This is a genomic window from Bacteroides sp. QWL-09, assembly GCF_058683585.1.
The window spans coordinates 3,171,467-3,229,137 of sequence record NZ_CM178748.1 but is presented as its reverse complement, the minus strand read 5'-3'; the positions used below and the strand labels follow the sequence as shown (position 1 = coordinate 3,229,137).

50 protein-coding genes and 1 riboswitch (2 of these 51 running past the window's edge) are annotated in these 57,671 nt (G+C 40.2%); of the genes, 30 read left to right on the top strand and 20 right to left on the bottom strand.

Features of this window, described 5'->3' with window-relative positions; genetic code table 11:
• Positions 1-624 carry the 3' end of an NADP-specific glutamate dehydrogenase gene (gene gdhA / locus AC4PG5_RS13025; protein ID WP_492029288.1) on the top strand. The gene continues 714 nt to the left of window position 1, outside the view, so the window shows 624 of its 1,338 coding nt (coding positions 715-1,338); the start codon falls outside the window, past its left edge; its stop codon occupies positions 622-624.
• Between the two features lie 195 nt (positions 625-819).
• Positions 820-1,980, top strand: a complete 1,161-nt coding sequence (locus AC4PG5_RS13020) for a M24 family metallopeptidase (RefSeq protein ID WP_492029287.1) — start codon at positions 820-822, stop codon at positions 1,978-1,980.
• Between the two features lie 115 nt (positions 1,981-2,095).
• On the opposite strand, the gene AC4PG5_RS13015 is transcribed toward AC4PG5_RS13020, so the two are convergent.
• Positions 2,096-3,529: a CCA tRNA nucleotidyltransferase gene (locus tag AC4PG5_RS13015; protein ID WP_492029286.1), complete on the bottom strand. Its 1,434-nt coding sequence runs from the start codon at positions 3,527-3,529 to the stop codon at positions 2,096-2,098.
• Positions 3,530-3,620: 91 nt separating this feature from the next.
• Here AC4PG5_RS13015 and AC4PG5_RS13010 point away from each other — a divergent pair, with 91 nt between their 5' ends.
• Positions 3,621-4,463, top strand: coding sequence for a hypothetical protein (locus AC4PG5_RS13010; protein ID WP_492029285.1), 843 nt, complete (start codon positions 3,621-3,623; stop codon positions 4,461-4,463).
• 118 nt (positions 4,464-4,581) lie between these two features.
• On the opposite strand, the gene AC4PG5_RS13005 is transcribed toward AC4PG5_RS13010, so the two are convergent.
• The 6 genes from AC4PG5_RS13005 to ruvA form a co-directional block, all read right to left on the bottom strand.
• The gene (locus AC4PG5_RS13005) at positions 4,582-5,475 is read right to left on the bottom strand and encodes an ATP-binding protein (RefSeq protein WP_492029284.1); all 894 of its coding nucleotides are present in this window, start codon (positions 5,473-5,475) and stop codon (positions 4,582-4,584) included.
• 91 nt (positions 5,476-5,566) lie between these two features.
• Positions 5,567-6,571 (bottom strand): haloacid dehalogenase-like hydrolase, encoded by a 1,005-nt coding sequence (locus AC4PG5_RS13000; RefSeq protein WP_492029283.1) that lies wholly within the window; start codon positions 6,569-6,571, stop codon positions 5,567-5,569.
• 73 nt (positions 6,572-6,644) lie between these two features.
• Positions 6,645-9,323, bottom strand: coding sequence for a pyruvate formate lyase family protein (locus tag AC4PG5_RS12995; protein WP_492029282.1), 2,679 nt, complete (start codon positions 9,321-9,323; stop codon positions 6,645-6,647).
• A complete protein-coding gene (locus AC4PG5_RS12990; RefSeq protein WP_492029281.1) occupies positions 9,320-10,267 on the bottom strand; it encodes a glycyl-radical enzyme activating protein in 948 nt (315 codons plus the stop codon). Before AC4PG5_RS12990 ends, AC4PG5_RS12995 begins: the two co-directional genes overlap by 4 nt.
• A 430-nt stretch (positions 10,268-10,697) precedes the next feature.
• Complete coding sequence (locus tag AC4PG5_RS12985; RefSeq protein WP_492029280.1) at positions 10,698-11,681, bottom strand: DUF3843 family protein; 984 nt, start codon at positions 11,679-11,681, stop codon at positions 10,698-10,700.
• A 3-nt stretch (positions 11,682-11,684) separates the two neighbouring features.
• The gene (gene ruvA / locus AC4PG5_RS12980; protein WP_492029279.1) at positions 11,685-12,284 is read right to left on the bottom strand and encodes a Holliday junction branch migration protein RuvA; all 600 of its coding nucleotides are present in this window, start codon (positions 12,282-12,284) and stop codon (positions 11,685-11,687) included.
• Positions 12,285-12,313: 29 nt separating this feature from the next.
• Here ruvA and AC4PG5_RS12975 point away from each other — a divergent pair, with 29 nt between their 5' ends.
• The 8 genes from AC4PG5_RS12975 (at position 12,314) to AC4PG5_RS12940 (ending at position 23,374) form a co-directional block, all read left to right on the top strand.
• Positions 12,314-12,445 (top strand): hypothetical protein, encoded by a 132-nt coding sequence (locus tag AC4PG5_RS12975; RefSeq protein ID WP_492029278.1) that lies wholly within the window; start codon positions 12,314-12,316, stop codon positions 12,443-12,445.
• A gap of 18 nt (positions 12,446-12,463) precedes the next feature.
• Positions 12,464-13,363 carry a diaminopimelate dehydrogenase gene (locus tag AC4PG5_RS12970; RefSeq protein WP_492029277.1) on the top strand — a complete coding sequence of 300 codons (900 nt, stop codon included), beginning with the start codon at positions 12,464-12,466 and terminating at the stop codon, positions 13,361-13,363.
• A gap of 103 nt (positions 13,364-13,466) precedes the next feature.
• Positions 13,467-15,500, top strand: a complete 2,034-nt coding sequence (locus tag AC4PG5_RS12965) for a DUF3858 domain-containing protein (RefSeq protein WP_492029276.1) — start codon at positions 13,467-13,469, stop codon at positions 15,498-15,500.
• Between the two features lie 5 nt (positions 15,501-15,505).
• Positions 15,506-17,539 carry a DUF3858 domain-containing protein gene (locus tag AC4PG5_RS12960; RefSeq protein WP_492029275.1) on the top strand — a complete coding sequence of 678 codons (2,034 nt, stop codon included), beginning with the start codon at positions 15,506-15,508 and terminating at the stop codon, positions 17,537-17,539.
• Positions 17,540-17,544: 5 nt separating this feature from the next.
• Positions 17,545-19,446 (top strand): DUF3858 domain-containing protein, encoded by a 1,902-nt coding sequence (locus AC4PG5_RS12955; RefSeq protein ID WP_492029274.1) that lies wholly within the window; start codon positions 17,545-17,547, stop codon positions 19,444-19,446.
• Positions 19,447-19,758: 312 nt separating this feature from the next.
• Positions 19,759-19,940, top strand: a riboswitch (cobalamin riboswitch).
• A gap of 34 nt (positions 19,941-19,974) precedes the next feature.
• Entirely contained in the window at positions 19,975-22,368 is a 2,394-nt protein-coding gene (locus AC4PG5_RS12950) for an anaerobic ribonucleoside triphosphate reductase (protein ID WP_492029273.1), read from the top strand.
• 97 nt (positions 22,369-22,465) lie between these two features.
• Positions 22,466-22,924 (top strand): anaerobic ribonucleoside-triphosphate reductase activating protein, encoded by a 459-nt coding sequence (nrdG, locus tag AC4PG5_RS12945; protein ID WP_492029272.1) that lies wholly within the window; start codon positions 22,466-22,468, stop codon positions 22,922-22,924.
• Positions 22,925-23,080: 156 nt separating this feature from the next.
• Positions 23,081-23,374: a hypothetical protein gene (locus tag AC4PG5_RS12940; protein WP_492029271.1), complete on the top strand. Its 294-nt coding sequence runs from the start codon at positions 23,081-23,083 to the stop codon at positions 23,372-23,374.
• A 195-nt stretch (positions 23,375-23,569) separates the two neighbouring features.
• On the opposite strand, the gene rseP is transcribed toward AC4PG5_RS12940, so the two are convergent.
• The 7 genes from rseP to tsaB all read right to left on the bottom strand — a co-directional run bounded on the left by rseP (position 23,570) and on the right by tsaB (position 30,299).
• Positions 23,570-24,925, bottom strand: a complete 1,356-nt coding sequence (gene rseP / locus AC4PG5_RS12935; protein WP_492029270.1) for an RIP metalloprotease RseP — start codon at positions 24,923-24,925, stop codon at positions 23,570-23,572.
• Between the two features lie 26 nt (positions 24,926-24,951).
• Positions 24,952-26,136, bottom strand: a complete 1,185-nt coding sequence (locus AC4PG5_RS12930; RefSeq protein WP_492029269.1) for a 1-deoxy-D-xylulose-5-phosphate reductoisomerase — start codon at positions 26,134-26,136, stop codon at positions 24,952-24,954.
• A 15-nt stretch (positions 26,137-26,151) separates the two neighbouring features.
• Positions 26,152-27,012, bottom strand: a complete 861-nt coding sequence (locus AC4PG5_RS12925) for a M23 family metallopeptidase (RefSeq protein WP_492029268.1) — start codon at positions 27,010-27,012, stop codon at positions 26,152-26,154.
• A gap of 76 nt (positions 27,013-27,088) precedes the next feature.
• The gene (gene rimM, locus AC4PG5_RS12920) at positions 27,089-27,637 is read right to left on the bottom strand and encodes a ribosome maturation factor RimM (protein ID WP_492029267.1); all 549 of its coding nucleotides are present in this window, start codon (positions 27,635-27,637) and stop codon (positions 27,089-27,091) included.
• Positions 27,634-28,938 carry a UDP-N-acetylglucosamine 1-carboxyvinyltransferase gene (murA, locus tag AC4PG5_RS12915; RefSeq protein WP_492029266.1) on the bottom strand — a complete coding sequence of 435 codons (1,305 nt, stop codon included), beginning with the start codon at positions 28,936-28,938 and terminating at the stop codon, positions 27,634-27,636. The genes rimM and murA overlap by 4 nt, the downstream gene beginning before the upstream one ends.
• A 35-nt stretch (positions 28,939-28,973) precedes the next feature.
• Positions 28,974-29,591 carry a DUF4290 domain-containing protein gene (locus AC4PG5_RS12910; RefSeq protein WP_492029265.1) on the bottom strand — a complete coding sequence of 206 codons (618 nt, stop codon included), beginning with the start codon at positions 29,589-29,591 and terminating at the stop codon, positions 28,974-28,976.
• Between the two features lie 18 nt (positions 29,592-29,609).
• Positions 29,610-30,299, bottom strand: coding sequence for a tRNA (adenosine(37)-N6)-threonylcarbamoyltransferase complex dimerization subunit type 1 TsaB (tsaB, locus tag AC4PG5_RS12905; protein WP_492029264.1), 690 nt, complete (start codon positions 30,297-30,299; stop codon positions 29,610-29,612).
• A gap of 89 nt (positions 30,300-30,388) precedes the next feature.
• Between tsaB and AC4PG5_RS12900 the strand changes: the two genes are divergently transcribed.
• From AC4PG5_RS12900 to AC4PG5_RS12885, 4 genes are read left to right on the top strand one after another with little or no spacing between them, the layout of a single operon-like run.
• The gene (locus tag AC4PG5_RS12900; RefSeq protein WP_492029263.1) at positions 30,389-31,267 is read left to right on the top strand and encodes a YicC/YloC family endoribonuclease; all 879 of its coding nucleotides are present in this window, start codon (positions 30,389-30,391) and stop codon (positions 31,265-31,267) included.
• Between the two features lie 37 nt (positions 31,268-31,304).
• Positions 31,305-31,871, top strand: coding sequence for a guanylate kinase (gene gmk, locus AC4PG5_RS12895; protein WP_492029262.1), 567 nt, complete (start codon positions 31,305-31,307; stop codon positions 31,869-31,871).
• Positions 31,872-31,892: 21 nt separating this feature from the next.
• Positions 31,893-32,492, top strand: a complete 600-nt coding sequence (gene nadD, locus AC4PG5_RS12890; protein ID WP_492029261.1) for a nicotinate (nicotinamide) nucleotide adenylyltransferase — start codon at positions 31,893-31,895, stop codon at positions 32,490-32,492.
• 2 nt (positions 32,493-32,494) lie between these two features.
• The gene (locus AC4PG5_RS12885) at positions 32,495-33,388 is read left to right on the top strand and encodes a 1,4-dihydroxy-2-naphthoate polyprenyltransferase (protein WP_492029260.1); all 894 of its coding nucleotides are present in this window, start codon (positions 32,495-32,497) and stop codon (positions 33,386-33,388) included.
• A 4-nt stretch (positions 33,389-33,392) separates the two neighbouring features.
• Here AC4PG5_RS12885 and rfbB read toward each other — a convergent pair whose 3' ends face one another.
• The 3 genes from rfbB to AC4PG5_RS12870 form a co-directional block, all read right to left on the bottom strand.
• Entirely contained in the window at positions 33,393-34,532 is a 1,140-nt protein-coding gene (gene rfbB, locus AC4PG5_RS12880; protein WP_492029259.1) for a dTDP-glucose 4,6-dehydratase, read from the bottom strand.
• Between the two features lie 24 nt (positions 34,533-34,556).
• Complete coding sequence (gene rfbA / locus AC4PG5_RS12875; RefSeq protein ID WP_492029258.1) at positions 34,557-35,420, bottom strand: glucose-1-phosphate thymidylyltransferase RfbA; 864 nt, start codon at positions 35,418-35,420, stop codon at positions 34,557-34,559.
• 72 nt (positions 35,421-35,492) lie between these two features.
• Positions 35,493-35,984 (bottom strand): metallophosphoesterase family protein, encoded by a 492-nt coding sequence (locus AC4PG5_RS12870; protein WP_492029257.1) that lies wholly within the window; start codon positions 35,982-35,984, stop codon positions 35,493-35,495.
• 53 nt (positions 35,985-36,037) lie between these two features.
• Between AC4PG5_RS12870 and AC4PG5_RS12865 the strand changes: the two genes are divergently transcribed.
• Together AC4PG5_RS12865 and AC4PG5_RS12860 are read left to right on the top strand one after the other, a co-directional pair.
• Positions 36,038-38,122 (top strand): RNA degradosome polyphosphate kinase, encoded by a 2,085-nt coding sequence (locus tag AC4PG5_RS12865; RefSeq protein WP_492029256.1) that lies wholly within the window; start codon positions 36,038-36,040, stop codon positions 38,120-38,122.
• A 125-nt stretch (positions 38,123-38,247) separates the two neighbouring features.
• The gene (locus tag AC4PG5_RS12860; RefSeq protein ID WP_492029255.1) at positions 38,248-40,500 is read left to right on the top strand and encodes an inorganic phosphate transporter; all 2,253 of its coding nucleotides are present in this window, start codon (positions 38,248-38,250) and stop codon (positions 40,498-40,500) included.
• 119 nt (positions 40,501-40,619) lie between these two features.
• Here the strand turns inward: AC4PG5_RS12860 and AC4PG5_RS12855 are convergent, their stop codons facing one another.
• Positions 40,620-41,018 carry a response regulator gene (locus AC4PG5_RS12855; protein ID WP_492029254.1) on the bottom strand — a complete coding sequence of 133 codons (399 nt, stop codon included), beginning with the start codon at positions 41,016-41,018 and terminating at the stop codon, positions 40,620-40,622.
• A gap of 110 nt (positions 41,019-41,128) precedes the next feature.
• Between AC4PG5_RS12855 and AC4PG5_RS12850 the strand changes: the two genes are divergently transcribed.
• From AC4PG5_RS12850 to AC4PG5_RS12830, 5 genes are all read left to right on the top strand, one after another.
• Positions 41,129-42,763, top strand: coding sequence for an ABC-F family ATP-binding cassette domain-containing protein (locus tag AC4PG5_RS12850; protein WP_492029253.1), 1,635 nt, complete (start codon positions 41,129-41,131; stop codon positions 42,761-42,763).
• A 225-nt stretch (positions 42,764-42,988) separates the two neighbouring features.
• Positions 42,989-43,399 (top strand): DUF6769 family protein, encoded by a 411-nt coding sequence (locus AC4PG5_RS12845; RefSeq protein WP_492029252.1) that lies wholly within the window; start codon positions 42,989-42,991, stop codon positions 43,397-43,399.
• Positions 43,400-43,532: 133 nt separating this feature from the next.
• Complete coding sequence (locus AC4PG5_RS12840) at positions 43,533-44,753, top strand: efflux RND transporter periplasmic adaptor subunit (RefSeq protein WP_492029251.1); 1,221 nt, start codon at positions 43,533-43,535, stop codon at positions 44,751-44,753.
• 32 nt (positions 44,754-44,785) lie between these two features.
• Positions 44,786-47,887 carry an efflux RND transporter permease subunit gene (locus AC4PG5_RS12835; RefSeq protein WP_492029250.1) on the top strand — a complete coding sequence of 1,034 codons (3,102 nt, stop codon included), beginning with the start codon at positions 44,786-44,788 and terminating at the stop codon, positions 47,885-47,887.
• A 2-nt stretch (positions 47,888-47,889) separates the two neighbouring features.
• Positions 47,890-49,071: a TolC family protein gene (locus tag AC4PG5_RS12830; protein ID WP_492029249.1), complete on the top strand. Its 1,182-nt coding sequence runs from the start codon at positions 47,890-47,892 to the stop codon at positions 49,069-49,071.
• On the opposite strand, the gene AC4PG5_RS12825 is transcribed toward AC4PG5_RS12830, so the two are convergent.
• Entirely contained in the window at positions 49,066-50,478 is a 1,413-nt protein-coding gene (locus tag AC4PG5_RS12825) for a methyltransferase RsmF C-terminal domain-like protein (RefSeq protein ID WP_492029248.1), read from the bottom strand. The genes AC4PG5_RS12830 and AC4PG5_RS12825 overlap by 6 nt on opposite strands.
• Positions 50,479-50,582: 104 nt before the next feature.
• On the opposite strand from AC4PG5_RS12825, the gene AC4PG5_RS12820 reads away from it, so the two are divergent.
• The 6 genes from AC4PG5_RS12820 to AC4PG5_RS12795 all read left to right on the top strand — a co-directional run bounded on the left by AC4PG5_RS12820 (position 50,583) and on the right by AC4PG5_RS12795 (position 55,296).
• Entirely contained in the window at positions 50,583-51,215 is a 633-nt protein-coding gene (locus AC4PG5_RS12820) for a DUF6249 domain-containing protein (RefSeq protein WP_492029247.1), read from the top strand.
• Positions 51,212-51,757, top strand: coding sequence for an RNA polymerase sigma factor (locus tag AC4PG5_RS12815; protein WP_492029246.1), 546 nt, complete (start codon positions 51,212-51,214; stop codon positions 51,755-51,757). The genes AC4PG5_RS12820 and AC4PG5_RS12815 overlap by 4 nt, the downstream gene beginning before the upstream one ends.
• A complete protein-coding gene (locus AC4PG5_RS12810) occupies positions 51,744-52,076 on the top strand; it encodes a DUF5056 domain-containing protein (protein WP_492029245.1) in 333 nt (110 codons plus the stop codon). The genes AC4PG5_RS12815 and AC4PG5_RS12810 overlap by 14 nt, the downstream gene beginning before the upstream one ends.
• A 666-nt stretch (positions 52,077-52,742) precedes the next feature.
• Positions 52,743-53,972: a cardiolipin synthase gene (cls, locus tag AC4PG5_RS12805; protein ID WP_492030766.1), complete on the top strand. Its 1,230-nt coding sequence runs from the start codon at positions 52,743-52,745 to the stop codon at positions 53,970-53,972.
• 38 nt (positions 53,973-54,010) lie between these two features.
• Entirely contained in the window at positions 54,011-54,805 is a 795-nt protein-coding gene (locus AC4PG5_RS12800; RefSeq protein WP_492029244.1) for a thymidylate synthase, read from the top strand.
• Positions 54,802-55,296, top strand: a complete 495-nt coding sequence (locus tag AC4PG5_RS12795) for a dihydrofolate reductase (RefSeq protein WP_492029243.1) — start codon at positions 54,802-54,804, stop codon at positions 55,294-55,296. The genes AC4PG5_RS12800 and AC4PG5_RS12795 overlap by 4 nt, the downstream gene beginning before the upstream one ends.
• 5 nt (positions 55,297-55,301) lie before the next feature.
• Here AC4PG5_RS12795 and AC4PG5_RS12790 read toward each other — a convergent pair whose 3' ends face one another.
• The gene (locus tag AC4PG5_RS12790; protein WP_492030765.1) at positions 55,302-55,778 is read right to left on the bottom strand and encodes an Lrp/AsnC family transcriptional regulator; all 477 of its coding nucleotides are present in this window, start codon (positions 55,776-55,778) and stop codon (positions 55,302-55,304) included.
• A gap of 154 nt (positions 55,779-55,932) precedes the next feature.
• On the opposite strand from AC4PG5_RS12790, the gene AC4PG5_RS12785 reads away from it, so the two are divergent.
• Positions 55,933-57,222 carry an IgA Peptidase M64 gene (locus tag AC4PG5_RS12785; protein WP_492029242.1) on the top strand — a complete coding sequence of 430 codons (1,290 nt, stop codon included), beginning with the start codon at positions 55,933-55,935 and terminating at the stop codon, positions 57,220-57,222.
• Positions 57,223-57,234: 12 nt separating this feature from the next.
• On the top strand, positions 57,235-57,671 hold the 5' portion of the coding sequence (locus AC4PG5_RS12780) for a GNAT family N-acetyltransferase (protein WP_492029241.1). The gene runs 97 nt beyond the window's last position; 437 of the gene's 534 nt are visible here — the first part of the coding sequence; the start codon lies at positions 57,235-57,237; its stop codon lies off the right edge, out of view.

The window sequence follows — 57,671 nt, the reverse complement described above, 5'->3', positions numbered from 1 at the left end:
GTCGCTTGGGGAGCTGCATTAAAGGCAACTGAACTTGGAGCAAAAGTCGTTACAATCTCAGGACCTGACGGTTACATCTACGATCCTAATGGCATCAGTGGCGAAAAAATCGACTATATGCTTGAACTTCGTGCTACAGGTAATGATATCGTTGCACCATATGCTGATCAATTCCCTGGTTCTAAATTTGTTGCCAACAAACGTCCTTGGGAAGTTAAAGCTGACATCGCTTTGCCATGTGCTACACAAAACGAGCTTAACGGAGAAGATGCCATGCACTTAATCAATAACAAGACTCTTTGTATTGGTGAAATCTCAAATATGGGATGTACTCCAGAAGCTATCGACTTGTTTATTGAGCATAAGATGATGTATGCTCCAGGTAAAGCTGTTAATGCAGGTGGCGTAGGAACTTCAGGTTTGGAAATGTCACAAAATGCAATGCATTTAAGCTGGACAGAACAAGAAGTTGATCAAAAATTGCATACCATCATGCACGGCATCCATACACAATGTGTGAAATATGGTACTGAAGCAGACGGCTATATCAACTACGTTAAAGGTGCTAACATCGCAGGCTTCATGAAGGTTGCTCATGCAATGATGGCTCAAGGCGTGATTTAAGATAACACAAAAATGATAATCAGTTAAACTTATACCAGCAACTGAAAAAGAAAATTGTTTAGTTGTATTTGTATTTGTGATTTTACGCTACTCATATCCTGTGATAGAATATGGGTAGCGCTCTTTTTATAGATAAAGTTTCATTTTCAACTAAAATGATTGTATTTTTGCCACAAAATCTAAATATACAGACTCATGTTACAACCAGAATTAAAACTTCGCCGCGACAAGATCCGTAGCCTAATGATACAACAAAATATCGATGCCGCGCTTATCACCTGCAATGTAAACCTCATATACACTTACGGTCGCGTTATCAGCGGTTATGTTTATTTACCATTGAACTCCCCCGCCCTTATTTTTGTGAAACGCCCCAATAATATTACCGGAGAATTTGTATTCAGCATTCGCAAACCGAGCGAAATCATCGACATCATCAAAGAACAAGGATTACCCTTGCCAAGCAAGATGATGCTCGAAGGCGACGAACTTCCATACACCGAATACACGCGTTTAGCCGCTTTATTCCCTGATGCAGAGATTATCAACGGTACTCCTCTCATTCGCCAAGCTAGAAGTATTAAAACCCCTATGGAAATAGAGATGTTCCGTCGCTCCGGACGTGCTCATGCTAGGGCGTATGAACAAATACCAACAGTATACCGTCGAGGAATGACTGACTTGGAGCTATCCATTGAGATCGAACGCCTCATGCGTTTGGAAGGTAGCTTAGGTCTTTTCCGGGTATTTGGTCGTAGTATGGAAATTTTCATGGGTAGTGTTTTAGGAGGTGACAATGCAGCCTCTCCATCACCGTACGACTTTGCACTAGGAGGTGAAGGACTCGATTCTGCTCTACCGGGAGGCGTAAACAACACCTTATTAAAAGAGGGCCAGTCGTTCATGGTCGATCTTGGTGGTAATTTCAATGGTTACATGGGCGATATGAGTCGTGTCTTTTCAATTGGGAAATTACCAGATGAAGCTTATGCAGCACATCAAGTCTGCTTGGATATCCAACAACAAATTGCTGAAATAGCCAAGCCGGGTACAATATGCGAAGAGATCTACCAAATCGGATTAGATATGGCTACCAAAGCTGGGTTTGCAGACAAGTTTATGGGTATCGATCAACAAGCCAAATTTATTGGTCATGGCATCGGATTAGAAATAAACGAAGCACCGGTCTTTGCTCCTCGTATGAAACAAGAACTTGAATCAGGCATGGTTTTTGCGTTAGAACCTAAAATTGTGATTCCGGGAGTTGGTCCTGTAGGTGTCGAGAACTCTTGGGTAGTAACAGCAGAAGGGGTGGATAAGCTGACTCTTTGCAATGAAGAAATCATAGCGTTATAAACGCTCAAAATAATCAGCAAAAATCTCTATAAAGATTATCTTATAAAAAGAGCCAAAATTCCTCTAAGAAGAATTCTGGCTCTTTCTATAAAATTAAAGGCGAATTAATCTATCTCTATTTCACCGATTTAAGTCCCATCTTTTCAGCCTTGCTCATCATAAACGCATAAGCCGCTTCATGCTCATTAGGAATCACCCCATCCAGAATAGCGTCTTTAATCGCGCTTTTCAATGACCCGATCTCACGGCAAGGTTGCAAACCAAAAGTCTCCATAATTTCCTCTCCACTTACTGGGGGTTGGAAGTTACGTATGCGATCTTTCTCTTCCAAATCTTTTAATTTCTGTCTTACCAAAAGGAAGTTATCCAAAAAGCGCTTTTTACGCTCCGAATTTTTAGAAGTGATATCCGCCTCGCAAAGGGTCATCAAATCATCAATATCATCTCCAGCTTCAAAAAGCAAACGTCGAACAGCTGAATCAGTCACGATATCATCCGCAATAACAATAGGACGCATATGAAGTCCCACCATCTTTTGAACGTATTTCATCTTCTCGTTCATCGGTAATTTCATTCTCCGGAAAATATCAGGAATCATTTTTTCACCGATATAATTATGATTATGAAATGTCCATCCAGCACGTGGTTCCCAACGCTTAGTGGTTGGCTTGCCAATGTCATGCAACAAAGCCGACCAGCGCAACCATAAGTTGTCCGTCGTCTTACAAATATTATCGAGCACTTCCAGCGTATGATAAAAATTATCTTTATGAGCTCTGCCATTACGCGTTTCAATGCCTTGTAAAGCCATCATTTCCGGAAAGATCAAAGGTAATAGTCCACTACGATCCAAATCAATAAAACCTCTCGAAGGTGTACGCGAAAGCATGATCTTATTCAATTCATCGGCGATACGCTCGCGAGAAATAATCTCAATTCGATCTTTATTGCGGCATAAGGACTCAAACGTCTCATCATCAATATAAAAGTTTAGCTGAGTAGCAAAACGAATGCATCGCATCATACGCAATGGATCGTCGCTGAACGTGATATCGGGATCAAGCGGTGTTTTAATCGTCTTCTCTTTCAGATCGACCAATCCATCAAAAGGATCGACCAATTCTCCAAATCGGCCTTTATTCAGGCACACTGCCAAAGCATTAATCGTAAAGTCACGGCGATTTTGATCATCCTCCAAAGTACCATCTTCTACAATCGGTTTTCGTGAATCACGCTGATAAGATTCCTTACGTGCACCAACAAACTCAACTTCTATCTCTTTATATTTAACTTGTGCCGTTCCAAAATGTTTAAAAACCGACACATGGGCTTGTTTACCTAACCGTCTCCCTAAAGCTTGAGCCATGCCTATCCCACTTCCAACGACTACCACATCGATATCCTTCGATGGGCGTTGCAAGAAAAGGTCACGAACATACCCACCGACCACATAACACTCCACTCCGAGTTCATCGGCAGTTTCACCTATCCAGCTAAAGACAGGATCACTAAAACAAGCTTTCAGTTCCTCTTGGGTTAATTCTATCATTTCAATTCAAAATAAGATTTCAAAGTACAAAGGTACAAAAAAGAGAGATTATTTGTATTTTTGTAACCATGCAATCTAAAAAGACTATATCATGAAGAAAGTTATAACTCTATTAAGCATCGTATTAGTAGCCTTATCCTCTTGTCAAAACAAAGCCGAGAAACAAGCCAGTGAAAAACTATCCATTGCACAAGCAGCTTATGAAAAGGGAAATTATAAGGAAGCTAAGCAACAAATAGACAGTATCAAAATTTTATATCCCAAAGCCTTTGATGCTCGTGAAGCTAGTCAAAAGTTACTTATGGAGGTGGAACTCAAACTACAAGCCGACACTTTAAATAAACTTGATAACCTGATGGCTAGCGAAATAGCAAAATATAATCAAATCAAAAACAACTATCTTTTTGAGAAAGATACAGCTTATCAAAGTATGGGGCAATACATCTGGCCTTCACAAGTGATCGAAAAAAATACACACCGTTCGTTCCTTCGCTTCCAGGTCAACGAACAAGGCATTATGAGCTTTACTTCTATCTATTGCGGAAAAAAGAATATTCATCACAACTCCGTCAAGGTTACCGCATCAGATGGCACTTCAGCTCAAACACCAAGTTCAAAAGATAGCTATGAAACGAGCGATCTAGGAGAGAAGATCGAAAAATCCGATTACCAAAAAGGTGAAGACGGAAAAGTGATTGATTTTCTATATGAGAAACATAATAAAAACATCCGTATTGATTTTTATGGTGATGAGACATATACTACTTCAATGACAGCAAGTGATCGTCAAGCTTTAGTAGAAGTTTATCATTTATCCGAAATCCTCTACTCTATACAGAACATCAAGAAAGCACAAGAGGCTGCCAATCTAAAAATTAATTTCATTTATAAGAAAAAAGAGCACGATTTAAAGGCCAAATCGAGTGAGGAGTAATCTCGAAACAGACCTTAAGGCATAATTGAGATCTAATAACAAAGGCGTTTATTACAGTAAGAACTGTTTTAAACGCCTTCATTACTTTAAAAACATCTATTTAACGGTCTAAACCACATTAAACCCAGGTTTCTTCGACGATTTGCCCTTGAACACCGATCACTACTTTCTTTAAAGGAATCTTTCTCTGAGCTCTTTCAACAGCAACTTTCGCCAAATGAAGTAATCCGCCACAACAAGGCACCTCCATAATGACAACAGTCAACGTATTAATCCCTGCCAGTTCAATCATATCGACCAACTTTGAGACATAAACTTCTTTATCATGATCCAACTTAGGACAAGCAATGGCAAGTGTGCGATTTTTAATGAACCGCCGATGAAAATCGGCATAGGCATAAGCTGTACAATCGGCAGCCAAAACGACATCCGCCTCATGGAAATAACCGGCTTGTGGATTTAGCAAGTGTAATTGTACCGGCCATTGGGCCAACTCAGATTCAAGACAATCGGATACTACCGAAGGTGAAAATTTTAATCCTGTTGCAGCAGGAGCTTTAAATGAACGTGCCATACTTCCCGGACAACCGCAAGGTAAAGGTTGATCAGACGACACTATTGTCTCAGGATTATCAATGATCGGTTTAGGGTGCAGAAAATCGAATTCAAAAGCCACTCCTTTTTCATTTAAATAAGCCAATGCTTGATCAACATATAATCTCTGACCGTGATCGTGCAGATGCCTTAGGTGAGCTACGACCGTTGCTTCTCCTTGTGGTAAAATTCGTTCCATAACCGCCCTCTCATCATAAGGTAAGGCTTCACGTTCTTCAACAGTAATGGCTCCTACCGGGCACTCACCAATACAAGCACCTAAGCCGTCGCAATACAGTTCGCTCACAATGCGAGCTTTCCCATCAATCAATTGAAGTGCACCTTCGTGGCAACCTTCAACACAAGCTCCACAACCATTGCAAAGCGACTCGTCGATACTAATAATATTTCTCTTCATGACTAAACTCGATTAATATTGTGAGTGCAAAGATGCAAAGACTATTTTAAAGAAACTTGTCACATATGTTACATCCAGTTTGGAAAGTCGATTAATTGACTTTCCAAACCGTCTTAAATTCCTTTTTCATATCCACCCTGATCCAATGATTCACCGACAATGAGTCTTGCCAATTCGGAACTGCCGTACCATGATAAGGTTCATAAACATACTCTCTCTCAGCATCATCATGATTTAACATTAAGGCCATGTGAGGATATTTACTGGTAGAAACGAGATGAAACATCCCAAAATCTCCCGTTGTATTACCAAAGGCCAAGACAGGAGTTTTACCAATATGGGAATAAATATTCAAACTCTTCCCATTGCCATCGTTTTTAGGTTGATAGATGCCTTTGCCAATGACAAATGAAGTTTCAGACTTACTTGATTGATAATCAGCAACCAAAATTTGTCGCGTACCAATCAAATGTTCCCGATCCAGACCTATAGTCTGCGGACAAATACTCCAAATCACTCCTTCCATCGAACCTGAAACAATATAAACCGTAAAGCCATTAGCCTTTAAGCAATAAAGCAGTTCCAACATGGGTTGATAAAATAAATCCCCGTACGAACGATGGTAATTGGGTGCAGGTGTTGAAGTTAGATATCCTCTGGCATAGGAAATGTATTTCTCGTGATCGACTCCGTCAAAAGCTTTTAAAATTATCGAATCTAAATAATTGACTCCGTTAACGACCCAATGATTGAGGACAGTCGTATCTGAAGGATTCTCCGATAATCTCTTGGCATATTGGTACTCCATTTTCTCGATGAGAGAAGAATCTTGTTCCAACTGATCAACCATTCCTTGGACAGCCACAGCCATCTCAAACCAAAGCGGGGTTTCGCAAGCAATGGTTCCATCCATGTCGAACACCGCTATTCGATCAGACTGAGGGATCACAGTTTTAGCTGTCTCTATATAATCCAACAACTTTTGTTTTACACTAGTATCATTCCATGAAGGAAGGGGATCTTTCTTTACACATGAGGTGATCACCATCAGACAAAAAAACAAATACCCGATTCTTTTCAATAAACGTTTATTCATATTTTATATTCATTAAATAATTGATTTTAAACAACTAATATCGAATTAAAACTCATAAAATCCAAACAAATTTCTATTTATTCTCCATCTCTACCGGCCTTTTGATATAATTTTGCATGTGATCTAAAGGCAGTGTAATAAATGGCGTCTGCCATCCCCCTATACGTACGTTGACTCCAGCATAGCGTGATAAGAGAGCGGAAGACTTATCCTCTGGTAGATCGGCCGCCTTAACTGCGGTTTCGTAAATCTCTTGATATAAATCTTGCGTACCAATAGCCAAAGTCATCATTCCACCTTGTTTAGAAATGAATCGACGCACCACTTCACGTACCACCTCTAGATTAGCTTGTTGTTCATCCAAACATAAATCCGTAATAACTCCAGCTGCAAAGCGTCTCAAATTGAATTGTGACAATGAGTCTAGAGTTCCCACAATGCCATCATAAACCGTACCGGGCACAGGAGAGAAGTTAGGTGCTATAGGTGTACCATTTAAACGATTGGCAGATGCTGCAATTCCCCGACCTTGCCAATTATATTGTTCGAAGGTTCCCAATCCGGCTGTGATTTTCATTTTAATATCGAAAGTCATCCCCAAAGGCAAACCATAATAGCCAGCTAACGCACGAAGTGAGGCAATATGCCTCCAATCTTTCTCAGAAGCAACATCTTGGAATAACATTTTCCCAAACTGAGTAGAATGCTCCACACAGCGATGAAACAAATCTAAGATCTCGCTAGTAAGTCGATCGGCCTGTAAATCGTGATTCCCAAACTTAGGTGAATTGGTATCAAAATCCACACGAATATTAAGGAATCTCAATTGTTTCTCCTCAGATAGCCCAACACTTCCTACTCCAAAATTCTCCCGAATAGCCTCTTTAACTTCATCCAAAGTATATTTCTTTTTCGCATAAACCCATAAATGAATAGCGGCTAGAAGATTTACCATATCTGGCACAGAACCTAATACGACTCCACCAATATTATGATAGGCTCCTCCGGATGCTTTGTCGGCTCCCTTATCCATACAACCGTCCAAATAAGCCGAAAATAAAGGCGAAGGTGCTGCATTCTCATCAATCATGTAATACATGAATAACGACATGACCGTCTGATCAACAAAAAACTGTAAATGCGTTTCTAAGTTCTTCATCAATTCATTAAAACTCTTTGGCACAGGAGTAGTAGGAGAGACCTTGGCTCCACGTAAGAGTTCTTCATTTTTTTGCAATGAAGCTCCTTGATTGATAGCCGACTCCACAGCTTGCATTCCGACCAGCATTCCAAATGTCCAATCCGATTTACAATTTAAGATAGGCTCCCAACATCCATCCACACAATAGTCATTAGCCAACATCATCATTTTTTTCTCTATAATAGGCGTGTTCGGTTCTCCTTGCATCATAGCCTGATACATTGCAGGAATCATGACTTCATCATTGAGTATAGAAGGATTATTTTTAGTCCGCATTAATGATCTGGAAACTTGATCAATCAACTCTTTCGGGCTCTCTCTATGCAATCTAACATAAATGCCTGGTGCCGGTAAATTCACGTTTTCTATAGCTTGCAAAATGAGAAATGTACACTCATTCGTTGCATCCGACCCATCAGGCTTCTTTCCACCAACAATAATATTCTGAAGGAAATTGTTCACACCAGCCTTCTGGTCAATATAATATGGGTGAGTTCCTAAAACTGTTGCATAATCAACATGATCTTGTTCCACCAAATATTTAGAACTCAGATTTAATCTTCCGGCGCATTTCAAAATAAAACATTCAAAAATCTCCAAAGCCTTGTTTTTATCGGTCTCCTGCAACAAATAAGGATTAAGAACTTGATCCAAACGCCCTAACGAAATAAAATTCATAGACGCATGCAAAGCAACATGAAAAAAACAAATGCTTTGCATCGCTTCATGAAATGTTTTAGCCGGATAAGCCGGAACACGATGAGCAATAGCAGCTAGTTCCCTAAGTTCCTTGGCCCGGTTAGGATGCCTAAAAGCCTCTTCAAGTGCTAATTTTTCAAAACGCCTCGCATAGTCGATCACAGCCTTACAAGCTAACTTCACCGACCAGTAAAAATCAAATTTCTTTTTATTTTTAATTAATTGTCCTTCTTGTCTTCTCAAAATCATCAAAGCCTCATCCAATTCTTCATCGGTTGTTTGCGTTTGTCGCTTCAAAGCTTCATATCTTCTGACAAGCTTCTTCAACTCTTTCTTCTGTAACGTGATAATCGGAGCCAATTCATCAAGCTTAGCACAGCAGCTATTAATCTTAACCAATAGCCCATCACGTAACAACTCCTCATAATTCATCGTATTATGTCCAAATAAAGAGGCAGCATTTCTATTAGTAATTGATCCCGCACGTAATTCATCATCTGTCAGATAACGTGGAAACATCTTTCCTAATCCATTTGATCCCATCGGCATACGACCTAATAATAAATCCCCTTCATCAATATCAGCAGTATGCGTAGAAGAACTATACGATTGATCGGTCATAGCAATTAACATCCGGTCAATAGCAATAGCTCGCCTCACAATCACCGAACATTTCTCCAAAGGATTCCACAACGGATATTTCTCATCAGATTCCCTATCCATAACAACATCACGAAACATCTCACGCGTAAACCATTCCCCAGAACGATCACCCAATGCTCTATCAATCAATCCATCATAAAGTTTCTTCACTCTGGGACTCATGCTTTGATTAAATTCAATTGTTTTCATATCAGATTATAATTTGAAGATTTAAAAAAGGTTGTCATTTTTCTCTCACAGGCTTCAATTTGTTGTAAAGATGGTATGCCCATTACTCTAGACATGCCACTCTGAATATAATGATGATCGAAGTCTCTGTTCCAAGGACCTAAGCTAACTTGATCCAAATGATAAGATCGTAACAGATCGGTCAATAATTGTAAAATCTCATCGCGATCAAAAAATCCTGGGACCATGGGAATACGAGGTAAAATATCAGCTTGATAAAGCGTTAGCATATCAAGTACCTGCCGCAGTCGTTCTATATGTAAGCGATCCTTTTTACCCGTCGTAATTCGAACACCAAACAACCAAAGATCAACCAAAGGCAAAACCGATTTATAAACTTCTGGACGCAATAAGCCAGAAGTCTCAACTGCCGTATGAAAACCATGAGCCTTACATAGCGTCAGCAATTCTCGTGCGGCCTCCAACTGTGTCAACGGTTCTCCTCCCGACAACGTCACCCCTCCACTTGCACCAGTCAAGCGAATATAAGGTTCTATTTGAGAAAAAAGACTGTGTACAGGAAGTTCGGTGGTCGGTAAATGCAGAGCACTTCCCTTTACTCCTTCTATACTGTTAGGACAGACCTCAATACAGCGTCCACACCGAATACATTTCGATCGGTCGATAAGATGCTTTCCGTTAGCAAATATATGAACATTTTGCGTACAAGCCTCCGCACAACGCTGGCAGCCAACACAGACATTCTCATTAAACAGCAAAGGTGAGATTATCGGCTGAGAATGGGGCGAGTGGCACCAGTCGCAATGCAAATTGCAACCTTGAAAATAAATGACGACCCGCGCTCCGGGTCCATCGTGTTTTGAAAATTCAGCAACATCAAATATTCTAACCGTATGAGAAGTGTTGTTAAGGCCATTCCCCAAAGAAGTCATTTTTATCCTCATAGTATATTATTTAAATCACCAGCAGAGCACTCTCTGATCAGTTATACTTATTTATAAGAACAAAAATTTTAATTAAAAGTTTGATCATCTTCTTAGATACGACGTTCATAAAATCAATTACGCTCGTTCAAATCTCATTGAAAGAGAAACGATGAGACCTCCTCTATTCATAAAGATGCTTCGTAAAGTATAAAGATAAAGACTAGGCATAAAAAAAATCGCTATCTCGACAAATCTGAGAATTGTCGAGATAGCGATTATAAATCACTTTATAATCTATTGAATACAAAAGATACTATTTCAATCGTCTATTCAACTGGTTGTTAGCCTTTTCCAGTTTCGACTTCCCAACACGTTTGCCAACCTTTTTTTTATTAGCCGGCGTAGCTTTGCCGGCAAATGGATTTGCTTTCTTTTTTATAGGCATTTTCTAATCTCCTTCATAATATTCTCCTAAAAACCAACGGGCAATAAAATCCCAATTCTCACGTAATAAAGTTTTCCCATTCTCAAAAGGTAGCTCAACATCAGGTAAAAGCCCTTTAGAATAAGCATATTTTAAAAGATCAAACGGGCATAATCCTTCACAAGTAAACATCATATATCCATACTTCCTAGCTTCTTCAGCATCATAACAAGAGTTGCCAGAATCTGCAAAGAAACAAGCCACATCAGTACCAATCAGCAAACCTTTTGCATTACCATACAACACAAAGTTCTGAGCATCACCTAAAGCAAACATAAACTCATCATCTTGATCGTCCCATCCTAAAGACTCTACAAAGAAATGTCGTAGCGCAGAATAAGAATCAAAATACATCAAAGGAGCGTCATTGCTAGCCATTAAGAAGCGTTTCACATTTGTCGAAGAAGCCTCCTGAGAAGTTACCAATTCAACCGCCGTAGACTCTTTTTTCATAAACGGATAGTCATGCAACCAGTGACGAGAAAGATTCTCACTAATGGGAGCTTCTTCAAAACAGTCATCTAACATCTCATAAGCCAATTGAGAAAGTTCCAATAAACTCGAATCGAAGGGATCAGCTATCTCATTTTCGGCAACCTGAGAAAAAGACATCCAAACTAATAAAGAAATATCTTCTTTATTAATTTCATCAAGCATATACTCTTCAGTCAGTTGATAAAAAGGAAGATACTTGGAATAAAGGCGAAAATGCCAATGAATAAATTGATTCCATTCCCCGCCTTCAGCAACACAGTCTTCTAGATAAAGAGCCAATGAAAGAGCCAAATCCTTATATTGAGATTTAGCATCCACTTCCAAATCAAACTCCTCATCAAAACTGATATACAACGTGTTAGCAAAATTCAAATACCACTGATCGGTAGCTACTTTTGAAGTGCGTTGATGTCGATCGAGCCACTCTTTCATATAAATCACATTTGTACTCATCGGCTACAATCGTTTTAAAGCTAATTTTACGACTTGTTCCACAGGAGCATTAGGGTCTTCTTTTAAAATGGCCACCACGACCTTTTGAGATGGCGCCGTCGCAAAGCCTAACATGGTCAGAGCAGAGATAGCCTCTTCTTGTATTTCAGCTTTTGCGATATTCAGGACTCCTCCTCCGATAGCAACATCTGACACAACTGTCGTTGTTTTAATCTTATCTTTCAAATCCACAATAACTCGTTGAGCTGTTTTTAATCCAATGCCTTTCACCGTTTTTAATATTCCAACATTCTCTGTGGCAATCACGTTAACCAATTCAGCCGTTGAAAGAGCCGACAAAATCATTCGTGCCGTATTACCTCCAATACCCGAAACAGAGATTAACAACAAGAAGATCTCTCGTTCTTGCTTATCGACAAAGCCATAAAGCACATACGCATCTTCACGAATAGCCTCATAAACAAACAGTTTACAGCTTTTCTTTCCTTGAATAGCGGTATAAGTATTCAACGATATATTAAGAGCATAACCCACTCCATTACAATCGATTACTGCGGTTGCCGGACTAAGTTCGGCAATTTCGCCCCTTACATATTCTATCATAATAGTACAAAGATAACAGAGAAAAGCAAATGAACCGAAAAGAAAAAGAAAAAAACAGAGACCTTATTTGTGTAGATCAACAAATAGAAGCAAAAAAAGAAGCACCTCAAAAAAATATTCCATCAGAAAAAGCTATTTTTGTAAAAAATAGATTCTACTAAATTATACACAAAAAAATCATGAAGAAAATCAAAGCTGCCATTGTTGGCTATGGTAATATTGGCCACTATGTATTAGAAGCTCTTGAAGTTGCCCCCGATTTTGAAATAGCAGGTATCGTTCGCCGCAACGGAGCAGAAAATAAACCTCAAGAGTTGAATGATTACCCTGTTGTTAGTGATATAAAAGAACTTGGAGAAGTTGACGTTGCCATTCTTTGCACCCCGACACGAAGCGTCGAGCAATATGCTAAATCCTTTTTAGAACAAGGTATTAACACTGTTGACAGTTTCGATATCCATACCGGAATTATAGACCTACGTCGCAACTTGAACGAAGTAGCCAAAGCAAGCCAAGCCGTATCTATCATTTCCGCTGGTTGGGACCCGGGAAGTGATTCTATCGTACGCACCCTACTTGAAGCTATTGCCCCTAAGGGAATTACTTATACTAATTTTGGGCCTGGAATGAGCATGGGGCACACAGTGGCTGTCAAAGCTATTAAAGGTGTAAAAGCGGCTTTATCCATGACCATTCCTACCGGCACAAGTATTCACCGTCGCATGGTTTATGTAGAGATAGAAAATGGATACTCATTTGAAGAAATCGCCAATGCTATAAAAACAGACGATTATTTTATTCACGACGAAACACATGTCAAACAAGTTGATTGTGTCGACAATCTATTAGACATGGGACATGGAGTTAATTTAACTCGTAAAGGCGTATCAGGTAAAACTCAAAATCAATTATTTGAATTTAACATGAAAATTAACAACCCAGCACTAACTGCCCAAATTTTAGTTTGTGCTGCCAGAGCCTCAAAAGTTCAGTTGCCAGGGTGTTATACCTTAATAGAAATACCCGTTATCGATCTATTACCAGGAGATAGAGAAAATTGGATTAAACAATTAGTATAACATATATTTCAAAAAATATTTATGATAAAAATGAGGAAAAGAAAACTTTTTCTCATTTTTTTATTATATTTTCGCAAAATATATTAAATCTTATACTATTGTCATGAGGAAAAATTCAGTATTTATATTCTTTATATTTGTCCTAAATTTATCTTTATTTGCAGAAAATATAAAAAGTAAGATTCCGGAAATCACTTTGAAATTTGGGAAGGTTTCAAAAGAAGAACTCACTACTGCCGCATTCAACAGTGATACAACTTCGACAGCAATCATGTTATTTCACACCGGAGACACCAAATTTACTTACAAGCAAAACCAATTCGGTTTATTAACCGATCACGCCTTCCGCATTCGTATTCTTAAAGAGCAAGGTAAAGATCTTGCAAATATTTCCATCCCTTATTATTCACCGACTAAACCCGATAAAGATAAAGACGATATTCTGGATATAGACGCAACAGCCTATAACTTAGAAAATGGAAAAATTGTCAAAACCAAGATGAAAAGCAAACTCATCTTTTATGAACGATTTGATGAGAATACCATGGTCGCAAAATTTACTATTCCGAATGTCAAGGTGGGCTCTATCATTGAATACAAGTACAGTCATAGAATAAGTCATTATGGAGAAATAGAGAATTGGGAAATACAAGAAAACATTCCAGTGATACACAATAAATATCATGTTGTCATTCCCAATGTCTTCATTTACAATATTGAATTTACAAGAAGAGATCGAATCGATTTAACTGAGAAAGAAGGAGTCATGTCTCTCACACAACAGAGAACTCCCGACATTGCCCAAATTAGCCAAGACTTCTTTATCAGTGCACGCGACTTAACATTTAGTTCAAGCTATATAGAACCACTAAAACAAGACGAAAGCTTCTGTTGGCATCCGGATGACTATAAAATACAAATCAGTTTCGACCTACAAGGTACAAACTTTCCGGTTGAGGGGTATAAACCCTACACTAAAAATTGGGAAGATGTAGATAAGACTCTATTGAATGAAGGAGATGAAAGATTCGGAAAACTCCTCAGATCATTAATCAATCCTTTTAAAGAACAAACCATACAAATTAGGAACAGTTCTATAAGTCAAAGAGATAAGATTATGAAAACGTTCCTATTGCTAAAAAACAATATGACCTGGAACAATCAATACCGACTAGTCAGCGACTCCCCGCTTAAGGCCAAAGAAAACGGTACAGGAAGCAATGCCGATTTGAATTTCCTTTTTATCAGCATGCTCAAAGATCTAGGTATTCAAGCTTATCCCGTAGTATTGAGTACGCGCGACCGCGGACGATTGCCCGTTTTCTTCGCCTCCATCGATAAACTAAACACATTCATTGTAGCCGTAGAAGAATCACCCAATCATTATTTATTCCTAGATGGTTCGATGCAAACAGTCGATTTTAACGTTCTGCCCGTTAATTTACTCGTAAATAAAGCCCGCATCTTAAATCCACAGTTAGAAGAAAAAAGCAGATGGATTGACCTTATGTCACTCTCTAACAACTCTACAAAAACGATCACCAAAGCTCAAATGGAGAGGGGACAAATTGTAGGACATCGTATGAGTTTATACGAAGGTCAAGAAGCAACAGAATTTAAGTCAGAACTTTTTAATAAAGACACCTTAAAAATCATCAAAGAAAAGGAAAGTTTATGGAATTGTAAGATAGCAAATTATCGACAAGAATCTTTAGGATTCTGTCCTTCACAAATAAAAGAATCTTTCCATTTCACTATTCCCATCGAAGCAGATGAAGAGCATCTTTACATTAATCCCCTATTGCTAGTACAGCCCATAAACAACCCATTTACGAAATCAGAACGAGTGCTTCCGATCGAGTTTCCCTATCCATATTCCCATAACGAAAATATAGATATCACAATTCCAGAAGGATATGAGATTGAAGAAGTCCCTCAAAGTATGATGATGGTCACAGAAGATAAAACTCTATCATGCAAATATGTCATTCAGCGAACAAGCAACCGATTAACCTTAAATTATACGTTTCAGATTAATCAATCGATATTACAAGCCAACCAATATAAACAATTGCAAACCATCTGGAATACAATTGTCGAAAAAAGTAGAAATTTAATTGTCTTAAAGAAAATATAAAACGTATGAAAAAACTTCTAACTACGGCATTCCTTAGTTTAGTCACAATATTCGGAATAGCCAATGAGGTAAAAACCTCAATTATCGAACCAAGTCTAAAATTTGGCAAACCGTCGGACGAAGAGTTGTCGATGAGCACTTATGCACCAGACACAACAGCTTCAGCCGTTGTACTATATTCTTTAAGTAATACAAGATATGATGTAATTGCCAATGAGTTCCAAGTAGCCTATGACTACCAAGTCAAAATAAAAATATTAAAAGCCGACGGAACGTCGTATGCAAATGTCATTATTCCCTATTACATGAATGAGAAGAGTTCCTTAGTCAAAGAAGTCGTAAGCGGAATCAATGCTTCATCATACAATATGGAAAAAGGGAAAATGGTTCGAACAAAAATGGATCGCGATCTAATCTTTAAAGAACGGATTAACAAAAACTATATGCAGATAAAGTTTACGATTCCCAACGTTAAAGTTGGAACCATATTAGAGTACAAATACACCCTAACATCCGATCTCTATTATCGTCTTTTACCTTGGGAAGCTCAAAAAGATATTCCAGTGTTATTTACTCAACACGAAATTAAAATTCCCGAATATTTCATTTTTAATCTTGAGATGCGTGGTAGAAACCACTTAGAAACCAAAGATCAGAGCGACAATCAACAATTCACGATTAACTATGGGGGTGGACAAAGTGAACGGGTAAATTGTTCTGCAAGGAATCTGACTTTTACTGGACATCAACTACCTGCTCTTAAAGCGGATAAATACATTTGGTGTGCAGAAAACTACCGGAGTGGAGTACTTTTTGAATTAAGCGGAATCAACTTCCCAAATTCTCCTTACAAATCATTTACCAAAAATTGGAAAGAAATAGACGATCTACTACTAGACGACGACGACTTTGGAGGTCGATTAAAAATGCGCAATCCCTACCGAGATGAAATGCCTAGCTTAGGTTTAGACAAGACAAACAACATTTATGAGAAAATTGCAACACTCTATTCGTTCCTTAAAAAAAAGATCTCTTGGAATAATGATTACGCGCTCTATAGCTATGATACTAAAAAAGCAGCAAAAAATGGTACTGGAAGTAATGCTGATATCAACTTTATCTTAATGAGTCTATTGAAAGATGCTAAGATCGATTGTTATCCGGCAGTTATGAGTCGACGTTCACGTGGAATATTACCCATGACCCATCCTTCTATAGATAAATTAAACACTTTCGTTATTGCCATTGCTGACACCGATAGTACTTTAGTCTATCTTGACGGTTCCTCAAATACCGGATTCTTAAACATTCTGCCTCCCAATTTAATGGTAGAGCGAGCACATGTCATCGGTCACAAAAATGGAGAGACCTGGGTCAACCTCAGTCAGTGTGGGAAAAGCTTATTAAGAGGTGCTGTCAATGCAACAATAGCATCCAACGGAATCATTTCCGGTCAACGCCAAACCAAATACATCGGTCAATATGCTTCAGGTATTCGTAAAGAATATCATAGTGTAAAAGATAGTAGCGAATTTATTCGCAACCTAGAGACCCGAGAGAATATTAAAATTACTCAATTCAATCTAGAAAATATTGACCTATTCTCACCGGAAGTAAAAGAGTCATTCAATTTTGAGAAACAAGCGACACTTAATGGCGATCTCATTTATGTTAATCCACTAATCTTTCTGCATATGAGTAAATGTCCATTTACAGACGTACAAAGAAATTTACCCCTCGAGATGCCTTATCAAGAAGAATACTCTTTATCCGTTATATTAAGAATTCCAGAAGGTTATACCGTGGACGAACTACCAAAATCTACAAGTATTAATTCTGAAGATGGACAGTCAATTTGTCGCTACTACTCTGCTGTAAACCAACAAACAGTCTCCATCAAATACGTATTCAAACAAAACAAACTCTTGTATCTATCAACAGAATATCCTAGTTTGAAAAAATTCTTCGAGACCATTGTTGAAAAGAATAATGAAATGTTGGTTCTCAAAAAGGCAGATGCAAATAACCAAACGTTATAATTCATATGAAATCCATTCAAACAGTTATACCTCTTTTAATAGCAATATGTCTGTGTAGTAGTTTACCTCTTCACGCACAAGATCTGACTAAAAATGCTTACTCTATTATTAAGAATCATCAGATTACAATTGTTTGCAAGTCGAAAACTCAAAGTCTAAATAAGGAAAGTCTAACGATTACAATACTCAATGAAAAAGGACTTGAAGCCACTAAGTTTGTGTGTAATTGTGACCAATTTAATTCCTTAAAAAGTTTTTCCGGCGAATTATTCAATGCCTCAGGTAAACGAGTGAGAAAAATTAAAAAGTCCGATTTACAACGGACCGAGTACTCTGGTTCGGCCTTGAGCACAGACGATTATTTCTTTTTTTACGAATGTAATTACCCTGTTTACCCATTTACCGTGACTTATGAATGGGAAACAGAGTGTAATGACGGGATTATTGGTTTCACTCCATTTGTTCCGCAAACAGATTACAACCAGAGTATAGAAAAAGCAGAATACGACCTAGAGTACCCAAGCGATATGGAATGTAACATTCGCGTCCTATCTCCAACCAAAGATCTGATTAAGATCGAACGATCGAAAGGAGAAAAAGGAGAAAATAGGATTAAAGCCACGGCTTCAAACCTCGCAGCCATAGAAGAAGAACCATTCTCTTTGCCACTGAAGAACCTTATCCCCTATGTTTATCTAACACCAACAGATTTTGTCTATGACAAAACCACCGGATGCTTAAAGGATTGGCAAAGTTTTGGAAATTGGACTCAACAATTACTAAACGGACGCGACGAACTCACTGACGCCATGAAACAGCGAGTACATGAATTGACCGCCCATTGCAAAAGCGACAGAGAAAAAGTGAAAGCCATTTACGACTATTTAGCAAAAACCACCCGATATGTCAGCATACAGTTGGGTATAGGTGGATTCCAACCGGCACCGGCAAGTGAAGTAGCAGAATTTGGGTTTGGCGATTGCAAAGCACTGTCAAATTACACTAAAGCAATGCTGAAAGAATTAGGCATCCCTTCTACCTACACCGTCATTAGCACAACCAACAGTCGTCTAATTCCTGATTTCGCCAGTGCCAACCAGATGAATCACATCATTTTACAAGTTCCTCTCCCCCAAGATACCTTGTGGTTAGAATGCACCAACCCTAGACTTCCTTTTGGATATATCCATCAGCAAATAGCGGGACACGACGGACTATTGATTACCCCGGAAGGAGGAAAGGTTTATCGCCTTCCGCTTTATCCGGACTCTCTCAACACCCAAAACAACAAAGCCACGGTAAGTATATCGCCAACCGGATCGGCAACGATCACAGTAGAAGAAATCTCCCGTTTATTCCAATATGACCATCAGTCAGGAATCATAGACTTAGAACCGAATAAACAAAAAGATGCACTTCGAGAAGAAATCAAGCTCACCCATGCTATGATTGATCAAATCAAAATTAAAGAGAATAAAACCGATCATCCGGAAATCACGATCGATTACCAGATTCAAACCGATCAATATGGGCATAAAACGGGCAATCGCCTCTTTATCCCCACCAATATTTTCCGTCGTAGCTTTTATAACCCGCCATTAACGACTCGTCATTCACCGATATCCATCGGTTATGGCTACCATGACACCGACAGTATACGCATCAAAATACCGAATGGATACAGTGTGGAAGGTTATCCCAAAAGCATAGAGATGAAAAGCAAATTTGGAACGTTTAAGTCCTCAATCTCCATTCATGAAAACGAGATCGTTGCCACTTACCGCTTATTAATGCACAAAGGAGTATATTCCAAAGACGACTACATAGAATTCATCGCCTTTCGAAAAATCATTTCTGAACAATACAGCGGAAAAGTCGTCTTGAAAAAAGACAATCCCACACAATAGGACAGCTAAGAAAATCAATCAATAGCAAAAGATTCATCTAACAAAAGTCGCTATAACAAAATAATAGGTTATAGCGACTTTTGTTCATATCAACACTCTATCCAACTCTCCAAAACCTTAAGACTCCAAAGTCTCAAAACTAAAAAGCTTATAAACTAAAATCGAACCACCCCCTTAATAAAAAAAGAGAAATTTCACAGCGATTTTCACTAAAAAAGTTTTCCAAAACGGAAAACTTTAGATATCAACAAGAAAGAAAAGTTGCCCAAAAAAACTTCAATATATAGACTTGTTTTTATAGATAGAACTTCTATCTTTGTAATCGATTACGGTACTAAAAGCGACTTAGTCATGAGGGAACGCTGTGTAATTCGGCGACAGTACCCGCTGCTGTAATTCTCTAGGAATCCGCACATTACGTCACTTTGTCAAGACATGGGAAGGCGTGCGAAGGAGAGATAAGTCAGAAGACCTGCCACAATCAAACAGAAGAAACATTATTGTCTAACACTTTCGGGAGTTAAAGTTATGAACTACGCAGAAATTTGTATCATCAAACGCGATGGTAAGAGAGAAGATTTCTCTATTAGCAAAATCAAGAACGCCATCGGAAAAGCATTCAATGCTACAGGAATTAAAGACGAGCAACAACTTATCGCCGATATCACGATGAGTGTAATCGACAAGTTTACCGCTCCAACCATCACTGTTGAAGAGATTCAAGACTTGGTTGAGAAGGAACTGATGAAAAACCGTCCTGAGGTTGCTAAAAAGTATATCATCTACCGCGAATGGCGAAACACCGAACGCGGTAAAAAAACTCAAATGAAACAAATCATGGATGGTATTGTAGCTATTGACAAGAATGATGTCAATCTAAGCAATGCCAACATGAGCAGTCACACGCCTGCTGGGCAAATGATGACATTTGCTTCGGAAGTCACGAAAGACTATACCTATCGCTATCTATTGCCGAAACGATTTGCCGAAGCTCATCAACTTGGTGATATCCATATTCACGATTTAGATTACTACCCCACTAAAACCACAACGTGCATACAATACGATATGGACGATTTGTTCGAACGGGGGTTCCGAACTAAAAATGGAAGCATACGTACCCCACAGAGCATTCAAAGTTATGCGACATTGGCAACGATTATCTTCCAGACCAACCAAAACGAACAACATGGAGGACAGGCCATTCCGGCATTCGATTTCTTCATGGCTAAAGGGGTTGGCAAGTCGTTCCGTAAACATTTAACCTCACTATTGAGTTTCTGCTCGTTAATCGAACAAAACCTAACTTTGGAGGAGAAAGAGATCCGTCAGTTAGTGGAATTACACCTGCCCTCACTCCGCAACAGCGAAGCCGAACGCAATGCGCTATGCGACGCTCTCGGCAAAATAGGAGCAACCATCGACGAGCATCATCTACAGCCAATTATCGACAAAGCTTTTGCGCTCACCCGCAAAGATACCCATCAAGCCATGGAAGGGTTTATCCATAACCTGAACACCATGCACTCTAGAGGAGGAAACCAAGTGGTTTTCAGTTCCATCAATTATGGAACAGACACCTCAGCCGAAGGCCGTATGGTGATCGAAGAACTTCTTAAAGCCACCATCGAAGGATTAGGTACCAGAGGTGAAGTACCCGTTTTCCCAATCCAGATCTTTAAAGTGAAAGACGGCATCTCCTATTCAGAGCAAGACTTCGAGAAAGCGATGAAAGCAAGCACCATCGAAGAAGCGATGCAGCTAACCTACGACACGCCCAACTTCGACTTGATGCTGAAAGCTTGTCAGACCACCTCAAAAGCGCTATTCCCGAACTTTATGTTCCTCGATACCCCATTCAACACCAACGACAAGTGGGATGCCAACGATCCAAAACGCTACCGCTACGAATTGGCAACCATGGGATGCCGCACACGCGTTTACGAAAATATCTGGGGAGAGAAAAGCTCTTTAGGTCGTGGTAATCTCTCGTTCACCACCATGAACTTGCCAAGATTGGCCATTGAAGCCCGGATCAAAGCAGAAGGCATGGTTGAAGACCAACACCATCAAGAGGCTATCGAACAAAAAGCGAAAGACTGTTTCTTAGAGATGGTACATGAAAAAGCCACGCTCATTGCCGAACAACTCAACGAACGCTATCAATACCAACGCACAGCGCTGGCTTGTCAATTCCCATTCATGATGGCCAACGACGTTTGGAAAGGTGGAGCCAACCTTCATCCCGACGAACAAGTCGGCGATGTTCTTCGCAGTGGAACATTAGGAATTGGATTCATCGGTGGACACAACGCCATGATGGCCCTTTACGGTAAAGGACACGGCCACTGTTCGAAAGCTTGGGAGACGCTTTATGCAGCCGTTGAAGAGATGAACAAAGTAGCAAACGATTATAAAGAACGCTACCAACTGAACTATTCGGTCTTGGCTACACCTGCAGAAGGCTTGTCCGGTCGTTTCACAAGGATGGACCGCCGCAAATATGGGGTGATAGAAGGAGTGACCGATCGCGATTATTACATCAACTCTTTCCATGTCGATGTCAAAGAACCGATCAACATCGTCGAAAAAATAAAATGCGAAGCCCCATTCCATGCCATCACTAAGGGAGGACACATTACTTACGTCGAACTAGATGGTGAAGCTCAGAAGAATGTGCGTGCTATCGTTAAGATCGTTAAAGTCATGCACGACCAAGGCATCGGTTACGGATCGATCAACCACCCGGTAGACACGTGTAACGATTGTGGCTATAAAGGGGTGATATACGATAAATGTCCGGTTTGTCAGAGCGAGAACATCCTTCGCATGCGCCGCATCACCGGTTATCTGACCGGCGATTTAAATTCGTGGAACTCAGCCAAGAGAGCTGAAGAGCACGACCGTGTAAAACACGGATAATTCATCAACCCTTTTTTATTGGACAACATGGTCTGCTTTTCCGTGCGGAAAGTGAACCATGTTGTTTTCATCTTTATCGTAGAGCACTAGACCCACAATGAATCTCTTAAATACCTATTCAGAAACCATTGTCGATGGCGAAGGCATCAGATACTCCATTTATCTGGCAGGCTGTTCGCACCATTGCCCGGGCTGCCATAACCCCGAGAGTTGGAATCCCTGTGCCGGTCATCCGCTGACAGAGGAGATGACCACCGACATTATTGCCGAAATCAACGCTAACCCCTTGCTCGACGGCGTCACCCTATCGGGCGGTGATCCATTCTATCATCCGGAAGAGTTGCTAACCTTGGCACAACGACTCAAGGCCGAAACTCAACAGAACATTTGGTGTTATACCGGATACACCTACGAAGAAATCAAAAACGATCCCAAACTTTATGCCGTCCTTCAATACATCGATGTGCTCGTCGACGGTCGGTTTGAACAGGATCTTTATTCCCCTTTCCTAGAGTTTCGAGGCAGCAGCAACCAGCGCATTCTCCATCTCAAATAAGGGAAGAAGCGTCGTACATGGTCCGAAGAAAATAAGCCGATACAATTAAGTCTAATCGAACCTTGTATAATCGCAACTAAAAGGCAATTAGCCGTTTTGTCCATAGCTGGAGTTGAGCCCTCGTTCGAGGGCTCTTCGGTTTTCGTTCGAGGGCTCATGGGCCCACCTTCGAGGGCTGAAGAGCCTTCGTTCGAGGGCTCAAAAAATCCGACGGCATCACCGGCTAATGAAACGCTGCTAACGATTAAGATCAAGGAGACAGCCACTAAGATCAACAAGAGCATTCGCTCAGACACCGTGATAATCAACTCACGATCGATTCGCCGCCCATTCACGATCGCTTCGACATTACTCCACTGTTATTCCACCATTACTGCATCATCACTACACCACCATTTCAGCATCATTTCAGCATCACTTCAGCATTACTCCACCATCGCCTCACCGTAACTTCTAACAATTATCGCACACCATCATCAGCTATTTAGAGTAAGAGCGTAAAATTTTAAAAAGAACAATCCCTTTATTTCATTCTTCGACTAACGCCCAAAGGATGAAATAAAGGGATGCATTATAATCAAGAGAAAGCGATCGATCTCGTCCTTCTCTCTTGATTGGATAGAGCAAAAGGCTCAGACCACTCTTTTAAAAGAAGAAGCGCAAAATATCGTTTAGATTCGCCCAAAGCAGTAAGCCAAACAATAAGATCATACCTCCCATTTGCGCATATTCCATGAACTTCTCACTCGGTTTGCGACGAGCAATGATCTCATAGAATAAGAACAAAACATGTCCGCCGTCTAATGCCGGAATAGGGAGAATATTCATAAAGGCTAGAATAATCGATAAGAAAGCAGTCATATACCAGAACTGATGCCAATCCCAAGTTGCCGGGAAGATACTGCCTAAAGTACCAAAGCCACCTAACTGTTTAGCGCCCTCTTTCGAGAAGACATATTTCATGTTACTCACATAGCCCTTTAACGTTTTCACGCCTAAACTAATCCCCGCAGGAAAAGACTCCAAGAATGTATAGTTTTTCTTGATAGTAGGCAACAGCTTAGTGGTTTCCATACGAGCAATCACTCCCATCTTATAGGCCGAGTCTACACGCATAGTCAATGTATCGATCACTCCCGCACGACTATAAGTTAATGCGAAAAGATGATTATCGACCGAATCATTAGCCACCGATGCTTTACCCTGGCGGCGTTGTTCCATCTCATATAAGAAATCAGAGAATGAAATCGACTGTCCATCCATGGCAATAATGCTATCGCCAACCTGAAGTCCCGCAGCAGCTGCCGGAGAGTTAAGGACTAAACTATCGACCACATAAGGAATGCGATAGTTAGCAAAACGTACACTATCGGTCATCAAACGTTGCATCATATCTTCCGGAATATTGATCGATACCTCTTGGCCTTCGCGAAGCACGGTTACCGCACTCGACTCCACCAACTGACTCATCATATCCCCATCGTATCGTTCGAAGGCTTTCCCATCGGCCGACAATAAGATATCACCATCTCTAAAACCAATTGTTTTAGCCGTTTCGTTAAACTCCATTCCCAACGGCGCTTTCTGTATTTGGATGTATTCATCGCCCCAAGCGAAAAGAATCATCGAATAGATAAATAACGCCAATATAAAGTTAAACAACACGCCTCCAATCATGATAAACAACCGTTGCCAAGCGGGTTTCGAACGAAACTCCCAAGGTTGCTCCGGACGTTTCATCTGCTCCGTATCCATCGATTCGTCGATCATACCGGCAATCTTTACGTAACCCCCAAGAGGTAACCAACCAACGGCATATTCGGTCTCACTCTTCTTCGGTTTAAATCGGAAAAGAGTGAACCATGGATCGAAAAACAGACAAAACTTTTCTACCCTGACTTTAAATAAACGAGCAAAAAGGAAATGCCCACCTTCATGAATCACAACAAGTAATGAGAGACTCATGATGAGCTGCAGGGCACGAATTAAAAATGTTTCCATCAGTTCTTTTCTATTTTATTTTTAGGTTATAATTTCAATGTTGTTAGTTGTTCGACTGCCAAACGACGAGCCTCAGCATCGGTCGCCACATAATCATCGTAGGTTGGAGAAGCCACAAACGAAGCTTTTTCCATGGTCTGCTCAATCACACGACTCATCTCCAAGAAGCCGATCTCCTCGCGTAAGAAGCTAGCCACCGCCATCTCATTGGCCGCATTCACGATACAAGGCATATTTCCACCGCGATCCATCGCTTCATAAGCCAAAGCCAGATTACGGAATCGGCGGATATCGGGTTGTTCGAAAGTGAGGTGAGTACACTTAGAGAAGTCCAAACGCTCGAACGACGAGTGTACCCTATCGGGGTAAGAGAAAGCATATTGAATGGGCAATCGCATATCGGGTAGGCCAAGCTGCGCTTTAATCGACCCATCTTCAAATTGCACCATCGAATGGATCACCGATTGCGGATGCACCACCACCTCTATTTGTTGGGGTTGCAAACCAAACAGCCATTTCGCTTCGATCACCTCAAACCCTTTATTCATCATAGAAGCCGAGTCAATAGTAATCTTAGCTCCCATCTCCCAATTCGGATGTTTTAAAGCTTGAGCTTTAGTGACCTTCTGCAACTCTTCCATAGAACAAGAGCGGAAAGGGCCGCCCGAAGCCGTCAAGATGATCTTCTCGATCGGGTTACCGATCTCTCCGGTCAGACACTGGAAAATGGCCGAATGCTCGGAATCGACAGGTAATATCGGTGTACGGTATTGTTGAGCTAATCGATTGATGAGTTCACCGGCAACGACTAACGTCTCTTTATTGGCTAATGCAATCGCTTTACCCGCACGAATCGCGCTCATCGTCGGTAATAGTCCCGCATAACCAACCATCGCTGTAAGTACAATATCGATAGGAGCCGACTCCACCACTTCGGCCAAAGCCTTAGATCCCGCATATACCTTGATCGGTAAATCTTGCAAAGCCTCTTTTAAGGTGGTATATTTACTTTCGTTGGCAATCACGACCACCTCCGGCTGAAACTTACGAGCCTGCTCGATCAACAATTCAACGCGATTATTGGCCGTTAAGGCATAAGGTTCATAAAGATCCGGATGTTCCTCGATCACTTGCAACGCCTGAGTTCCTATCGAACCGGTCGATCCAAGTATCGCTATTTGTTTTTTCTTTATCTCTTTATCTAAATTCATTTTATCTAAATCCCTCTAAAAAACGATATAACTTTCAGGGTTAATGGGCCGTCCTTTAAACCATAGTTCAAAGTGAAGATGAGGACCTGTACTATAAGTCCCTTTATTCCCCACTAGAGCAATAGCCTCGCCCCCTTTTACTCTATCGCCATCATGCTTTAATAGTGATCCGCAATGTTTATACACCGAAACAAAGTCTTGACTATGCTGAACCATAATCAAGAAGCCCGTCTCTGCCGTATAGGTACTCAAAATCACCGTACCATCCATGGTTGCTAGAACACTCTCGTTCGGATTGGCAGCAATGTCCAAACCGTAATGTTTTTGATCTGCATTAAAATGTTCCGAAATCAGTCCTCTGGTCGGACAATAAAAAATTAAACCCGAGACATCCGGTTTTGAAGCTATTGTATTCAGATTATATTTCTCGGTCTCTTCATATTGTTTTCGAAACTCTTCTTCGCGTTTAGTTCGCTCCATCAACGTGTCATGCCTGACTGTGGTAAGCGAGTCGATCGTCTGCACGGTATCAATGCGTACCCTACCGCTAAAAATATCCTGAATATTTAGGATATACAGATTTTGCTTATCAATCACCTGCTGAAGAGAGTCTACCTTTAGTGCATGATCGACAATTTGGGCACGAATATCACTATTCACATAACCCGGTAAATAATTGCGCAAAGGAGTAAAAGCGATAATACAAGCTGCGATGAGAAATAAAACCGTCAACACCGAAAGTAAAACTGAAAGTCCATTAAGTTTTGACACACGAAGTCCGACCACCTCTTCAAGCGTATTCTCGTTGAATATGGTCAGTTTGTACTTAAACTTTATATTTTTCCAAAAAGCTTTACTTCGTTTTTTCTTTAACATGGCATAACGGTCACTCTACAAAAGTATGCATTTTACAATTACTCCAGTCGTATGATAGCAGATATTAACATAGATTTCAATCTTCTTTGAAATCATCGTCTGCTTCATCAAGATCCAATAAGCCTTCAGGTAAATCGACCGTTAATATTTTATGTTCGCCATCGACTCCTGCAATAAATTCTTCCTGAGCAGGAATCAGGAGCTCTTCACCTTCACGGTCTACCACAAACAAGACGTTAATGGTATGACTATCCACATCGATCACCTCACCAATTGGTTCTCCTGCAGTTGTTTCCATTTGGAAACCCACAAAGAAATCCCATGAGAGTTCCTCATGCGATTCTGTATCGACATATTTTATCGGGAAAAAAACCTCTACATTAGTAAACAGGCGAGCTTGTTCGGTCGAATTGATCCCCTCCAACTTCATTAAAGCGGTAGAGTCCGACCGAAACCGATACTCCTCAATAAAAAACGGAACTAAAATGCCGTCAAGCATACAGATCACATAGTTACAATCTGCACGATCGAAAATATCATCGGTAAACGTAAACTGCAATTCTCCATGAATGCCATGAGGCTTATTAAATAAGCCTATTTTATATACTTCTTCTTTTTTTATCATATACGCGTTATTCTTGCTCCAATGGCATTCAGACGTCCTTCAATATCTTGATAACCACGATCTATTTGTTCGATATTATGAATCCGGCTAATTCCATCGGCACTCATTGCGGCAATCAATAAAGCAATACCGGCACGAATATCCGGTGAAGTCATGTTGCCTCCACGCAGTCTGAATCCATGATTATGCCCGATTACAACTGCGCGATGAGGATCGCACAAAATAATTTGAGCCCCCATATCAATCAGTTTATCTACAAAAAACAAGCGACTCTCGAACATTTTCTGATGAATCAGAACGCTTCCCTTAGCCTGTGTGGCTACAACAAGCATCACACTCAACAAGTCGGGAGTTAAACCGGGCCAAGGAGCATCGGCAATAGTCATGATCGATCCATCAATGAAGGATTCAATCTCATAAGTCTCTTGAGCCGGGACAAAAATATCATCTCCACGTTGTTCAAGTTTAATACCTAGGCGTCGGAAACTTTCAGGGATAATGCCTAAATTCTCATACGACACATTCTTAATGGTAATCTCACTTCGGGTCATGGCAGCCATACCAATAAAGCTTCCCACCTCGATCATATCGGGCAGGATAGTGTGATCAGTGCCATGCAACTCATCCACACCTTCAATGGTCAGTAAGTTAGATGCAATACCGCTAATACGAGCTCCCATACGATTCAACATCTTACAAAGTTGTTGTAAGTAAGGTTCACAAGCCGCATTGTAGATTACCGTTTTACCTTTAGCCAAAACAGCAGCCATAACAATATTAGCCGTTCCGGTCACCGAAGCTTCATCAAGCAACATATAAGTACCGTGCAATTGATCCGCACGCATCTCATAAACTTCCCGTTCGGTGTTATAAAAAAACTTAGCTCCAAGATTCTGTATACCTATAATATGAGTATCCAAACGGCGGCGACCAATCTTATCGCCTCCCGGTTTAGAGATCATAGCTTTACCAAAACGTGCAACCATCGGGCCAATCAACATGACCGATCCACGCAAGCTAGAGCATTTCTTTAGAAAATCATCGCTTTCCAAATAAGCCAAATTGACATTCTCAGCTTTAAAGCTGTAGGTCTCGATCCCTTTCTTGGCAACCTGAACCCCCATATCTCTCATGAGTTGAATCAGATTATTCACATCCAATATATCGGGAATATTGCTTATTGTCACCTCTTCGGCAGTAAGTAGGGTTGAACAAATAATTTCTAAAACCTCATTCTTCGCACCTTGAGGATAAATTTCTCCATGAAGACGGTGTCCTCCTTCAATCACAAATGAAGCCATAATATGAACAATTAGTTAGATAAAGCTCAAAAGCTTTATTGGTTTTGACGATAATTCTTTTTATTATTCCGATTACTAAAGTTTGTTTTCGGACGATAGTTTTGAGCCAAACGCTCTCCCATCAATTTTAAAATATCCTCAGTCATCTGTAACACTCCTCCGGACAGTTCATTCAAATCTTCAGCAATTTTCTTATCATCGACCGTATCTTTGTTCCAAGCCATATAATCTTTCTTCATATGATTACAGATCAATGCAACTAGATTCTGTTTTTCATCGCCTTCCGGAAACTCACAAGCTTTTTTAATCAAAACTTCAAGCGTCTTTCCATAGTGACGATAGCGCATTCGAGTCATCGGATAAGCAATAACATTCGGTTTAGTCACCAAGTTATCCTTACGAATGATCTCGTAAGGATAATCAATATCCAACTTAAAGTCAGACATGATTGCCAAATGATCCCACAGTTTATGTTTAAAATCGGGAACATCTCTCAAGTGAGGAAACATATTTCCCATGATGTTGATGATGGTATTAGCACAACGTTGACGCTCCGCACGATCCTCAATCGTTAACGCATAATTGACCATGTTCTGTATACTTCGCCCATACTCAGGTAAAGGCATTTTTTTCTGTTGAGTATTATATCTCATTTGGCAATAATTTTTCTTTTATAATAATTTTTTAGGCTGAGAAGCAACAAACTCTTTCAAATAGAAAGGTTCAAAGTAAGCGACATCTTCAAAGTTATGCTCAGCAAAAGCTTTTTCAGCCAAAGGCATCATCATCTTTGCTAACGGATGAATGTCATCAATAAAATGAGCGTTAGGGTGAGTAATCTGATTCTTACATTTACTGGCTCCATTACCGAAGAAATAAACGGGTTGCTTCTCCAAGAAGTCTAAATAAGACTGTTCATCGACAATATCCGCTCCAATATCACGTTTAGCATGAAGTGCTCTGTCGTATATACCGGCATAAACCTCCATTCTTCGAGCATCAATCATCGGGCAGATCAAAGCATCTTCCGGTAACTCATGATAAAGTAAAACCGGAACGGCAAGTACTTTGAGGGTCGGTAGTCCGATCAACGGAATTTGCCGACCATAGCAAATGCCTTTAGCCATCGAAACGCCAATTCTTAAACCGGTATATGATCCCGGGCCACAACTGACAGCCACAGCATCAAGGGGAATAGCATGACTATCTAGAAACGACAAAGCCTCATCAACAAAAACGCCCAAAGAAGTAGCATGAGAAGGACCTTTCAAATCTTCTTTCACAAAAATGACCTGTCCGTCCTGGCTTGCAGCTACAGAACAAACAGTAGTAGAAGTTTCAATATGCAATATACACGACATAAAACCATATAATTAAATTCATGCAAAAATACATGATTATTTCCACATCTTAAAATAATCCCTTATTTTTGCGCAAAACTTACATGCATATGATACAATCTATGACGGGATATGGCAAAGCGACCGCCGAACTTCCCGATAAGAAAATAAATGTCGAAATCAAGTCACTTAACAGTAAAGCACTCGATTTATCGACTCGAATTGCTCCTCTATACCGTGAAAAAGAGATGGAAATTCGTAATGAAATATCCAAATATCTAGAACGCGGAAAAGTTGACTTCAGCTTGTGGATTGAAAAAAAAGAAAGTGCCGATAGCGCTACACCTATCAATCAAGTTTTAGTAGAAGGATATTATAACCAGATCCTGTCTATTTCTGAAAACTTAAGCATTCCAGTTCCTTCGGATTGGTTTCAAACTTTACTCCGAATGCCGGATATCATGTCAAAGACCGACATCCAAGAATTATCCGACGAAGAATGGGCATTCGTTCACGACACTGTAATCAAAGCCGTTCAGCAATTGGTTGATTTTCGCAAACAAGAAGGTTTAGCTTTAGAGACAAAGTTCCGCGAGAAAATAGCCAACATCACCCAGCTTCTATCAATGGTAGAACCTTATGAGAAAGAGCGTGTAGAAAAAATCAAAGAACGTATCACCGATGCTTTACAAAAAACCATAAGCGTCGATTATGATAAAAACCGCTTAGAGCAAGAGCTAATCTATTACATCGAGAAATTGGATGTCAATGAAGAAAAGCAACGCTTAAGCAATCACCTAAAATACTTTATCAGCACCCTAGAAAGTGGCGCCGGTCAGGGTAAGAAGCTAGGATTTATTGCACAAGAAATGGGACGTGAGATCAACACCTTAGGCAGCAAATCCAATCATGCAGAAATGCAGAAAATCGTTGTTCAAATGAAAGACGAGTTAGAGCAAATTAAAGAACAAGTTCTTAACGTCATGTAATGAAACAAGCGTTATAAACACCTCTTATTTTCAAATTATGGCAGGAAAACTTATTATATTTTCGGCTCCTTCAGGATCGGGAAAGTCAACCATCATTAATTATCTATTGACTCAAGGGCTTAATCTCAAGTTCTCGATTTCTGCAACTAGTCGTCCACCACGCGGTACGGAACAGAATGGGGTCGAATATTTCTTTCTCACACCTGAAGAGTTCCGCCAACGAATTACTGATGGAGAATTTCTGGAATACGAAGAAGTTTATCCCGACCGTTTTTATGGAACATTAAAAAGTCAAGTCGAGAAACAACTAGAAGCCGGACAGAATGTTATTTTTGATGTAGATGTTGTCGGTGGATGTAATATCAAAGAATATTACGGCAATCGCGCACTCTCATTATTCATCCAACCGCCAAGCATCGAAGAGCTACGAAAACGATTGGAAGGAAGAGGTACAGACTCTCCTGAAATCATAGAAAGTCGTCTTTCAAAAGCAGCATATGAATTGACATTTGCCTCTAAATTTGACCAGGTCATCATTAATGATCATTTAGAGAATGCTCAAACAGAAGCTTTAAATGCGATCCAACTTTTCCTACAGTCGTAAGAAAATAAGAAAGGAGAATGAATGACAAAACTCAAAACCGGAATATTCAGCGGATCATTTAACCCTATACATATCGGACATCTTGCTCTAGCTAATTATCTCTGTGAGTATGAAGGGTTGGATGAAATCTGGTTCATGGTTAGCCCACATAACCCTCTCAAAGAAGAAGCAGACTTATGGGAGGATGAATTTCGCCTAAAGCTCGTAGATCTTGCAGTGGAAGGCTATCCAAAGTTTAAGAGTTCCGATTTTGAGTTCAATCTTCCACGCCCATCATATAGCATACATACCCTAAATAAACTATCCGAATCTTACCCGGACAGAGATTTTCTTTTAATTATAGGATCCGACAATTGGGCTTGTTTCAATCGATGGTATCAATGGGAAGAAATTATAGCAAATCACCGACTATTAATCTACCCGCGTCGAGGATTTCCGATAGATACTGTCGGTTTACCCGAACACGTCCGATTAGTCAATTCCCCAATGATAGACATTAGCTCAACCTTTATTCGGGAAGCCATTACTCAGAAAAAAGATGTGAGGTATTTCCTACACCCAAAAGTTTGGGAATCAATTTATCAACTCAAAATCAGTCAACAAGTAGACGAGAATTTATAATCATGCAAAATGTTAAGCACAACTCATGGCAAGCTTGGTTTTTGGCCATTCGGCCCAAAACGCTAACCGGAGCATTGATTCCGATCATGATTGGAACAGCTTTAGCCAGCATGGATGGACACTTTCAGTTATTTCCGGCAATGATTTGTTTCCTTTTTGCAGGGCTCATGCAAATTGCAGCCAATCTGATTAATGACCTCTATGATTTCCTAAAAGGTACCGACAGAGAGGATCGTTTGGGACCTGATCGTGCTTGTGCTAAGGGGTGGATTTCTCCATCTGAAATGAAAAAAGGAATCCTCATCACCATCATTTTAGCTTGCATGATAGGAAGTACACTACTAGCATTAGTCGGTTGGAAACTGATTATTATAGGTCTCATCTGTGTGCTTTTCGCCTTTTTATATACCACTGGACCTTACCCTCTATCGTATAATGGATGGGGCGATCTTTTAGTCCTTATCTTTTTTGGATTTATTCCGGTTGGTGGAACTTATTACGTCCAGGCATTCGAGTTGAATGAATCGGTGGTCATGGCCTCAATAATTTCCGGATTACTCATCAACACTCTATTGGTCGTCAATAATTATCGAGATAGAGAAGCCGATGCCAAAAGTGGAAAACGTACTCTAGTCGTTCGATTTGGAGAAACGTTCGGGAGCTATTTCTATCTCACATTAGGTATCATAGCTAGCTTAATCTGCTTATTCTTCTCCACCAAAGGCCATCATCTAGCCGCATTCCTTCCACAACTCTATCTCATTCCACATTTCATGACTTGGAGAAAAATGGTTCAGATTCATAGTGGTAAAAAACTAAACAGTATACTAGGTGAAACCTCACGTAATATACTGCTTATGGGAATACTCCTATCGTTAGGAATGTTATTTAGCTAATGGACTACCTCCGCCCATACATCTTCTCATAGTACTTTTGGTAATCTCCACTAGTCACTTCTTCGACCCAACCTTGATGTTCAAGATACCATTGAATCGTTTTCAGAAGTCCATCTTTAAACATCGTCTCAGGCGTCCATCCAAGTTCTGAGGTAATTTTAGCAGGATCAATAGCATAACGTTGATCATGCCCCAATCGGTCCTTTACAAAAGTAATTAGCCCTTCATTTAGCCAATCAATGCAGATCTCTCCAGAAAGTGTTTTTTCCTTCTTCTTAAGTACCTGACGATATTGCGGATAATCAGTCATCAGTTGACGGAGCGTTGAAATCGTGAGCTTTACAATATTCAGATTGGTTTCTTCATTATGCCCACCGACATTATAAACCTCTCCTACCCGTCCCTTACGAACAACAAGTTCGATCGCTTTACAATGATCCTCAACATACAACCAATCGCGCACATTGCTACCGTCGCCATAAATTGGGAGAGATTTGCCTTCCAAACAATTCTTTATAATTAATGGAATAAGTTTTTCCGGAAAATGATAAGGACCATAATTATTTGAACAGCGTGTAATCGTTACAGGCATCTTATACGTATCATGATAAGCCATAACAATCATATCAGCACTCGCTTTGGAAGCACTATAAGGGCTATGGGGACAAAGTGGAGTTTGTTCTGTGAAAAAGCCTTCAGTTCCTAAAGAGCCATAAACCTCATCGGTAGACACTTGGTGATAGCGTACATTCTTACGCCAAAGAGGATAGCCCTGCTCATCCTTTCCCATGACCCAAGCCTGACGAGCTGCATCTAGTAAATTCTGAGTCCCCAAAATATTGGTTTGAAGAAAAAGTTGGGGGTTATCAATACTTCTATCAACATGACTTTCTGCTGCAAAGTTGACAATGCAATCGAAACCGTATTCACTAAAAATCTTATTGACTAGCTCTTTATCTCCAATATTGCCTTTAACAAAAAAGCAACGTTCGCTATCAATGTCATTAATAATTGTCCCCAAATTACCAGCATAAGTTAAAGCATCAAGCACTACAACTTTCACATCATCATAATTTGCCAACAAATATTTAATATAATTAGAGCCGATAAATCCAGCCGCTCCTGTAACAAGATATGTTTTCATAATCAATTTCTCTCAATTTTCATATCAATAAACTAAACTCATCAGATATTTGCCATAAGCCGTATTAGAACATTTCTCTCCAAGATGATACAGATCTTCAGCACTAATCCATCCATTTCTCCAAGCAATTTCCTCAATACAACTCACGTAAAAGCCTTGACGATTCTGAATCGTTGCGACAAAATTAGACGCTTCAAGCAAACTATCACAGTTTCCGGTATCTAGCCATGCGAAACCACGACCAAATCGTTCAACACTCAAATCTCCCTCCTCTAGATATAATCTATTCAAGTCGGTTATTTCATATTCTCCACGAGCCGACGGTTTTAAGGCTGCCGCCTTTTCGACAACAGAAGCATCATAGAAATAGAGTCCAGGGACAGCATAATTACTCTTTGGCTGAGCAGGCTTCTCTTCTAAAGAAAGCACTTTACCTGTTTCATCAAATTCAACAACGCCATAAGCTCGAGGATCTTTAACATAATAACCAAAAATACAAGCTCCTTTTTCAAGCGAGGCGGCCCTAGACAACATCGCAGAAAAGCCTTGTCCATAAAATAAGTTATCCCCTAAAATGAGACAAGCCGATTCACCATTTAGAAAGGATGCTCCTAAAACAAAGGCTTGCGCCAAACCGTTAGGCTGCTCTTGCACTTGATAAGAAAAAGACATTCCTAGATTCTCACCAGTGCCCAATAACTCTTGAAACATTGGTAAATCTCGCGGAGTAGAAATGATGAGAACTTCCCGAATGCCTGCTAACATTAAAGTTGATAGCGGATAATAAATCATCGGCTTATCATACACAGGCATAATCTGCTTTGAAATGGCTTTTGACAAAGGATAGAGGCGTGTCGCGCTTCCACCGGCAAGAATAATTCCTTTCATAAAAGTTTTAATTATTTGATGAGACAAAGTACGCAAAGAAATCTGACGTAGCAAAATTATGGCAAAAAAATATTAGCCGGCCAATTCAATCACTTCGAGATCTTTTATAGTATCACCATCAATCGTAAAACGAACCAAAGTACGCACCTTGTGGAAACCAGATTTCCCCGCAGCACCAGGGTTAATGTGAAGCATATTCAAGGTTTTATCATATTTTACTTTTAAGATATGAGAATGCCCGCTGATAAAAAGTTTCGGTGGTCTAGCCAACAAACTGCCAATAATAGAAGAGTCGTATCGACCCGGATAACCACCGATATGCTTCATAAGAACCTCAGTATCTTCAACGACAAAGCGATTAATCTGTGGAAAACGGGTTCGAATATCCTGCCCATCAATATTCCCATAGACAGCACGTAATGGTCTAAACTGTTGAAGCTTCTCCAAAACCTCAATTGATCCAATATCGCCGGCATGCCAAATTTCATCGCACTTCTCAAAATACTCTAAATATTTCTCATCCCAACAAGCATGAGTATCTGATAATAATCCAATTCTGATCATATTTTTTTGTTTATATCAACAAAGGTACTATATTTGGGTAAATCTTTACATACATGGAACACAAATATAGCTACTTCAAAAGAGATATTAGCTGGCTCTCATTCAATTATAGAGTGCTATTGGAGGCTAAAGATGATCGTTTGCCTTTGTATGAACGGATAAACTTCATATCCATATATTCTTCAAACTTAGAAGAATTTTATAAGATACGGGTTGCCGATCATAAAGCTGTGGCTTCAGGTGTAATGGAAAGTGATGACGAAACAGTACAAAGTGCTTGTCAGCTAGTCGACGAGATCAATCAAGAAGTAAATCGTCAATTAGACGATCGTGTGTTTATTTACGAAAAAGAAATATTACCCGACCTTGCTAAAAATCATATTATTTTTTATCAAAGTCAAGATGTAGAACCATTTCATAAATCCTTTATCGTCAAGTTTTTCAAAGAAGAAATATTTCCTTATTTACAACCCGTCCCCATCTCAAAAGGCAATATTGTCTCTTTTTTAAGAGACAACCGACTATACCTAGCGATTAGATTATATGCTAAGCAGTCCACAGGGAAAACCAATCCGGAGTATTTTGTCATGAAACTTCCCCATAGCAAAGTACCCCGATTTATCGAACTTCCATATCATGAAGGAAAATATTACATCATGTATATTGAAGATATCATAAAAGCCAATTTACGACTTATCTTCCCAGGTTATACCATTGATTCAAGTTACTGTATCAAAATCTCTCGTGATGCAGATATACTTATAGACGATAATGTCGGCAACGACACCTTAGTTAAGCAACTTAAAGAGAAAGTCAAGAAGCGTAAAATAGGAGCTGTCTGTCGATTTGTTTACGAGAGAGCAATGCCCGATGATTTCCTCGATTTTCTCATTCATGCATTCAATATCAGCCAGGATGAAGTGATATTGGGGGACAAGCATCTAAATTTAGAGGATCTTTGCCGCTTGCCTAACCCGAATAAGAGCATTAAACTATTAGAAAAACCTCAACCATTAAAGATCAAACAGTTCAGCAATCAAGAGTCTATTTTTAAATATGTAGAACAAAGGGATCTTTTACTCTATTACCCTTATCATTCATTCGACCATTTTATTCATTTCCTTTATGAAGCAGTGCATGATCCATATACTAAAGAAATCATGATCACTCAATATCGTGTTGCTGAAAACTCAAGAGTAATCAATACCCTTATTTCTGCGGCGCAAAATGGGAAAAAAGTCACGGTATTTGTAGAACTAAAAGCGCGGTTTGATGAAGAGAACAACCTCGTCACGGCTCAAATGATGGAGGCTTGCGGTATAAAAATCATATACAGCATCCCCGGATTGAAAGTACATGCTAAAGTTGTTCTAGTCTGTAGAAAAGGAGCAGCCGAAGAAAAAGTACCCGATCTGGGGTATGTCAGCACAGGCAACTTTAATGAACAAACGGCCACGCTCTATGCCGATTGTGGGTTATTCACCTCACATGAAGGTATTACCAAAGACTTATATCATCTCTTTCGGACCTTGCAAGGTAGAAAAAATGCTAAATTTAAAAACCTGCTTGTTACCCGTTTCAATCTTATAGATGAACTAAACGATCTCATCAGCAAAGAAATCGATTTAGCTAAAAGTGGGAAAAAAGGACGGATCGTATTAAAAATGAATGCACTTCAAGACACTAGTATGATCAATCGTCTTTACGAGGCATCAATAGAAGGAGTAGAAATTGATTTAATCGTACGCGGCATATGCTGTCTTATCCCCGGACAAACTTATAGTAAAAATATACGAGTCACACGAATTGTAGACACCTTCCTAGAACATGCCCGTATATGGTATTTTGGTAATAATGGAGCCCCAAAATTATTCATGGGATCACCCGATTTCATGAAACGTAACCTCTATCGGCGCATAGAAGCCGTAACCCCGATATACGATGAGTCTCTACGCCAAGAGCTCATTAATATGCTATCCATTCAACTGTGCGATAATCAAAAAGCTTGTTTCGTAGATCATCAACTAAAAAACGTTTTTAAACGAAAGCCTCGTTCTAAAGAATCAATAAGAGCTCAATATGCCCTATATAATTACATAAAGCTCAAAAATGAATGTGAACATTTGTCATCTGACTGAAAAACAGATGACAAAGTTGTTAATATCAAAAGAAGGATGAAACACAATTGTAACATATATGACATGTCGATGCAATGATAAAAATCGTCCTTTGCCGATAATTTCAAAACAACAAAAACATTTATATGGAGACAATTTACCTCGGTATCATCATTTTCCTATTCGTCCTCGCCATATTCGATTTGATAGTAGGAGTGAGCAACGATGCTGTTAACTTCTTGAATTCGGCAGTAGGAGCCAAAGCAGCATCATTTAAAACTATTTTATTCATTGCCGGTGTCGGGGTTTTCATTGGTGCTTCTTTATCCAATGGAATGATGGACATCGCCCGTCATGGTATTTACCAACCGGAACACTTCTATTTTAGCGAGATCATGTGTATCCTATTAGCCGTCATGCTGACTGATGTTGTTCTTTTGGATGTTTTTAATTCGATGGGAATGCCAACATCAACAACTGTATCGATGGTTTTCGAACTATTAGGAGGTACTTTTGCGCTATCTCTGATTAAAGTACACAATGACAGCACACTAGGATTAGGAGACTTGATCAACACCGATAAAGCTCTATCTGTCATCATGGCCATATTTGTATCGGTTGCCATTGCTTTCTTCTTCGGTATGGTAGTCCAATGGTTATCACGTGCGATATTCTCATTTAATTATACTGAAAAAATGAAATATAGCATTGGAATTTTTGGAGGTATAGCAACCACTGCAATCATCTATTTTATGCTTATAAGTGGGTTAAAATCATCTTCATTTATGACAATAGAAAGCAAGGAATGGATCGACAACAATGGGCTATTACTCATTTCCATATCTTTTATATTCTTTACTTTTTTAATGCAAATCTTGCATTGGTTAAAAGTAAATGTATTTAAAGTTGTTGTTTTATTAGGCACATTTGCGTTGGCTCTAGCTTTTGCCGGAAATGACCTAGTCAACTTTATCGGAGTCCCTCTAGCCGGATATTCCTCATTTATCGATTTTACACAACATGGACAAGCTGTAGGACCTGATGGATTCCTAATGACCTCTTTGCTTGGGGCAGCCAAAACACCTTGGTACTTCCTCATCGGCGCAGGAGCAATCATGGTTATCGCCCTCTGCACCTCGAAGAAAGCACATGCCGTGATTAAGACCTCAGTCGATTTATCTCGTCAAGATGAAGGTGAAGAAGCTTTTGGAAGTACCCCAATGGCTCGTTCTATTGTACGTATCAGTTTATCTCTAGCCAATACGATTTCCTCAATAACGCCCGATCGTTTCAAAGGATGGATTGAAACACGCTTCAAAAAAGATGAAGCAATCATTACCGATGGAGCGGCATTTGACTTGATCCGTGCCTCTGTCAACCTTGTTTTGGCCAGTCTACTTATCGCCTTAGGTACTTCTCTAAAGCTACCACTTTCAACAACTTATGTAACGTTTATGGTTGCAATGGGTACCTCATTGGCCGACCGTGCATGGGGACGTGACTCTGCAGTATATCGCATAACCGGTGTTTTGAGTGTTATTGGAGGATGGTTTATCACCGCAGGAGCAGCCTTTACCATCTGCTTTTTTGTTGCACTGATTATTTATTATGGTGGAACCATCGCCATTATAGCATTGATTGGATTTGCTGTCTTCTTGTTACTCAGAAGTCACCTGCTCTATAAAAAGCGTAAAGCCAAAGAAAAGAAAGACGAAACCCTCGAAAAGCTATTAAAGACAAACAACAAAGAGGATATTCTAGAACTTATGCGCAAACATACTAGAGAGGAACTAGGAAAAGTATTAGGACAAGCCGAAGAGAACTTCGAACGGGCAGTAACTTCATTCCTACACGAGAACTTGCGCGGATTACGCCGTACAATGGAAAGCTCTAAATTCCAGAAACATCTCATTAAGCAAATGAAGCGCAACGGTACAGTCGCCATGTCTAAACTAGACAACACCACCGTTCTTGAAAAAGGTTTGTATTATTACCAAGGGAATGATTTTGCCAGCGAACTTGTCTATAGTATAGCCCGTTTATGCGAACCTTGTTTCGAACACATTGATAATAATTTCAGTCCACTAGATGCCATTCAAAAAGGAGGTTTCTCTGATATAACAGAAGATATCACTTATTTCATGCAACAATGTCGTCTCAATTTAATCAACAATGACTACATCGGATTTGAAGAACATACACAACGAGCTAACGATTTAACTTTGCATCTTTCACAGCTAAAACGTGAGGAACTTAAGCGAATACAAAGTCAAAAAGGTAGCATCAAAGTAAGCATTGTTTATTTGACCATGATTCAAGAAGCACAAAATGTAGTCACTTATACGATTAATTTAATGAAGGTTAGTCGCAAGTTTCAACAAAACAACGAAGTGAATTAAAACTCATCGCAATAAATAAGGAATAGGCCTAACAGATTTGCATCTGTTAGGCCTATTCCTTATTTATTAATTAAAGATCTAATAATCTAATAAAGGTACAAACGACATTCGATTAAGAGCTACCACTCTATCTGAGGAAAGTATTTAGTTAAAGTCCCACGTAACACTCCCAAAGTAATCGGTTTTACCAACACCTCTGTAGCACCAGCGTTCATCGCATTCTCACGATCAGTACTAAAGGCATAAGCCGTCTGAACAATGATGGGAATTTCTGTGTTTTTTTTACGGATAATCATTGTCGCATCTAGACCGTTCATCAATGGCATTTTAATATCCATTAAGATGGCATTAGCTTTTTCATGATGCTTTTCAAAAAGTGACACTATCTCTTCACCATTCTTCGCCCACAGAATATCGCACTTCTTACCAATAATAGCTTTGATCAATTTAAAATTACTGTCATCATCTTCTGCCACCAAAATCAGTGGCCTAAAAATATCATCCTCCCTATTTCCCATATACATCCAGATATATTTGTGTTAATACAGACACTCAAACGAATATCAGCGCAAGATATAAAAAAAATGCTATAATTAACTATCTTTGCACCTCATTTTAATATTTAGGTATGATTTCGATAGACGGACTAGCCGTAGAATTTGGCGGCACGACATTATTCAGTGACATCTCATTCGTTATTAACGAGAAAGACCGCATCGCCCTGATGGGTAAGAATGGTGCCGGCAAGAGTACTTTATTAAAGATCTTGGCAGGAGTACGTCCACCAACAAGAGGAAAAGTCTCTGCACCCAAAGATTGCGTCATCGCTTATCTGCCTCAACATTTGATGACCGAGGATGGGCGAACAGTATTCGAAGAAACAGCTCAGGCTTTTGCTCATCTCCACAAAATGGAGGCGGAAATAGAACGCCTCAATAAAGAGCTTGAAACCCGGACAGATTATGAGAGCGACAGCTATATGGAGCTCATCGAGAATGTTTCGATGTTAAGTGAAAAATTCTATTCCATAGATGCGACAAACTATGAAGAGGATATTGAAAAGACTCTTTTAGGGTTAGGATTTATGCGTGACGATTTTCATCGGTCGACTAGTGATTTCAGCGGTGGATGGCGTATGCGTATCGAGCTGGCGAAACTACTCTTACAAAAGCCCGATGTGATCTTACTTGACGAGCCAACCAACCACTTGGATATTGAATCGATCCAATGGTTAGAGGATTTTCTGATCAATAACGGTAAAGCCGTCATTGTGATCAGCCACGACCGTAAGTTTGTAGACAATATAACCACACGCACCATCGAAGTGACTATGGGACGCATCTATGATTATAAGGTAAATTACTCACAATACCTTCAACTACGAAAAGAGCGTCGTGAGCAACAACAAAAAGCCTATGATGAACAACAAAAGTTTATTGCCGAGACTAAAGAGTTTATTGAACGTTTTAAAGGTACCTATTCGAAAACTCTACAAGTACAAAGCCGGGTGAAAATGCTCGAAAAACTAGAGATATTAGAAGTAGACGAAGAAGACACCTCCGCTCTAAGATTAAAATTCCCTCCTTCTCCACGCTCAGGGACCTACCCTATTACTATGGAAAATGTAGGAAAGACCTACGGTGATCACGTTGTCTTCAAGAATGCCAACTTAACCATCGAACGTGGTGATAAAGTCGCTTTTGTCGGTAAAAACGGAGAAGGTAAATCAACATTGGTGAAATGCATCATGAAAGAAATCGAACACGATGGTACCTTAACTCTAGGACATAATGTGCAAATTGGCTATTTTGCCCAAAACCAAGCTTCTCTTCTTGACGAGAATCTGACCGTTTTTCAAACGATCGACGATGTAGCCAAAGGAGAAATTAGAAATAAGATACGCGATTTACTTGGGGCTTTCATGTTTGGTGGTCCTGAAGAATCGATGAAAAAGGTCAAAGTGCTCTCCGGTGGTGAACGAACTCGCTTAGCGATGATCAAGCTTCTACTTGAGCCAGTCAATTTACTCATCCTCGATGAGCCGACCAACCACCTCGATATGAAAACGAAAGATATCTTGAAGCAAGCGTTAGTCGATTTCGACGGAACCTTGATTGTGGTCTCACACGACCGTGACTTCCTCGATGGCCTAGTCACTAAGGTTTACGAATTCGGGAACAAAAAAGTCACTGAGCACTTAAGTGGTATTTATGAATTCCTAGAAAAGAAAAAGATGGATTCTTTAACTGAACTAGAGAAATAGTAAGCCAAACGGCCCAATATTTTAAAAGAGCATAACACTCCATAACAATCATTCAATAGCATTTTCTAACGATAATAGACTCTATTGTCAGAACTTTCAACAGAAAATGCTATTGAATCCCTTCTTCTAATCGATTATTCATCAAAGAAATATAAAAAAAAGTTTAAATCCTTCGAATCTTCAAAAACAAGTTATAATTTTGCCTTATAGAAATTCGGACATTTGATGAAAACAGGTAAACAACTAGCAGTATTTCTACTTCTAACCATTAACATTTTTATGTTGGTGATCCCTGTTATTCCACACCATCATCACACCAACAACACTATCTGCTTCAAGCACGATATTTCCACTCATGAAGGATGTCCTATTCATCATCATCACAATAACGGTGATCCTTGTTGCGATAGCAATTGTATGACACGTTGGGATTCCTCAATTCCCTCTTTTCAAGTTGAGCATTCCCCTCATTTTGTTTTCATTGCCGTTCTTTTCTCGGATCAAATCATCAAAGACTTATTTAAACCCCAAGAACAGCGTTTAAACAACCATACCGTCTTTCGAGAATCCCTGCATGGCATTAATCTGCCTTCTACATTTTCTTTACGAGCTCCGCCTACTTTTCCACGCGTATAATTAGGTTATTCCTATTATAACAAACTTCGTAGTATCCATGTTGTTCCATCAACATGGACAGACGGTGTATAGAACCCTATATACATGTCACAACTTTTCATTCATTATAACACTGAAGAAACTATAGATAAATATGAAAAAGATCATTTTTATAGGAATACTAGGTTTATTTATCCTAGGCTCCTGCGGTAACAAACAAAGCCAAGCAACAACCGAAACCGAACATACTGACCATGAAGTTCATAACCACGAAGGAGAATGCGATGAAGAGCATGAAACAAGTGAACACGAAGGGCATGATCACGAAGGAGAAAGCAGCAAAAACAATCATAGCGACGAAATTATATTCAGCAAAGAAAAAGCAGATGCTGCAGGAGTAAAAGTAACCACAGTTACCCCAATCGATTTTCAACAAGTCATTCAGACCAGCGGCAAGATCACCGCTGCTCAAGGAGATGAAACCACTATTGTTGCAACCGTTTCGGGAGTCGTTGCTTTTCACAACCGGTTGACCGAAGGCATGCTCGTTTCGAAAGGCAAATCTCTACTTAGCCTCTCATCCAAACATATCACCGATGGTGATCCGGCACAACGCGCCCGTATTGCTTACGAAACGGCCCAAAAAGAATATGACCGTATGAAGCCACTCGTTCAAAGCAAGATTGTTTCGGAAAAAGAGTTTGCATTGGCCCAACAAGCCTATCAAAATGCCCGCATCAGTTATGAAGCCTTGAAAAACAACTACTCCTCGCAAGGGCAACAAATCACATCGTCAATGAGTGGTTATGTCAAAGCTCTTTTAGTCAAAGAAGGAGATTATGTAACCGTTGGTCAGCCATTAGTTAGCATCACACAGAATCGTCGTTTATTCCTCAGAGCTGAAGTTTCAGAGAGTCATTACAAAGACTTACGTCAGGTAAGTTCGGCCAACTTCAAAACGCCATACGATAATCGTGTTTATGAGCTTAAGCAATTAAACGGAAAACTACTTTCGTTTGGAAAAGCAACCGATGATAATAGCTTCTACCTACCTGTTACCTTCGAATTCGACAACAAAGGAGAAGTCGTACCGGGAAGTTTTGTCGAGGTCTATCTCCTCTCTTCGATTCTTCCGAATACCATTGCTCTTCCACGTACAGCCCTATCGGAAGAACAAGGTCATTTATTTGTTTACTTGCAACTGGATGAAGAAGGGTATAAGAAACAAGAAGTACAAATCGGGGCAGATAATGGAGCACAGGTACAAATCCTAAAAGGGATTAAGTCTGGCGATAGAGTGGTCACTGAAGGAGCCTATCAAATTCGTTTGGCTAGCACTAGCAACGCCATACCGGCTCACAACCATCAACATTGATCCTCACATTATTCACTTAAACTATTCAGAAGATGCTAAATAAAATCATCAAATTCTCCTTGCACAACCGCTTGGTTGTGCTCACAGCGGCCGTCCTATTGCTCATAGCAGGGACCTATACCGCTATGCATACCGAAGTCGATGTTTTTCCGGACTTGAATGCACCGACTGTTGTCATCATGACCGAAGCCAATGGGATGGCCGCTGAAGAGGTCGAACAACTCGTCACCTTTCCCGTGGAAACCTCAGTCAACGGAGCCACAGGTGTACGCCGAGTACGCTCCTCATCGACCAATGGATTCTCAGTCGTCTGGGTAGAGTTCGATTGGGGAACCAACATCTACCTTGCCCGTCAGATTGTGAGCGAAAAGTTAGCTATTGTGAGTGAATCCTTACCCGATAACGTCGGCAAACCAACGCTAGGTCCGCAATCGTCCATCTTAGGTGAGGTTCTTATTGTTGGACTCACAGCCGATTCAACCTCTATGCTCGATCTACGCACCATTGCCGATTGGACCATTCGCCCACGCCTACTCTCAACCGGAGGAGTCGCACAAGTGGCCGTACTCGGAGGAGACATCAAAGAATACCAAATCCAAGTCGACCCTGCTCGTCTGCGCCATTACAACCTAACCATGGACGATGTCCTTCAAGCAACCGACAATATGAATCAAAACTCCAATGGTGGAGTGCTCTACGAATATGGTAACGAATATATTTTACGAGGAGTCGTTTCGACTCCAAACGTCAACGACCTTTCTAAAGCCTTGGTTAAAAATGTCAATTCCATCCCTGTCCGTCTATCCGACATCGCTACAGTAGAAATTGGAGCCAAAATTCCGAAACTAGGCACTGCTTCCGAACGCGGGAAACCAGCAGTACTGTTGACCGTCACCAAACAACCCAATACAAGTACGCTCGACCTGACCGAAAAGCTAGAATTGTCGTTGAAAGAGTTGCAGAAAAACCTACCTTCCGATGTTAAGATATCGACCGACATCTTTCGCCAAAGTCGCTTTATCGAAAACTCCATTGGTAACGTTCAAAAGTCACTCTTCGAAGGCGGAATCTTTGTCGTCATCGTGCTCTTTATCTTCTTGGCTAACGTCAGAACCACCTTTATCTCGTTAATCACCCTCCCCATCTCTTTATTGACTTCGATACTCACCCTACACTACATGGGGTTAAGTATCAACACCATGAGTTTAGGAGGTATGGCTATCGCCATCGGTTCGTTAGTCGATGATGCCATTGTCGACGTCGAGAATGTCTACAAGCGCTTACGAGAAAATCGGTTAAAGCCCGAATCAGAACGTCTTCGAACAATAGAGGTAGTCTTTAATGCTTCTAAAGAAGTACGTATGCCCATCCTAAATTCCACTCTGATCATTATTGTCAGCTTTGTCCCCTTATTCTTTTTAAGTGGAATGGAAGGACGTATGCTAGCCCCTCTAGGTATCGCTTTCATCGTAGCCCTCATCGCTTCAACCGTTGTTGCCTTGACTTTAACTCCGGTACTTTGTTCTTACCTTCTGAACAGCAAAAGCACCAAGAAAGAGATGAAAGAATCATTTGTAGCCGTACACCTAAAAGGTGTCTATCAAAAAGCGCTCACCTGGGTACTCAATCACAAAACCGTGACCTTAGGCAGTACCATTTCCTTATTCATCGTGGCACTGATCTGCTTCTTCACCCTTGGACACAGTTTTCTACCATCGTTCAACGAAGGTTCATTCACCATCAATGTCAGTTCATTGCCCGGTATCTCACTCGAAGAGAGCAATCGCATCGGCCAACGAGCAGAAGCCCTACTTTTATCGATCCCTGAGATCAAGACTGTGGCTCGCAAAACCGGACGTGCCGAACTAGACGAACACGCCTTAGGAGTGAATGTTTCAGAGATCGAAGCTCCTTTCGAATTAGAAGATCGGTCTCGTAATGAGGTGATTGCCGAAGTCCGACAGAAACTGAGTCAGATTAGTGGAGCCAATATTGAAATCGGACAACCGATCAGTCACCGTATTGATGCCATGCTCTCCGGCACCAGAGCCAATATCGCGATTAAGCTGTTTGGCGACGATCTCAATAAGATGTTCTCTATTGGCAATCAGATCAAAGGAAGTATCAGTGGGGTTGAAGGCCTAGCTGATCTTAATGTAGAACAACAGATAGAACGCCCGCAGTTGAAAATCACCCCTAAACGTGAGATGTTGGCTAAATATGGTATTTCTGTTCCGGAATTTTCCGAATTCATCACCATGGCCTTAGCCGGCAAAGTGGTTTCACAAGTTTATGAGAAAGGGCAAAGTTTCGACTTGACCGTAAAGGTGCAAGATGACAAGCGTGATGAGATGGCCAAGATTAACGAGTTGATGATCGATACACAAAGCGGACTAAAAGTCCCCTTAAGTCAAGTCGCCGAAATCCGATCCACTTTAGGGCCAAACACCATCAATCGTGAAAATGTAAAACGAAAAATAGTCATCTCGGCCAACGTAACCGATCGTGATTTACGTAGTGTAGTAAACGACATTCAGAAGCAAATCGAAAGTACGATTCAACTGCCTGAAGGCTATCACATCGAATATGGTGGACAGTTTGAAAGCGAACAAGCCGCTAGTCGCATTCTAACCCTCACCTCCTTCATGAGTGTCATCATCATCCTCTTACTCTTGTACCATGAGTTTAAAAGTTTGAAAGAGTCGAGCATTATCCTCCTCAATCTACCGTTAGCTCTTATTGGAGGAGTATTCACTTTACTCTTCACTACAGGTGAAATCAGCATTCCTGCCATCATCGGATTTATTTCGCTATTTGGTATTGCCACACGCAATGGAATGTTATTGATCAGTCACTATAAGTATCTACAAAGAGAAGAAGGAATGGACGTTTACGAAAGTATCATCCAAGGATCGTTAGACCGTTTGAATCCGATCTTGATGACCGCCCTTTCTTCTGCTTTAGCTCTAATCCCTCTTGCTCTCGGAGGCGATTTATCCGGAAATGAAATTCAGAGTCCAATGGCCAAAGTGATCTTAGGCGGATTACTCACCTCTACCTTCTTAAACGGTTTTATTATTCCAATCGTTTATCTGCTCATGAAAAAGTCACAATTATCTAAAATGGAGAAGTAAACATGAAACGTATCCTTATATTCAGTGCATTACTGTTAAGCCTTACCGGTTTACAAGCACAACAAAACGATATTCAATCGATACTACTCAGCGTTGAGAAAAACAACAAAGAGTTGCAATCGATCGTTCATCTCACACAGTCCCAAAAGTTGGAAGACAAAGCCGAGAATAATTTATCGGATCCAAGCGTCTCTTATGCCCACTTATGGAAGGCAGAGGACAAAAGTCAAACCATCGGCGAACTCGTTGTATCGCAAAGTTTCGACTTTCCAACACTATACGCCTCGCGTCATCGACTCAATCAGCTAAAAGCCAATTCGTATGACCACGAGACAGAGCTGATGAGACAAGGTATCCTACTCGAAGCCAAAGAGCTCTGTCTGGATATCATCATGCTGGAGCAACAACAAGAACTCTTGCGTGAACGATTAGACAATGCCCAACGCCTAGAAGCAGTCTATGCTAAACGACTTGCAACAGGCGACGCCAATGTTATCGAGACGAATAAGATCAAGTTAGAGTTATTGAATGTAAAAACAGAATTCAACTTAAATGAAACGAATCTACGTAACAAGCAAGAATTACTCCGTGCGCTAAACGGTGATCAGCCGGTCGACTTTAGTGGAAAGAGCTATCCTCTGATTACTCTACCAAACGATTTTCAACAATTGAGAGCTGAGGTGATCGGTTCAAGTCGTCTACTCCATTCGCTAAACAGTCAAAGTCTGGTTGCCCGTAAACAAATTCAGGTCAACCGATCACAATGGCTACCTAAATTTGAGCTCGGTTATCGAAGAAATACGGAGTCCGGTGCTCCATTTAATGGTGTAGTGGTCGGCTTTTCCGTTCCATTGTTTAATAACCGTCACAAAGTAAAACAAGCCAAGACTCAAGCCATAAGTCAGGAAATGAAAAAAGAGGGAGAAACTCTGAAATTGGAAAGCGAGTTAAATCAACTCTACAGAGAAGCTCAGAGCTTGCAAAAATCCATACAAGAGTACCAAACGTTATTTTCCTCTCAACAAAACCTCGATCTACTACAACAAGCGCTCACAGGCGGCCAGATCAGTGTGATTGAATATTTCACAGAAGTCACCGTCATCTTTCAAAGTCGCCAGAACCTGCTGACCTTAGAGAACCAATATCAGAAGGCTATGGCAAAACTTTATAAAGATCGGTTATAAAGTAGAAAGATCCTCCGGTAAACGTGTAGTACGAATGCGCCACTCTTGAGGATAAAGGTTATTCGCACGATTACCAATATTCTTCACAAATCCCAAGGGGATCTGTTGATAAGTCAATAAAACAAAACCACGAGGGGCTGTCTCTGATAAAGAGATGGCCTCTTTACGTAAGTAAGCAATAGCACGATCATAATCGATCTCTTCCGAGGGGAAGCAAGAAGGACGAAGCAAACGACTCATCGCAAACGAATGAGGCGGCAACAGATCTTTACCCTTCAATTCACCAACGGTCACCCCCGTCTGTATGATCCGAAGCATCGGCTTTAACCGCTCTAACACATCCATATAATCCTTTGGGAAAGCAACAATCTGGCTATCTGTAGACAGTAGACAGTAATTCTCATTATCGACCCAATGCTCAGCCTGCGCCATCATCTCTTTAGGAAATGGAGATACCGACGATTGTTTTTTCATCTTCTTCTTAGAAATCGGAGCCTTGAACGAGTCTTCTTCTTCCTCAGATGATTTACGCAAAACAGCCAAGAAAAAACCTTCTCCTCTAGTACGGTGAGGTAAGAAACGGTAGACCGGACGATCGTATCCCTCTAACAGACTGCCCGTAATTGCCCAATCCTCATGAGTCGCCACCGGAAGGACCTCGGCTCCAAGTTCTTGCTCAATCCAGGCGATATTTTCCTCATTCTCTTTGGTATTATACGTACACGTACTGTAGATGAGCAGGCCTCCAGGTTTCAAAGAAGGCCAGATATCACTGATGATTCGCCGTTGACGTTGCCAACAGATCTCTACGTTTTCAGGACTCCACTCGTCGATCGCTCCGGGATCTTTACGAAACATCCCTTCACCGGAACAAGGCACATCGGTCAAGATCACATCAAAGACATTGGTCAGCTTTTTAAAATCCGAAGGATCATTATTGGTCACCACTACATTTGGATTTCCCCATTTGATTAAGTTCTCCGATAGGATATGCGACCGGAGCTTATTGACTTCATTAGCCACCAGTAAACTTCCCTCAGGTAAAACGCTACAAGCATGAGTCGACTTTCCTCCCGGAGCCGCACAAAGATCAAGCATCACCACCGGAGTCTCGACATAAGTCTTCAGAACTTGCTCGACAAACATGGACGATGCTTCTTGAACGTAATAACAACCGGCATGAAACAAGGGATCGAACGTAAACGTCAGTCGTTTATCGAGATAATAACCTTGAGTAGACCAGGGAATAGGAGTCAGTCGATGATCTTTTTTAATAAAAGAAGACGCCAATGGATGGAGTCTAATGCTGACAGAAGCTTCTTTTTGTAAAGCACTAAGAAGCTCTTCGAGAGCCTCATTCCCCAATAAATGGCGAATATTATCAATAAACGATGCCGGTAAATTCATTTTTTTCAAATTAAGAGATGCAAATATCAAAAAAAAATAGTCTCTTTGCAACTATCTATATCATTAACTACGTCTAACAAACAAAGATTAAAAAACGAAACCATATGAAACAGATTTTAATTGCTTTGATGGTAGCATTTACAGTAAGTACACTAGCCTTTGGAACAGAAGAGGCAACCATCCTTAGAGATTCTGTCAAGACGACTAAAGTTTCATCTGCCAAACAAAGCGCTGCCATTCAGACCACAAATTCTGAAAGCACAACGGATAGCGTTATTGGTTATTCAGATGAGAGGGACACCGTAGATGCTGATTCTGAAACCACTCATGTGGATTTCGACAGTGATTTTCCTTTCGGGACTAATATTGAGAAAAGTATTAATAGTGGAATAGCCATCTCAATTATAGCCATTATCGCGGTATTCGGATTTCCGATCTTTGTCATCTTCATTGCCCTCTATTTCCGCCACAAGAATAGACAAGCTAAATACCGACTGGCAGAACAAGCCATCGCTGCGGGTCAACCTTTGCCGGAGGGATTAATGAAAGACGTAAGCAATAAAGATGCCCGAACACAAGGTATAAAGAATACCTTCACCGGAATTGGACTATTTATCTTCCTCTGGGCTCTCACAGGCGAATTTGGGTTAGGCTGCATCGGATTACTCGTCATGTTTATGGGTATTGGACAGTGGATTGTATCACGGAATAACCGCCCAACAAACGAAGAGAAATGAGTCAACTCAATGATATATCGTTAGTCGCACAGGTCGTGGTGTTCAAAAACACCAAGGCCTTCGACCAATTGGTAAAGAAATACCAATCGCCCATACGACGATTTTTTCTCAACCAAACGTGCGGCGACAGCGAATTGAGTGATGACTTGGCACAAGATACTTTTATTAAAGCATATACCAATATTACCAGTTTTAAAAATCTATCTAGCTTTTCAACTTGGTTATATCGTATTGCTTATAATGTTTTTTATGATTATATTCGCAGTCGGAAAGAAACGGCTGATTTGGATGCCAGAGAAGTAGATGCCATGAACAGCATAAACCCAACCAACATTGGAGCACAAATGGATATCTACGAGTCTCTCAAGATGCTAAAAGAAACGGAACGCACCTGCATCACATTATTCTATATGGAAGACTTAAACATTGATAAGATTGCAGGTATCATGGGAATGCCGACAGGAACCGTAAAAAGTCACCTGTCACGTGGAAAAGAGAAATTAGCAACATACCTTAAAAGAAACGGTTATGATGGAAATTAATGAGGATAAACTATTAAAAGATTTTTTCGCAAAAGGGAAAAAAGAAATTACCGATGATGGCTTCAGCCAAATGGTAATGCACCAATTGCCTGATCGCAAAAATCGTATGATTGAATACATAGCCAATTTTATTATGCTGATTTGTTTAGTTCTATTCTTCGCCTTTAATGGGGTTCAAGCAGTACTAGACACTTTAAAAGAAGCACTAATAGGCATGATTCAACAGGGAACCACGAGTGGCATAGATCCCAAATCGATCATAATAGCCGGTGTTGTCCTGCTATTTATGGCCACAAGAAAAATTTGTTCAATGGAATGATAAACTTGATGACACCATTAAGTTAGTGTCCAACAAAACATTTTTAACCTAAAAAATATAAGGCTGAATTCATCAGAGTTCAGCCTTAATTATATCGTCTATTCTGTATCGGCTCAGCACGTGTTTATTTACAATTCAGCTCGTGCTTATCCACGTCTGCTCAGACTCGTCTAGTGCTCCCTACAAGCCCAATTTATAATTCTTCGCCTTCGTTTAACCCCTCTTGACAGTCTCTTTTATGGTTTTACAAATTCAGTTTGTTGAGCCCTCGAACGTGGGCTCTTCAGCCTTCGAACGAAAACCCATCAGCCCTCGAACGTGGGCTCTTCGGCCCTCGTTCGAGGGCTCAACAGCTGAAACCCACAAAATCACTAATGCAACAGCTTTTGTTCATAGTTTAATAGTCCCTATTTGTTAGACCATATGAGTGCATCACTTTATCCATCAAGTGAAGCTTGTCGTTTAAGGGGATAAATCGTTGATCTTTGCAGAAGTAAACAATAAGCAACTTCAAAAAAGTCTATATCGCTAGTGTTAAAGTAAACAAATTAAAAGCCATAGGGAAGTGCTCTAAAATAGAGATATTATATCTTTGTAACTTTCTAACTCTATAATAAAGAACCGATTTTGAGAAAAATTCTATTTACACTATTTCTTTGTTTATCGATTAGTTATTTACAAGCGTCTGAAACAGATAGTCTTATAATACGCCACGATAACATTACACAGTGCAGCGATTCTATTCTTTTTCAATTCTTACGAGAATCAAATATTCCCATTTCACACAATAACCAGATCAAGCTACTCACCAGTGGGCACGAGAAATTCGATGATCTGTTTGCAGAGATACGCAAGGCTAAACACCACATTCATTTGGAATATTTCAATTTTCGCAATGATTCTATCGCCAATGCATTGTTCGATTTGTTGGCACTAAAAGTAAAGGAGGGGGTAAAAGTAAGAGCCATGTTCGATGCTTTTGGTAATTGGTCGAATAATCGCCCGCTCAAAAAGAAACATTTAAAAGCCATCAGAGCCAAAGGTATTGAAATTGTCAAATTCGATCCTTTCACGTTTCCGTATATCAATCATGCTGCTCATCGCGACCATCGAAAAATTGTAGTTATAGATGGCAAAGTGGGATACACCGGAGGAATGAATATAGCGGATTACTACATTAACGGTCTACCCAAAATCGGTCCATGGCGAGACGTACATATTCGCATTGAAGGAGATGCCGTGAGTGAACTGCAAAAAATATTTCTGACCATCTGGAATAAAGAGACTAAACAAGAAATTGGTGGCGAAGAGTATTTCCCCAAACAAGAAGAGGCAAACGACAGTCTCCATTCGGCGGTTGCGATTGTCGATCGCACTCCAAAAGAGAACAGTCGGATTTTAAGTCGTACCTATGCCAGATCGATCGAAGCAGCTGCAAACAACGTACGAATTGTAAACCCCTACTTTGTCCCAACATCGTCTATCACCAAAGCTCTAAAGAAAAGTATAGAGAAAGGGGTCAAAGTTGAGATTATGATTTCATCAAAATCGGATATTCCCTTTACTCCGGATGCTTCCTTATACAAAGTACATAAATTAATGAAAAAAGGAGCTGTGATCTACCTTTACAACGGAGGATTCCACCATTCTAAGATCATGATGGTCGACGATTCTTTTTGTACGATAGGTACAGCCAATCTAAACAGCCGAAGTCTTAGATACGATTACGAAACGAATGCGTTCATCTTTGACTCTAAGATTACCCAAGAGTTAAACACAACTTTCGAAGCCGACACTCTGCATTGTACAAGGCTTACACCTGAGGTTTGGAAGAAACGCTCACCTTGGAAGAAATTCGTTGGTTGGTTTGCCAACCTATTTACTCCATTCTTATAATTTTTTTATAACTTTGCAAAAAGCACGTTCAATTAGAAATGAAACAATATTTAGATCTACTCCACAGAGTGCTAACAGAAGGCACCGAGAAAAGTGACCGTACGGGAACTGGTACTATAAGTGTATTTGGACACCAAATGCGTTTTAATATGGAGGAAGGTTTTCCCTGTCTGACGACCAAAAAGCTTCACTTGAAATCGATTATCCACGAACTTCTTTGGTTCCTAAAAGGAGACACCAATGTTAAGTACTTGCAAGACCATGGCGTTCGTATTTGGAATGAGTGGGCCGATGAGAATGGTGATCTAGGGCATATCTATGGCTATCAGTGGCGTTCATGGCCCGATTATTCGGGAGGAAGCATTGATCAGATCAGTGAAGCCATCGAAACCATCAAACACAACCCGGACTCAAGACGTATCATCGTCAGCGCTTGGAATGTGGCCGATCTCCCTCAAATGAATCTACCGCCATGCCATGCCTTTTTCCAATTTTATGTGGCCGACGGACGACTCAGCTTGCAGCTTTATCAACGTAGTGCAGATATTTTCCTGGGCGTACCGTTTAATATCGCGTCTTATGCCTTGCTCTTACAGATGATGGCTCAAGTCACCGGTTTAAAGGCAGGCGACTTTATCCACACCTTGGGAGATGCTCACATCTATACCAACCATTTGGAACAGGTTAAACTGCAACTAAGCCGTGAACCTCGCCAATTACCTAAAATGATGATTAACCCGGAGGTTAACAACTTGTTCGACTTCACATTCGACGATTTCGAACTTGTCGACTACAACCCTCACCCACATATCGCAGGAGCAGTTGCCGTATGAAAAAGATCTCCATTATTGCAGCTATAGATCAAAAAAGAGCTATTGGCTTTGAGAATAAGCTCTTGTTTTGGTTGCCTAATGATCTGAAAAATTTCAAGTCATTAACAACCGGTCATACCATTATCATGGGAAGAAAGACATTCGAGTCTTTGCCGAAAGGCGCCTTGCCCAACCGAAGGAATATTGTTTTATCGACCAATCCATCTAACAGCTATCCCGGTGCTGAAGTTTTCGGCTCTTTAAGTGAAGCATTAGACCATTGTCAACCAAACGAGGAAATCTTCATTATCGGTGGGGCTACTGTTTACGAACAAGCGATGAGTCTGGCTAATAACCTCTACTTGACAGAGATTGACGATCAAGCTCCTAAAGCAGATGCTTACTTTCCGGAAGTTTCAGCCGATCAATGGTATGAAAAAAGCAGAGATGTTCATCCTGCTGATGAGAAACATCCCTGCTCTTATGCTTTTGTCCACTATGTCAGAAAATAGAAGATTTACTCTTCATCAAAATCGATCATAATAGGCATTTGTCTTTTAATAGCCTCGTGAAATGAAACTAAAGTTTCAGTACGAGCCAACCCCAATGGTTGAAGTTTATCATGTATCACACTTAATAAATGATGATTGTTCTTGGCATAAATTTTAATAAACATATCATATTTGCCGGTTGTAAAATGACACTCTACAACTTCAGGTATAGCTTCTAATGCTTTTGTCACAGAATCAAAGGATTCAGGGTCTTTCAAGAAAAGGCCAATATAAGCACAAGTTTCATAACCAATTTTTTCAGGATCAATAACATATTCTGAGCCCTTCAAAATCCCCATATTTGTTAGCTTTTGTATACGCTGGTGTATTGCTGCCCCTGAAACATTACAAGCTCTTGCCACTTCCAGGAAAGGAATACGCGCATTCTCTGCTATCAATTTCAGAATCTGTTCATCTAAAGTATCTAACTGATGATGTCCCATTTTTAAACGAATTAATTTTACTATATGAAAAATTTGTGCAAAGTTAGCCATTTTTTGGGATAGAATACTATAATCTGTTACTTTAATTTATAAAAATACAATAAGTAAACAAAAAAATATATCTTTGTTACGATTTAACAAGAACTTAATAAAAATGAAACATCGTTATCTAATACTCGCTCTTTTTATCCTCGCAAGTGCTTATCTACGTGCACAAGAGTTCAGCAATTTCTTTACTGATCAGACTCTGAGGGTTGATTATATTTTCACAGGAGACCAAAGTCATCAATCGATCTGTTTGGACGAATTGTCCCAACTCCCCAATTGGTCTGGACGTACACATCATCTGAGTGATCTTCCATTAGAAGGCAATGGGCAAATCGTTGTACGCGACCTGCAATCACACACTTGCATTTACAAAACCTCATTCTCCTCTCTTTTCCAAGAATGGTTATCGACTGATGAAGCCAAAACAACATTTAAAGGATTTGAAAACACCTTTTTGCTCCCCTACCCCAAACAAGCAGTAGAAGTAGAAGTCATATTATTCAACTCCCGAAGAGAGATCATTGCTCAATTAAAACATATTGTAAAACCTGACGATATTCTCATCCATAAAAGAGGTTTGTCGCATATTACTCCCCATCAGTATCTCATTAAAAATGGAAGTGAAAGTGATTGCATCGATATAGCAATACTTGCTGAAGGATACACTTCTGAAAAAATGGATTTATTCTATAAAGATGCACAAAGAGCCTGCGAAAGTCTATTCTTCTACGAACCCTTCAAATCAATGGAAAAGCATTTTAATGTGATTGCTGTCGCTAGCCCTTCACTCGATAGCGGTGTAAGCGTTCCTCGCCAAGGAGATTGGAAAAAGACGGCATTAGGTGCTCACTTCGACACTTTCTATTCAGAGCGATATCTCACGACAAGTCGTGTCAAAAGCATACATAATGTCCTATCAGGCATTCCATATGAACATATCATCATTTTAGCAAACACGGATGTGTATGGCGGAGGCGGAATATATAACTCCTATACTCTAACCACAGCACACCATGAAATGTTTAAGCCTGTTGTTGCTCACGAATTCGGCCATAGTTTTGGGGGATTGGGTGATGAATACTTTTATGACAACGATGTAATGACCGATACTTATCCCTTAGATATTGAACCTTGGGAGCAAAACATCACGACACGAGTCAACTTTAAAAGTAAATGGGCAGATATGATAGACGCTAAAACGCCTATTCCAACACCACCAACAAAAGCATCGCAATATCCCGTTGGAGTGTATGAAGGAGGTGGATACTCCGCAAAAGGGATCTATCGACCGGCTCACAATTGCCGAATGCGAACCAATGAATACCCTGAATTTTGTCCAGTTTGCCAACGAGCATTAAAACGAATTATTGAGTTCTATACCAACGCAAATGAGTAGAAATTAAAAAACATGATACACTTCAAAACAATCATAGACACTGATCAAAAAGAATATCATCTTATGGAAAAGTTGCTAACGGCCGCTTTTCCAAAAGAAGAATATAGAGAATTGGCAGAACTACGAGCATACACAATCAAGCATCCATTATTCCACAATATTGCCATATATGATCAAGAGAATTTCATCGGACTCATAACTTATTGGGATTTTGATTCTTTCTATTATATAGAACATTTTGCGACTAACGCCAGAGAACGAAATAAAGGCTACGGCCAACAAATTTTAAGCCTCCTCACCGCTCAATTGAAACGCCCCATCGTATTGGAAGTAGAGCTTCCAAACGACGAATACGCAAAAAGAAGAATAGAATTCTATAAAAGGAATGGGTTTGTACTATGGGAAAAGGAATATAGCCAACCGCCGTATAGAAGTGGAGAACAAGAGTT

Excerpts from the sequence above, each read along its gene's own strand:
- ruvA (WP_492029279.1), bottom strand. The coding sequence starts at position 12,284 with ATGATAGAATATGTAAGGGGCGAAATTGCCGAACTTAGTCCGGCAACC.
- AC4PG5_RS12970 (WP_492029277.1), top strand. The coding sequence starts at position 12,464 with ATGAAGAAAATCAAAGCTGCCATTGTTGGCTATGGTAATATTGGCCAC.
- nrdG (WP_492029272.1), top strand. The coding sequence starts at position 22,466 with ATGAATCTCTTAAATACCTATTCAGAAACCATTGTCGATGGCGAAGGC.
- AC4PG5_RS12960 (WP_492029275.1), top strand. The coding sequence starts at position 15,506 with ATGAAAAAACTTCTAACTACGGCATTCCTTAGTTTAGTCACAATATTC.
- AC4PG5_RS12885 (WP_492029260.1), top strand. The coding sequence starts at position 32,495 with ATGCAAAATGTTAAGCACAACTCATGGCAAGCTTGGTTTTTGGCCATT.
- AC4PG5_RS12925 (WP_492029268.1), bottom strand. The coding sequence starts at position 27,012 with ATGTTAAAGAAAAAACGAAGTAAAGCTTTTTGGAAAAATATAAAGTTT.
- AC4PG5_RS12795 (WP_492029243.1), top strand. The coding sequence starts at position 54,802 with ATGAAAAAGATCTCCATTATTGCAGCTATAGATCAAAAAAGAGCTATT.
- rseP (WP_492029270.1), bottom strand. The coding sequence starts at position 24,925 with ATGGAAACATTTTTAATTCGTGCCCTGCAGCTCATCATGAGTCTCTCA.
- AC4PG5_RS13000 (WP_492029283.1), bottom strand. The coding sequence starts at position 6,571 with ATGAATAAACGTTTATTGAAAAGAATCGGGTATTTGTTTTTTTGTCTG.
- AC4PG5_RS12785 (WP_492029242.1), top strand. The coding sequence starts at position 55,933 with ATGAAACATCGTTATCTAATACTCGCTCTTTTTATCCTCGCAAGTGCT.
- AC4PG5_RS12910 (WP_492029265.1), bottom strand. The coding sequence starts at position 29,591 with ATGAGATATAATACTCAACAGAAAAAAATGCCTTTACCTGAGTATGGG.
- AC4PG5_RS12835 (WP_492029250.1), top strand. The coding sequence starts at position 44,786 with ATGCTAAATAAAATCATCAAATTCTCCTTGCACAACCGCTTGGTTGTG.
- AC4PG5_RS12995 (WP_492029282.1), bottom strand. The coding sequence starts at position 9,323 with ATGAAAACAATTGAATTTAATCAAAGCATGAGTCCCAGAGTGAAGAAA.
- tsaB (WP_492029264.1), bottom strand. The coding sequence starts at position 30,299 with ATGTCGTGTATATTGCATATTGAAACTTCTACTACTGTTTGTTCTGTA.
- AC4PG5_RS12845 (WP_492029252.1), top strand. The coding sequence starts at position 42,989 with ATGAAAACAGGTAAACAACTAGCAGTATTTCTACTTCTAACCATTAAC.
- murA (WP_492029266.1), bottom strand. The coding sequence starts at position 28,938 with ATGGCTTCATTTGTGATTGAAGGAGGACACCGTCTTCATGGAGAAATT.
- AC4PG5_RS12810 (WP_492029245.1), top strand. The coding sequence starts at position 51,744 with ATGATGGAAATTAATGAGGATAAACTATTAAAAGATTTTTTCGCAAAA.
- AC4PG5_RS12820 (WP_492029247.1), top strand. The coding sequence starts at position 50,583 with ATGAAACAGATTTTAATTGCTTTGATGGTAGCATTTACAGTAAGTACA.
- AC4PG5_RS13015 (WP_492029286.1), bottom strand. The coding sequence starts at position 3,529 with ATGATAGAATTAACCCAAGAGGAACTGAAAGCTTGTTTTAGTGATCCT.
- AC4PG5_RS13020 (WP_492029287.1), top strand. The coding sequence starts at position 820 with ATGTTACAACCAGAATTAAAACTTCGCCGCGACAAGATCCGTAGCCTA.
- AC4PG5_RS12840 (WP_492029251.1), top strand. The coding sequence starts at position 43,533 with ATGAAAAAGATCATTTTTATAGGAATACTAGGTTTATTTATCCTAGGC.
- AC4PG5_RS12860 (WP_492029255.1), top strand. The coding sequence starts at position 38,248 with ATGGAGACAATTTACCTCGGTATCATCATTTTCCTATTCGTCCTCGCC.
- AC4PG5_RS12870 (WP_492029257.1), bottom strand. The coding sequence starts at position 35,984 with ATGATCAGAATTGGATTATTATCAGATACTCATGCTTGTTGGGATGAG.
- gmk (WP_492029262.1), top strand. The coding sequence starts at position 31,305 with ATGGCAGGAAAACTTATTATATTTTCGGCTCCTTCAGGATCGGGAAAG.
- AC4PG5_RS12865 (WP_492029256.1), top strand. The coding sequence starts at position 36,038 with ATGGAACACAAATATAGCTACTTCAAAAGAGATATTAGCTGGCTCTCA.
- AC4PG5_RS12990 (WP_492029281.1), bottom strand. The coding sequence starts at position 10,267 with ATGAGGATAAAAATGACTTCTTTGGGGAATGGCCTTAACAACACTTCT.
- rimM (WP_492029267.1), bottom strand. The coding sequence starts at position 27,637 with ATGATAAAAAAAGAAGAAGTATATAAAATAGGCTTATTTAATAAGCCT.
- AC4PG5_RS13005 (WP_492029284.1), bottom strand. The coding sequence starts at position 5,475 with ATGAAGAGAAATATTATTAGTATCGACGAGTCGCTTTGCAATGGTTGT.
- AC4PG5_RS12830 (WP_492029249.1), top strand. The coding sequence starts at position 47,890 with ATGAAACGTATCCTTATATTCAGTGCATTACTGTTAAGCCTTACCGGT.
- AC4PG5_RS12965 (WP_492029276.1), top strand. The coding sequence starts at position 13,467 with ATGAGGAAAAATTCAGTATTTATATTCTTTATATTTGTCCTAAATTTA.
- AC4PG5_RS12975 (WP_492029278.1), top strand. The coding sequence starts at position 12,314 with ATGAACCGAAAAGAAAAAGAAAAAAACAGAGACCTTATTTGTGTAGAT.
- AC4PG5_RS12930 (WP_492029269.1), bottom strand. The coding sequence starts at position 26,136 with ATGAATTTAGATAAAGAGATAAAGAAAAAACAAATAGCGATACTTGGA.
- nadD (WP_492029261.1), top strand. The coding sequence starts at position 31,893 with ATGACAAAACTCAAAACCGGAATATTCAGCGGATCATTTAACCCTATA.
- AC4PG5_RS12940 (WP_492029271.1), top strand. The coding sequence starts at position 23,081 with ATGGGCCCACCTTCGAGGGCTGAAGAGCCTTCGTTCGAGGGCTCAAAA.
- AC4PG5_RS12900 (WP_492029263.1), top strand. The coding sequence starts at position 30,389 with ATGATACAATCTATGACGGGATATGGCAAAGCGACCGCCGAACTTCCC.
- AC4PG5_RS12815 (WP_492029246.1), top strand. The coding sequence starts at position 51,212 with ATGAGTCAACTCAATGATATATCGTTAGTCGCACAGGTCGTGGTGTTC.
- AC4PG5_RS12790 (WP_492030765.1), bottom strand. The coding sequence starts at position 55,778 with ATGGGACATCATCAGTTAGATACTTTAGATGAACAGATTCTGAAATTG.
- AC4PG5_RS12825 (WP_492029248.1), bottom strand. The coding sequence starts at position 50,478 with ATGAATTTACCGGCATCGTTTATTGATAATATTCGCCATTTATTGGGG.
- rfbA (WP_492029258.1), bottom strand. The coding sequence starts at position 35,420 with ATGAAAGGAATTATTCTTGCCGGTGGAAGCGCGACACGCCTCTATCCT.
- AC4PG5_RS12955 (WP_492029274.1), top strand. The coding sequence starts at position 17,545 with ATGAAATCCATTCAAACAGTTATACCTCTTTTAATAGCAATATGTCTG.
- AC4PG5_RS12950 (WP_492029273.1), top strand. The coding sequence starts at position 19,975 with ATGAACTACGCAGAAATTTGTATCATCAAACGCGATGGTAAGAGAGAA.
- AC4PG5_RS12855 (WP_492029254.1), bottom strand. The coding sequence starts at position 41,018 with ATGGGAAATAGGGAGGATGATATTTTTAGGCCACTGATTTTGGTGGCA.
- AC4PG5_RS12985 (WP_492029280.1), bottom strand. The coding sequence starts at position 11,681 with ATGAGTACAAATGTGATTTATATGAAAGAGTGGCTCGATCGACATCAA.
- rfbB (WP_492029259.1), bottom strand. The coding sequence starts at position 34,532 with ATGAAAACATATCTTGTTACAGGAGCGGCTGGATTTATCGGCTCTAAT.
- AC4PG5_RS12800 (WP_492029244.1), top strand. The coding sequence starts at position 54,011 with ATGAAACAATATTTAGATCTACTCCACAGAGTGCTAACAGAAGGCACC.
- AC4PG5_RS12850 (WP_492029253.1), top strand. The coding sequence starts at position 41,129 with ATGATTTCGATAGACGGACTAGCCGTAGAATTTGGCGGCACGACATTA.
- AC4PG5_RS13010 (WP_492029285.1), top strand. The coding sequence starts at position 3,621 with ATGAAGAAAGTTATAACTCTATTAAGCATCGTATTAGTAGCCTTATCC.